Origin of the sequence: Neotabrizicola paludis, assembly GCF_044142105.1 — a bacterium.
Taxonomy (GTDB): Bacteria; Pseudomonadota; Alphaproteobacteria; order Rhodobacterales; family Rhodobacteraceae; genus Pseudogemmobacter.
Genome location: NZ_JBGTYM010000004.1, coordinates 108770 through 165118 on the forward strand (window position 1 = coordinate 108770; position 56349 = coordinate 165118).

Consider the following 56349-nt stretch of genomic DNA (forward strand, 5'->3'; position numbering starts at 1 on the left):
TCGTCGTTCAGGTCGAATTTCGCAACCATGTCTCAGCCCTCCCCGCTTAAAGCCAGTTGATGTCGTCGAAGCCGCGGTCGATATAGCCGCCCTTCGAGAAGGACTCGCCTTCGTAGCCTAAATAGGGCCAGACCTCCTTCTGGTTGTAGAAGCCAGTCACCAGCCCGCCGCGGATCTTCTGGAAGAAGGGCGAGTGCTCCATGCCGCGCAGGATCGCCACGCGGTCATCCTCCCAGCCGGCATCGGCATAGCTGGCAAAGCCCGCGCCCTGGGCCGCGGCGTTCAGGGCGGCGATGCCGGCCTCGATCTCGGCGGCGGCATCGGCGGTGTCATATCCCTTGACCGCCACAACATAATATTCGTCGCCGATCCGGTCATGCGGGTAGATGTCGCGCGCCATGCGCACCAGCGTCGCCATGGTTTCGGGTTTCAGCGCGGTCGCCTCATAGGCCCAGGCAGCATCGGGCGCGGCCAGAAAGCCAGTGCCGATGATCATGCCGGCGCTTGCGGCGAAGCTGCGCGAAATCAACTGGCGGCGGGTCAGCCCCCGGCAATCGGCCTCGCGCGATAGGGTCTTGGTCGTCATGGTCTCCTCCTTGCTGTTCTGGCGGCTGGGGGATCCCCGCGGCTCCCTTCCGCGGGGAAAGCCGATCTTACAAATAGCGCCCTGCGCGTTGCAGGACCTCGATCTGGTAGCCGTCCGGGTCGGCGATGAAGAAGAAGCGCGCGATCACCGTGCCGCCGGGGGCGAAATCCACCAGCTTGCGCGGGGCCAGCCCCGCCGCCTCGAGCCTGGCATGTTCTGCCGCCACATCCGCGACCGAGACGGCCAGATGGCCATAACCGTCGCCCAGCGCATAGGGTTCGGTCCTGCCCTTGTTGACGGTCAGTTCCAGCTCGAAGGTGCTTTCGGCATTGGACAGATAGATCAGGGTAAAGCTGTCGAAATCCATCCGCTCGGCCACTTTCAGCCCGAAGGCCTTGTCGTAGAACGCCAGCGAGCGCGCTTCATCCAGCACGCGGATCATCGCGTGAATCATCTTGGCCATGTCTTCTCCTTGCCTTTCGGTCAGGAGACGACAGTTTCGCGCAGCCCGGGTAGTATCATGCTATCGCTGCGCTATTTTGCAGGGCACCTGCGGCGCGCCCTAGCCGCCCCCGCCAGATCGTGGCAAAAACGTGGCGCCGCCCATGGCGTTCCATTTGAAACATATGGCAAAAATTTCCTCCTCCGCTTCGACCGCGGGTTGAGGATTGCCAATGGTTAACGCATCGTTAACGGATCATTTGCGCCTGTCAGTCCAGAAGGAAGGGATCCAGCGGTATGCGCTATACAAGGCTGTTCCTCGGCTTCGTCGTCATCGTCCTCGCCCTTTGGGTCATCTCTTACGAACAGATGACCGGTGCGAGTGCCGATGCCGTGGTGAATGCAAGGCTGAGCACGCTGCGCGCACCGATTGCCGGAACCGTTGCACTGCCGCCCCGCACCCTGGGCGCCTCTGTCCATGTCGACCAAGAACTGGGCACGATCACCGATCCGCTGGTTGACACGCTGCGGCTGAACGATCTGGTGATGGAACGCGGCGTCGCGGCCGCCGAGCTGGCGCGGCTTGATCAAGAGCTTGTGGAAAGCGACGCTGGGATCGAGGCACAGAAAGCGCGCGAGGAAAGCTATCGGGCGCGCCGCATCGCCGAGATCGAGACCCGTCTCAGCCATGCCAAGGCACGGCTTGCGCTGCTGGAACAGACCAGCGGCACGGGTGGCGGGAGCGCGGCAGCGCTTCTGGACGAGGGGCAATCCGGGTCGCAGGGCGACCCGCAGGTCGATGGCATCGCCCTGGATTATGCCCGTGAGAGGGTGGACGTGCTGGAGATCACGCTGGAGGCGGCCCGGACCGGGGTTTTCCTGGGGGATGGCTACAATGACGCGCCCTATGCCGAACAGCGCCGCAACGAGCTTGCCACCCTGCGGGCGGGCCTGGTTGCCGAGCGCGACATGGCCACCGCGCGGCTGAAACTGGTCGAGGACCGGCTGTCGCAAGAGCGGGTGCGGGTGGCGCTGCTCAGCAGCGGCGCCATCAAAGCCACGGCGGGCGGGCAGGTCTGGGAAATCCTGGCCAGCAATGGCGAGTCGGTGCAGCGCGGGCAGGATGTCTTGCGGCTGCTGAACTGCGATTCCGCGCTGGTCACGCTGTCGGTGACGCAAAGCACCTACAATGATCTTCGCGTCGGCCAGGAGGCGGTGTTCCATCTGGATGGCGACGGGCGCAATTTCGCGGGCAGCGTGATCCGGCTTGCGGGGTCGGGCGCATCGACGATCTATCGCAATCTTGCCATCGCACCGAGCGAGAAGCATCTGCAACGCTATGACGTGGCCGTGCTGGTCCCTGCCCTGCGCGAACTGCCCGAATTGCGCTGCGCGGTGGGACGGACAGGCCGCGTCTTCTTTGACCGCCGACCGCTGGACTGGCTGCGCGACTTCTGGCGCTGAGACATGGAATACGGCTTCCATCTGAGCGAGATGGGCAGCGGCGTCATGCAGATGATGCTCGTCGCGGGCATCGGTCTGGTGTTGCCCTATTTCATCAACCCCGAACGCAACAGCCACCGCATCCTGCTCTTCTCGATCGCGGGCCTGCTGGCGCTGCGCTACGCCTGGTGGCGCTTCACCGAGACGCTGGCGCCGGTCGGGATGACGGCCGATTTCCTTGCAAGCTGGCTGCTGTTCGGGATCGAGATGCTGACGCTGGCAGGTTCGGTCAGCGCCTTTGTCATCATGTCGCGCACCAAGAACCGCTCGGGCGAGGCAACCGAGAATCTGGGCTGGTGGGCGCCGGCCCCCGACCCCAAGGTCGCCATCCTGATCGCGACCTATAATGAAGAGCTGGAGGTGCTGGAGCGCACCATCGTGGGCGCGCAATCGCTGAACCACCCGAACAAGGAGATCCTGGTTCTGGACGATGGCCGCCGCGACTGGCTGCGCGACTATTGCGCCACGCGCGCCGTGCGCTATCTGCGCCGCCCCGACAACAAAGGATCCAAGGCGGGCAATATCAATCATGCGCTGGCTGTATTGGCGCAAGACCCGGTGCCGCCCGATTACATTGCCGTGCTGGACGCGGATTTCGTGCCGCATCGCGGCTTTATCAGCCGCTCGCTGGCGCTGTTCCACGACCCCGCGGTCGGGCTGGTGCAGACGCCGCAGCATTTCTTCAACGCCGACCCGATCCAGCACAATCTGGGCCTCAGCCGGTCTTACCCCGACGAGCAGCGCTTCTTCTTTGACCATATGCAGGCCGCGCGCGATGCCTGGGGCACAGCGATCTGCTGCGGCACCTCGTCCATGGTGCGCTGGACGGCGGTGCAGGACAGCGGCGGCTTTCCCACCGAAAGCGTGACCGAGGACTTCCTGCTGACGCTGGTGTTGCAAGAGATCGGCTGGAAGACCGTCTATCTGAACGAGCCGCTGACCGAGGGGCTCGCCCCCGAGGGGCTTAAGGAATACGTCACCCAGCGGGCACGCTGGTGCCTGGGGCTGATGCAGATCGCGCGCAGCCGCCTGGGCCCGTTCGGTCCCAACAAGCTGCGTCTGCGCGACCGCTGGAGCGTGATCGATTCGGTTTTCTACTGGCTGACCGCGTTTTCCTTCCGCATCGCCTCGCTCGTCTTTCCGCTGTTCTACTGGTATTTCCAGGTCATCGTGGTGAATGCCGAAGTGCCGGATGTGCTCAGTTATTTCGGCACCTATTTCATCTGGGTGACCATGGTCTACAATCTGTTGACGCGCGGTTTGATGGTGCCCGTGGTGCATGATGTCAGCCAGCTTCTGGGTGCCTTCCCGATCAGCCGCGCCGCCATTGTCGGCCTGTTGCGGCCGAAAGGTCATCCGTTCTCGGTCACGGCCAAGGGCGGCGATCGCAGCCGGATCGTGGTGCAATGGCGGCTGGCCATGCCCTTCCTGATCCTGTTCGTACTGACCTTCGTGGGGCTGATGCTGGGCATCGTTTCGGACCGTTTCGCCTATTATGATGCGGGCGATGGCAAGGCGGTGATCCTGTTCTGGACCTTCTACAACCTGCTTGTCCTGGCCCTGACACTGATCACCTGTGTCGAACTGCCCCGGCGGGAACGCCACATCGCCGATGCGCCCGAACGCGCGATCTTCGTGGCCGAGGGCGAACCGCGCCGGATCTGGATTCAGGGCTTCACCCGCGAAAGCGTGCGCATCCGCGGGCGCAGCTATGCAGTGGGGGTGCGGGGCATTCTGCGGGTGCGCGATGTGGGCGATGTTCAGGCCATTGTCGTGTCGCAGACAGAGGATGGAGCCCGGCTCACCCTGACCCCCACCGCCGAGCAATATGCGGCAATGATGCGCAGGTTCTATACCGAGGGCGAGGCGCCGGGCGTGGTTTCAGTGCGCCTTACCGCACTGCTCGACGACCTGGCCCGCCGCCTTTCCTTCTCTGCATCGGGCCGCGACTGACGCGCAGCCCTTGCCGCCCGGCGATCAGCTCCGGCTGTCCTGCAACTGGGCCAGCGCGGCCGAAAGGCGGCGCAACTCGTCGGTGCGGCGCAGCTCGAGCGGATATTCGTCCGAGCCATCGGCGATGCGCTTGGCATTGTCGGCCAGAAGCGTGAAGGGGTGCAGGAACAAGCGGCTGAAGCCCACGGTCAGGATCAGCAGGAAAAGGACCGAGACCATCACCACGATGGCAAGCGAGCGGATCAGATCATCCGAAGCCGCCTCGAACGAGTCGGACGGGATCCGCGCGACCATGCGCCAGCCGAAATCGGGCAGGTCGCCCTGGGTCACCATGGGGATGACAGTGGTGAAATACTCATGCCCATCGGGCCAGATTTCCCTGTCCGAGCGGCCTACCCCGGCAGCGGCGGCCCGGAAGCTTTGCAGGTCCAGCGTCTTGGGGACAGTGCCATCGGTCGCCATGATCGCCTCGCCATCCTGATTGACCAGATAGAGGTCAAGCCCAAGGCTGTCGGCCGTGTCCTTGAGATAGGCCTCCGCCCATGAGAAATTGACGTGAAAGCCGAGAACGCCCTTGAGCTGGCCATCCTTGCCCTGGACCTGCGCCGCAAGGTCGATGAAGCGCAGCGGCTCTTCCTCGCTGCCGCCCAGAAGCTGATTCAACAGCTGCGCGTCATGCACGTCTCCGGCAAAATCGCCGATCAGGCCGCGCTGGAACCAGGGCCGGGCCGAGACATCCGCCGTCTCCAGAAGGCTGTTCGACGCGGCCTGCACCACGCCGTCGGTGGTGGCGAAACCGGCCCAGGAGACCCGCTCGCCATCGCCCACCACCGTGTCGAGCGCACTTTGCACGGCCACGGGATCGGCATCCACGATCCGCTCCGAAAGGCGTTTCAGCGTCTGCCAATCCTGGTGCAGGGCGCGGGCAAAATCATAGGCCGCATGGTGGCCCCGCACGTTGACCGCCGCTTCCAGGGCCGAGGCCTGGGCTTTGGCCACCCGGTCGAACAAGAGCAGGGTGGTTGCGATTCCAAAGAGGATCGCCCCGAGAAGGACAAAGCCGTAGACGGCAGTTGGCAGCGAGATCGCAGAGGCATGACGCTGTGCCATGGTTGCGGTCCTTTCCGGTCGAGGGGTTAGCATTAACCCTTCGTTAATGACGAATGTGGACAGAATTAAGGTTACAAGGCGGCTGCGTGAACAATCGCGGCCCGGCCCCGGCCTGAATCGGGCCGTCCTGCCAGGGCTGGGCAGATGGTGAAAGACTGCGGGCGGCGGCGCGAAACCGGCCTTGAGTCGCGCGCCCTTTGCCCCCGCCTAGCGCGCGCGCAGCGCGGGCGGCAGGAAATCTGCGCCGGGGTCGATGCGGGCGGGGCGACCCGGCAGGTTCAGGTCCGACAGGCGCGGCGCGGTGCGGCTGACCACCCGGCCCCGCCGCCAGACGATCAGACGGGTGGGCTTCAGCCGGATCGCCTCGGTCACGTCCGCCGCCTGCACCAAGACCAGATCGGCATGGTTGCCCACGACCAGACCATAGTCCTCCAGCCCCATTGTCTTGGCGGAGTTGACGGTGATCGCATCGAAAATCCGTGCCTTCTGCTCGATTCCGCCCATCTGGGCCACATGCACCGCCATATGCGCCACTTCCAGCATGTCCGCGGACCCCATCGAATACCAAGGGTCCATGGTGCAATCCTGCCCCAGCGAGACATTGATCCCCGCCGCCATCAGCTCGGGCACCCGCGTCATGCCGCGCCGCTTGGGATAGCTGTCATGGCGGCCCTGCAACATGATGTTGATCAGCGGGTTGGGCGTGGCGTTCATCCGCGCCTCGGCCATCAGCGGGATCAGCTTGGACACATAGTAATTGTCCATCGAATGCATCGAGGTGAGATGCGAGCCATTCACCCGGCCCTGCAGGCCATGGCGGATCGTCTCGGCCGCCAGCGTCTCGACATGGCGGCTCATCGGATCGTCGGTCTCGTCACAATGGATATCGACCATCAGCCCGCGCTCGGCGGCGATGCGGCAGAGCGCCTCCAGCGAAAGGCGGCCCTCTTCCATCGTGCGCTCAAAATGCGGGATGCCGCCGACGATGCCGACGCCCATGTCCAGCGCGCGCTCCAGAGATTTCGCGCCTTGCGGCGCGCGGTAATAGCCATCCTGCGGGAAAGCCACCAATTGCAGGTCGATATAGTCGCGGACGCGGTCCTGCACTTCCAGAAGCGCCTCGGCCGTCACCAGGCGCGGGTCGGAGGTGTCGACATGGGTGCGGATGTGCAAAAGACCCTGCGACACGGCGAGATCGCAATAGCGCAGCGCCCGGTCGACCAGCGCCTCCTTGGTCAAGAGGGGGCGCAACTCCCCCCACAGGGCGATGCCTTCCAGCAGCGTGCCCGAGACATTCATCCGGGGCAGGCCCAGCGAGAGCGTGGCATCCATGTGGAAATGTGGATCGCAGAAGGACGGCGACAGCAGGCGCCCGGTCGCATCGACCACCTCGCCCGCCTCGGCCGGAAGCGAGGCTTCGATGGCGGCGATGCGGCCCTTGGCGATGCCCACATCGGCGATGCGCCCGTCGGGCAGGTTGGCTTGGCGGATGATCGTGTCAAACATGGAAAACCTCAGCGTTCGCCGCGGCGATAGGGTTGCATCAGGGCCTGTGGCACCCGCGCGCGGCGGGCCATGACGGCAAGCGCGGCGATGGACAGGATATAGGGCGTCATCAGGAAGATCTGATAGGGCACGGCTCCGGTCAGCATGGTCTGAAGCCGCAACTGGAAGGCGTCGAAAAAGGCGAATAGCAGCGCCCCCAGCAGCGCGCGGCCGGGGCGCCACGAGGCGAAGACCACCAGCGCGATGCAGATCCAGCCGCGGCCCTGCACCATGGTGGGGATGAAACTGTCAAAGGCCGAGAGCGTCAGGAAGGCGCCCCCCATCGCCATCAGGGCGGACCCCGCTGTCACCGCGCCATAGCGCACCGTCATCGGGTTGATGCCCTGCGCTTCGGCGGCATGGGGATTCTCGCCCGACATGCGGATGGCAAGGCCCAGCGGCGTGCGGAAGATCATCCAGGCCATCAGCACGGCCAGCAGGATCGCCAGATAGGTCGGCGCGGTCTGGGTGAAGAAGGCGGGACCGATGAAGGGCAGGTCAGACAGACCGGGCAGGTTCAGGGGTTGGAAGGGGATGATCTTGGGCGGCGTGCCCTCGATCGGCACGATCAGGCGGAACAGGTAATAGCTGAAACTTGACGCGAAGAGCGTGACCCCCAGGCCCGAGACATGCTGCGACAGGCCCAGTGTCACCGTCAGCCCGGCATGCAGAAGCCCGAAGACCGCGCCCGACAGCGCGGCCACGGCAAGCCCGGTCCAGAGATCCGCCCCGTGCCAGACCGCCAGCCAGCCGATCATCGCGCCGAAGGTCATGATCCCCTCGATCCCCAGGTTCAGCACGCCCGACCTTTCGCACAGAAGCGCCCCCAGCGTGCCCAGGATCAGCGGCGTCGCGATGCGCAGCACGGCGGCCCACAGCCCGGACGAGGCAAGAATGTCGAACAGCGCGCTCATCGCCGGATCCGGTATTGGGTGAAGAAGATCGCCACCAGCATCGACAGAAGCGACAGCGCGACCGTGACATCGGCGATATAGGAGGGCACGTTCATGCTGCGGCCCATGGCATCGGCGCCGACGAACATGGCGGCGGTGAAAAGCGCGGCCAGCACCACGCCCAAGGGGTGCAGATTGGCCAGCATGGCGACCACGATGCCGGAATAGCCATAGCCCGAGGACAGCTCGGTCGTGACATAGGACATGACCCCCATCACCTCGACCGCGCCGGCCAGACCCGCCAGCCCGCCCGAGATCATCGCGACCAACACCAGCGTGCGCCCCAGCGGCACGCCCGCGAAAACCGCCCCCGCCGGGTTCAGCCCCGCCGCCCGCGATTGCAGGCCGAACCTGGTGCGCGACTGCACCAGATGCACCGCGACGGCCAGAACCAGCGCCAGCACCAGCCCCCAATGCAGCCGCGACCGCGCCACCAGCTTGGGCAGCATCGCCTCGCTTGTCACCGGCACCGATTGCGGCCAGCCAAAGGCCATCGGATCCTTCAAAAACCCATCGATCAGCATGGACACGAACAGGATGGCGACGAAGTTCAGAAGCAGTGTCGTCACCACCTCGTCGACCTGAAAGCGCAGCCGCAGCCAAAGCGGGATCAGCAGCAGCACCATTCCCGCCGCAGCGCCACAGATCAGCAGAAGCGGGATCTGCACCACCGCGGGCAAGCCGCCCAGAAGATGGGCGCTGACCCCGGCGACCGTGATCGCGCCCAGATAAAGCTGCCCCTCGGCCCCGATATTCCACAGCCGCGCCCGGAAGGCCACGGCGGCGGCAAGGCCGGTCAGCGTCAGAGGAATGGCGCGGGTCAGCGTCTCGGTCAGGGCCAGACGCGATCCGAAGGCGCCGGTCACGATCTTGCCAAAGGCTTCCAGCACCGGCGCGCCAGCCAGCGCGATCAACCCGCCTGCCAGCCCCAAAGCCACCGCCACTGCAATCAGCGGCGTGGCGATCACCAGCGCCAAGGGCCTGTGATCGCGCCGTTCAAACCGCATGGACAGCCCCTTTCGTGGTTTCGTCCCATTCCCCGGCCATCATCAGCCCCAATTGCCGCGCATTGGCCGTATCGGCGGACACCGGCGGCGACAGCCTGCCGCCGACAATCGCCTGAATCCGGTCGGCCAGCGCCATCACTTCATCAAGGTCTTCCGAGATCAGCAGAACTGCCGTCCCGCCGCGCCGCGCCTCGAGGATCCGCGCGTGCACCGCCGCCACCGCACCTTCGTCCAGACCCCGCGCAGGCTGGGCGGCGATCAGGATCTTCGGATGGTCGATCAGGTTCCGCCCCAGGATCAGCTTCTGCATATTGCCGCCCGACAGCAGCCGGACCCGGCTGGAAGGGCTGCCGCCGCGCACATCAAAACCGTCGATAATGCGGCGGGCAAAAGCCATGCCGGCCTTGCGGTCGACCAGCCCGCGCCGCGCGAAACCCGGCAGGCGTTCAAGGATGGCATTCTCCCAGATCGCCATCTCGCCGATGACGCCGTGATGATTGCGGTCTTCGGGAATGCGCCCGATCCCGGCCTCGATCGCCTCGGCGACCGATAGATGCCCGACCGGCTGGCCGAACAGCCGCAGATCGCCGCCCGTGCGCCGCAGAGTGCCGCCCAGCACGCCCGCCAGCGGCGCCTGCCCGTTGCCGGACACGCCGATGATCCCCAGAACCTCGCCCGCCCGCAGCCGGAAGCTGATGGATTTCAGCCGTTCCACCCCGCCTTGCCGCAGGGTCAGGTCCTGCGCCTCCAGCACCACCTCGCCCGGCGTCGCGGCGTCGCGCACGGGCCGGTGCACCGCGCGGCCCACCATCAGCTCGGCCAGTTCCGCCTTGGAGGTCGCCTCGGCCCGCCGTTCGGCCACCATCCGCCCGCCGCGCAGCACGACGATGCGGTGCGCGGTCGCCATCACCTCATCCAGCTTGTGCGAGATGAAGATCAGCGAAAGGCCCTGCACCGCCATGTCCTTGAGCGTGCGGAACATGCCCTCGGCCTCGATATTGGTCAGCACCGCCGTCGGCTCGTCCAGCACAAGGATGCGCGCGTCATTGTACAGCGCCTTCAGGATCTCGACCCGCTGCTGCTCTCCGACCGACAGATCGCCAAGCCGGGCATCGGGATCGACCTTCAGCCCGAAACGATCGGAAATCGTCATCAGCTTGGCCCGCGCGCCCCGCGTGTTCGAGGCCGGGCGCCACAGGCTTTCCGTCCCGGTCATCACGTTTTCCAGAACGGTCAGGTTGGGCGCCAGCGAGAAATGCTGATGCACCATGCCGATACCCGCGCGGATCGCGGCCTTGGGCTTGCCGGGCGGCAGGGGCTGGCCGAAGGCCGTGATCTCGCCGCTATCAGGTGTGTAATGGCCGAAGAGGATCGACATCAGCGTCGTCTTGCCCGCGCCATTCTCGCCCAGCAGGGCCACGATCTCGCCCTTGGCCAGCGTCAGCGAGATGTCGTCATTGGCCAGCGTGGTGCCGAAGCGCTTTGACACATTGGCGATGTTCAGGACATTCTCGCTCATGCCAGACCTGCCACGGCAAAGGGGTGCTGCCAGCGTTCCTCGGCTTCCAGCCGCGCCGCAAGCGCCAGAAGCCGCCCCTCGCCGCCGAACGGCGCCAGGATCTGCACCGGCAGGGGCAAGCCCGCCGCGTCCCGGCCGAACGGCAGCGTGAGCGCGGGAAAGCCCGAGATATTCGCGAGTGCCGCATAGGGCGCAAAGGCCTGCATCGCCGCGAAATGGGCGGCGCGGTCGCTGTGATCGGTCGGGAAGGCCCCAAGCGGTTTCGCGGCAGAGGACAGCATCGGCGTCAGCAGCGCGTCGATCCCATCAAACAGCGCCCAGAGGTCGCGGCTGACCAGAACCATCTCCTGCGTGATCCGCCAGACCTGCGGCCCGCCCATCGCCGCGCCATGCGCCACGGTGGCGCGGGTCATCGCCTCGGCGCGGGCAAGGTCAAGCCCGGCCTCCTCGGCGAATGTCGCCAGGTTGATCGCGGCGATATCGGCGAAAAGCCGGGCCGAAGTGGCGGCAAGCGCGTTCACCTTCTTGCCGTCGACCGCCCCGATCCGGTGCCCCGCCCGCTCCAGCGCCCTGGCGGCGGCCTCGACCGCTTCGGCACGGGCGGGCTCTGCGTGATCGGTGACCAGTCCGATGCGGAAAGGCCCGTCCTCCGGCAAGGGCGCCGCCGCGGCAAAGGGGCCGCGCGGGTCTGTAGCGCAGACGGACAGGATCGCCGCCGCGTCCCGCACCGTCCGGCAGACCGCCAGCTCGCTGGCGATGCCGCCCAGATGGTTGCCATAGCCCGGCCCGCCCGGAATGGTTCCGCGCGACGGCTTCAGCCCGACCAGACCGCAGGCAGCGGCAGGCACCCGGATCGACCCGCCCGCATCGGTTGCGTGGGCAATGGCGACGATCCCCGCCGCGACAGAAGCCGCCGCGCCACCGGAAGACCCGCCGGGCGACAGGCCTTGGTTCAGCGGATTGCGGCACCGGGGTCCGATGGCCGGTTCGCTGGCCAGAGACAGGCCGAATTCCGGGCTGGTGGTCAGGCCAAAGGGCAAAAGCCCGGCCGTGCGGAAACGCCGCGCCAGATCGCTATCCGCCGCGCCCGGGCCGCGCGGAAACAGCGCCGATCCTGCGGCGGCGGGCAGGCCCGCGAAGGGCGCGCCCAGATCCTTGACCAGAACCGGCACGCCGCCGAAGACCGCGCCCGAGGGCCGCGCATCCCAGTTCGCTGCCGCCCTTCGACCCAGTTCGGCCTCCAGAAGGCAGATCGCGCCCAGATCGGCCCAGGAGGCGGCGGCCGAGAGCGATGCCTCCATCGCCTCGGATGCCGTAAGCTGGCCACGGCCTATCGCCGCGGCCAGCGCCGTCGCATCGCCCCTCATGCTTGCGGCTTACTTCGGCTCGTCGAAGTTCTGCGGCACTTCGAACGCGCCGGACTTGATGTCGGCCCGCACCTTCTCCATCGCCGCCTCGGCCTCGTCCCCGGCCACGCCCTTCGTGTAGGCAATATCCGACCCGCCCTCTTTCATCAGCCCGAACGCGGTATAGTCCTTGCCGGTCGGTGTGCCCGCCGCAACATCGGCCAGGGCCGCATTCAGGATCGGGCGGAAGCCCCAGAGCGCATTGGCAAAGACCGTGTCGGGATACATCGGCGTATAATCGATCAGCGAGCCGACCGACTTGATGCCGCGTTCCTTGGCCGCATCCGCCGTGCCGATCCGTTCGCCGAACAGAATGTCGGCCCCGGCATCGATCATGGCCAGCCCCGCCTCGCGCGCCTTGGGCGGGTCGAAGAAGGTGCCGATCCAGCTGATCAGGTGCTTGGCATCGGGGTTCACCGCCTTCACGCCCTCGGCGAAGGCGTTGATCAAGAGGTTGATCTCGGGGATCGGCATGGCGCCGACCGAGCCCACGACATTCGACTTGGTCATCTTGCCCGCAAGCATCCCGGCGCAATAGGCGCCGTCATAGTTCCAGGTGCCGAAGGTGCCGAAATTCGACCCCGCCGGGCCGCCCGAAGACCCCATCACGAAAGAGGTGTCGGGATATTCGCCCGCCACTTCGCGGGCCTGGTTTTCGACCGGGAAGGTCTCGCCGATGATCAGCTTGGCGCCCTGCTCGGCATATTCCCTCATCGCGCGCGGATAATCCGGCCCCGCCACCCCTTCCGAGAAGGTGTATTCGATCACCCCTTCGGCCGCCGCATCCTGCAGGGCCTTGTGCAGCACCGAATTCCAGGCGTTCTCGACCGGCGAGCCATGGATGCCCGCCACCTTGACCGGCGTCTGCGCGGCCAGGGGCCGGGCCAGCATCGCCGAAGAGCCGAGGATCAGGCCGCTCTGCAGCAGAAGGCGGCGGTTCAGGCGGAAATTCTGTGACATGTGTCTCCCCGTTTCTGTTGGCGTTTATGGCTGTTTTCAGTCGTGGCGCGTGGTCCGGCCCTGTCAAGGATTCCTTGGCCCCGCAGGCCGATGGCCGGGTTTGCGGGCCGGACTGCCTGGCAATTGACCATCCGGTAAAATATACGTCAACTGGTGAGTGATCTTTGCACGCGCAGCATCGGTGGGCGGGCCGGGCGGCACAGCTCTCCCTTGCCGGACGCAGGCGGGCTGTGCTCAGCCGCAAAGAGCGGTTAGTCTGCGCAGGGAACGCAGCCAGGGGACAAGGACGGGACATGGATCTGATCGCTCGGGCAACCGCCCTTCTCGGAGGCACCATCGCGGCGATGCGGCGCCGGGCCTCGCCCAAAGAGCAGGCGGTCGGCACCACGCCCGCCATTCCGCAGGCGCGGGCGCAGGGCATCATGACGCTGAAGATGCCCGCCGCGAAGGGCTGGGTCGCGGGCCATCTGCCGACCTGCGCGCCTGGGCTCAAGGTCAATGCCTTCGCCACCGGGCTGGATCACCCGCGCTGGATCGAAGTTCTGCCGAATGGCGATGTGCTGGTGGCGGAATCCAAGGAAGAGCCCGCCCCGCCCAGGACCCTGATGGACCATGCCGCCCAGGCGACCATGCGCCGGGTCAAGGCCGTGGGCGACAGCGCCAACCGCGTCACCCTGTTCCGCGACGGCGATGGCGATGGCGTGGCCGAATTCCGCACCACCTTTGTGGCGAACCAGCGCCAGCCCTTCGGCATGGCGCTGGCAGGCGGGCGCTTCTATCTGGGCAATACCGACGGCATCAAGGTTTTCGATTACACCGCGGGCGCCACCGCGCTTCAGGGCGCGGGCGAAACGCTGGTGAGCTTCAAGCCGCATGGCCACTGGACCCGCAGCCTGATCGTCTCGCCCGATGGCAGCCGCATCATGGCGGGTGTCGGCTCGCTTTCCAATATCGGCGATCACGGCATGGAGGCCGAGGAAGGCCGCGCCGCGATCTGGGAGCTGGACATCGCCACCGGCAAGGCCCGCATCTTCGCCTCGGGCCTGCGCAACCCGGTCGGCATGGCCTGGGAGCCGGTGAAGGGCCAGCTCTGGACTGTGGTGAACGAACGCGACGGGCTGGGCGACGAGACCCCGCCCGACTACCTGACCTCGGTGCAGGAGGGCGGCTTTTACGGCTGGCCCTATTGCTACTGGGGCAAGACGGTCGACGACCGCGTGCCGCAGGATACGGCCCTGGTCGCCCGCGCGATCCAGCCCGATTACGCCCTGGGCGGCCACACCGCCTCGCTTGGGCTGTGCTGGATGCCCGAAGGCACCCTGCCCGGCTTCGGCAGCGGCATGGTGATCGGCCAGCACGGCTCGTGGAACCGCTCGATCCTGTCGGGCTACAAGCTGATCTTCGTGCCCTTCGCCAATGGCGCGCCGTCAGGCCCGCCGCGCGACATCCTGACCGGCTTCCTGTCGGCCGACGAGAAGCTGGCCTATGGCCGCCCGGTCGGCGTGGCAATTGGCCCCGACCGCAAGTCGCTGCTGATGGCCGATGACGTGGGCGACGTGATCTGGCGCGTCACCGGTGCCTGACCCTATACGAGGTCAGGCCAGCAGCGCCGCCGCCCCATGCGCGCCGACATAAAGCCCGACAAGAATGATCAGCGCGCCCGACAGATAGGGCGCACGGCCCGCCAGCGCCGCCAGGCGCGGCGACAGGCGCGAAGCCCGGCGCGCGCCGATGGCCACCGCCGCGCCGACCCCCACAAGGACCAGCGCGAGCCCGATCGAGAAACACAGTACCAGAACCGCGCCCAGCGGGATTTCCTTGAGTTGCAGGCAGATCAGCAGCACCGTGATCGCCGCCGGGCAAGGCAACAGCCCGCCGGTCAGACCGAAAAGCAGTATCTGCCCGTTGGTCACGGTCTGGCCCTTGAAGCGGCGCTGGATATCGGCGGAATGGGCGCGCTCATGCGCGTCCTGATAGCTCTCTTCGCCCAGATCCAGCCCCTGCTCCTCGGCCAGATCCGCCGCGCCGAAGGCAAGGTCATAGTGATGCGCATGGCCGCGATGCGACAGGGTCAGCCTGGCGGTGAAATCCTCCGGCAGATCGACCGGCGTGGCCGAGAGCAGAACGCCGTCCGCGACCCGGAAGGCATAGTGCCGCTCGGCCCCGCCCTGCGCCGGGTGCGCCGTTACCGTCACCTCTCCCGGCGCCCAGAATTGGCCGCTCAGCGCGGTGAACTGCCAGAACCGCTGGCCCTCGCGCGGCACCAGCGCCAGCGCGACATGACCATGGCCGGTGTCCAGCGTGCGGCTGTCCCCCGCTGCGGCGCCGCGGTCATGATCATGGGAATGGCCGTGGTCATGGTCGTGATGATGTCCATGGTCGTGGTCGTGGTGATGCCCGTGGTCGTGGGAATGTGCCCGTGCCGCGTGGCGGTCAGACCAGGTGCGCCAGATCATCCACAGCGCCAGAAGGATGATGATGGCACCGGACAAAAGCTGGAAATAGGGTTCCACCGCCTCGGCATCGAGGCCCTGATACAGCCACATCCCCCCCAGGGCGATGGCCCAGACCACCATCGTATGTGAAACGGTCGCCGCCAGACCCAGCAGCACCGCCTGTTTCACCGTGCCACGCACCGCCACGATGAAGGCCGCCATCAGCGTCTTGGAATGGCCCGGCTCCAGCCCGTGCAGCGCGCCCAGAAGGATTGCGCTGGGAATGAAGAACCAGGCGCGCCCGGCGCCCTGGGCAATAAGATCGGCGAAGGGGGTCATGGTCTCGGTCCTGAATCATCCTCCCCCCGGGGATAGACCCAAACCCGCCGCAGGATCAATCCCCCTAGGGGGGATAACCTAAAGAAGTTTCGCCAGCGCGCGGATGTCGTCCAGCGCGTGCGGACCCGCCCCGTCATCGGCCATGCCCAGGCAATGGTCCATATGGGCATGGATCATCTGCCGCTTGGCAGCAAGGATGCCACGCTCGACCGCCAGCAATTGCTGGGCCGTATCCAGGCAGGGGCGCCCCGCCTCGATCATCTGGATGACATGGCGCAGATGGCCCTCGGCGCGCTTCAGCCGCTTGATGATATCCGGGCCGACATCGTGGGAATGTTCATGTGACATGGTGCGATCATATCCCCGGATGGGGGATGCGGGCAAGCGTCCCCGATCGCTTCGACTCGTCGTGTGAATGCGCCCTGGCCTAGTCCAGCGCCTCGAACCGCAGCACACCTGCGATCCGCGACCTGCCGCCCGCATCCGATGGATGCGCCACCCCGTCCATCACCGGAACTTCGGCGAAATCGAACGGGCTGACGCCTTCGATACAGGCGACATTCACCCCGAATTCCTGCGGGTTCGACCGGCGCTGATGATGGGTGTAAATGCCGCAGGTCTTGCAGAACCAGTGTTTCGCCGTGCCCGTGTTGAACTGATACAGGGTCAGATTGTCCTGCCCGGCCAGGAATTCGATTCCTTCGATCCGGGCCGAAACGGCGATCGCACCCCGCATCCGGCAATAGGAACAGCTGCAGCGCCGGGCGCTGGCGAAGCCCTCGGTCAAGGTCACGCGCAACTGCACCGTGCCGCAATGGCAGGCAACCTGGTGGCTGGTCTCGATCCCGGTCATCAGTGCCGTTCCTTCTTCTGGCCTGGCCGGACCCTAGGCAGGACAGGCCAGTGCCGCAACCTCAGGTCAGAGGGGTCATCACGCCTTTCCGATAGGCCGGGCGTTCGGTCAGGCGGCGATACCAACCCTCCAGATGCGGCAGCGGGGGCCGCTCGATCTCCATGCCGAACCAGCCATAGGCGATGACGCCCAGAGGAATGTCGCCAAAGCCGAAATCGGCCCCTGACATCCAGTCCTGCCGCGAGAGAACCTCATCGGCCAGCGCCAGCACCTTGCCGCATTGCACCCGCCCGCGCTCCATCGCCGCTTCGTCGCGCTCGCCAGGCCCCAGCCGCACCTTGTTCCAGAACAGGTCGCGAAACGGCCCGGCAAAGGACAGCGAGGTCCAGTCCATCCATTTCTCCGCCGCCGCCCAGGCCTTGGCATCCGCAGGCGCAAAGGGCGCCGTGCCATAGGCCCGCGCCAAATAGCGCACGATCACATTCGATTCCCATAGGACCAGCCCGTCATCTTCCAGCACCGGCACCAGACCGTTCGGGTTCATCGCCCGGTATTCCGGCGTATTCACCACGCCGAACGCGCCCCCCGCCGGGACATGCTCATAGTCCAGCCCCAGCTCTTCGGCACACCACAGCGCCTTGCGCACATTGGCCGAATTCTCGCGCCCCCAGATCTTCATACCCTCTGCCCCTTGTCACTGTCGGTTGGGTCCTCCACCGCCCGGCGCATCTGTTCCTTGATGCGCTGGGCAATGAAATCGGTGAAAAGCCGCAATTTCGGGTCCTTCAGCCGCCGATGCTGCGACAGGCTCGACAATTGCACCGGCACCGGCGGCGTCGCGTCGCAGACCTGCACCAGCCGCCCGTCGCGTAAATACTCCGCCACTTCGAACAGGGGCTTCATCACGATGCCGCGCCCGTCCAGCGCCCAGCCGGTCAGCACATCGCCATCATCGCTTTCGAACGGACCCGAGACCTCGAAGCGGCGCGGCCCCTCGGCCGTCTGCAAGGTCCACTGAAATTCTTTCGCCCCCGGAAAGCGCAGGTTCAGGCAATCATGCCGATCCCCCACCAGCGCGACGCCATCTGCGGGCATCCCCCGCCGCGCGATATAGCCGGGCGCGGCGCACAGCACGCGCGGGCAATCGGCGATCAGCCGCACCTTCAGGCTGCTATCCTCCAGAATCCCCAGATGGAAGGCCACGTCGATGCCTTCGCTGACCACGTCGATCACCCGGTCCGACAGGCGCAGCCGCACGTCGATCTGCGGGTAAAGGTCCTTGAAGGCCGGCACTTGCGGCGCGATCAGCCGCCGGCCGATGCCCAGGGGCGCCGCCACAAGGATCGTGCCGCGCGGGTTCTGCGTGACATCCATCACCGCGGCCTCGGCCTCGTCGATCGCCTCCAGCACCCGGCGGGCGCCGTCATAGAAGATGCGGCCATTCTCGGTGGCCTGAAGGCTGCGCGTCGTGCGGTTGAACAGCCGCACGCCCAGATGCTTCTCCAGTTCCGAGATTCGCGCCGATGCCACCGCCGGAGAGGTCCGCTGGTCCCGCGCTGCCGAACTCATGCTGCCCAGTTCATAGACACGGACGAACATGCGGATATTGTTCACATAGCTCATCGGCCCATCCGGCGCTTATTTTGTGCGATTATTCAGCTCGGCTTGAAAGTGATCCGGCATTTGAAAGGATTATCAGGAAATCCGGCTTGGGTATAGCCTTTGGGCAACAAACAGGGGGCGCACGCATGTATGACTGGCTGGTTTTGGGCGAATGGATCGAGATCGCGGTCCGCTGGCTCCATGTCATCACCGCCATCGCCTGGATCGGCTCCAGCTTCTATTTCGTCGCGCTCGACCTTGGCCTGCGCAAGACACCGTCGCTGCCGCCCCTGGCCCATGGCGAGGAATGGCAGGTCCACGGCGGCGGCTTCTACCATATCCAGAAATACCTCGTGGCGCCCGAATTCCTGCCCGAGCATCTGGTCTGGTTCAAATGGGAAAGCTACGCGACCTGGCTTTCTGGCTTTGCCATGCTGGTCCTGGTCTATTACCTCGGCGCCGACCTGTTCCTGATCGACCCCACGGTCATGGAACTGGCGCATTGGCAGGCCATCGGCATCTCGCTCGCCTCGCTGGCCTTCGGCTGGCTGGTCTACAACCAGATCTGCAAGACCTTCGTCTCCGCCAACCAGACCTTGGTCATGGTCGCGCTTTTCATCGTTCTGGTCGGCATGGCCTGGTTCTACACCTCGGTCTTCTCGGGCCGCGCCGCCCTGCTGCATCTCGGCGCCTTCACCGCCACGATCATGTCGGCCAATGTCTTCATGATCATCATGCCGAACCAAAGGAAGGTGGTGGCCGATCTCAAGGCCGGCCGCGTGCCCGATCCGAAATACGGCAAGATCGCCAAGCAGCGCTCCACCCACAACAATTATCTGACGCTGCCCGTCCTGTTCCTGATGCTGTCGAACCACTACCCGCTCGTGTTCGCCACGCAATACAACTGGATCATCGCCAGCCTCGTCTTCCTGATGGGCGTCACCATCCGTCACTGGTTCAACACCCGCCACGCGGGCAAAGGGAACCCGCACTGGACCTGGCTGGTGACCGTGATCCTGTTCCTGATCGTCGCCTGGCTCTCCACCGCGCCCCTGCGCACGCCGCCCGCCGAGGCCGCGCTCTCGCCGCAGGCCAGCCGCTTCGCCCAGGCCCAGGGCTTCGAGGATGTGGTCTCCATCGTTCAGGGCCGCTGCTCGATGTGCCACGCGGCCGAGCCGGTCTGGGACGGCCTGCACTGGGCGCCCAAGAACGTGGTTCTGGAAACCGAGGCTCAGATCGCGCATGAGGCGCCGCGCATCGCGCTTCAGGCGGGCTATTCCCATGCGATGCCGCCCGGAAACCTGTCTTATATGGAACCCGAGGAACGCGCCGCCATCGTCGCCTGGGTCCGCGCGGCGGGCGGAATCTAGCCTCGAATTCTCGACGAAATTCGCGCCCGCCCGGCGCCCGCCTTTGCAGCTGCAGAAATCTTCCGGCATTGAACCTGCCCGCAACAGGCGCTAACCCCGTAGGCGACGTGCTATCGGAGGTTCGCCATGCCCGCCTATCGTTCCCGCACCACCACCCATGGCCGCAACATGGCCGGGGCCCGCGGCCTCTGGCGCGCCACCGGCATGAAGGATGGCGATTTCGGCAAGCCGATCATCGCCATCGTGAACAGCTTCACCCAATTCGTGCCCGGCCATGTCCATCTGAAAGACCTGGGCCAGCTTGTGGCGCGCGAGGTCGAGGCGGAAGGCGGCATCGCCAAGGAATTCAACACCATCGCGGTCGATGACGGCATCGCCATGGGCCATGACGGGATGCTCTATTCGCTGCCCTCGCGCGAGATCATCGCCGACTCGGTCGAATACATGGTCAACGCCCATTGCGCCGACGCCATGGTCTGCATCTCGAACTGCGACAAGATCACCCCCGGCATGCTGATGGCCGCGATGCGGCTGAACATCCCCGCCGTCTTCGTCTCGGGCGGGCCGATGGAGGCTGGCAAGGCGGTGATCAAGGGCAAGGAGATCGCGCTCGATCTGGTTGATGCCATGGTCGTCGCCGCCGATGACAAATACTCCGACGAGGAAGTCGAGGCGATCGAGAAGGCCTCCTGCCCGACCTGCGGCTCCTGCTCGGGCATGTTCACCGCCAATTCGATGAACTGCCTGACCGAGGCGCTGGGCCTGTCGCTGCCCGGCAATGGCTCGACCCTCGCCACCCATTCGGACCGCAAGCGGCTGTTCGTGGAAGCGGGTCACCTGATCGTCGACATCACCCGGCGGCATTACGAGCAGGACGATGCCAGCGTGCTGCCGCGCAACGTGGCGAACAAGAAGGCCTTCGAAAATGCCATGGCGCTGGACATCGCCATGGGCGGATCGACCAACACCATCCTGCATATCCTGGCCGCCGCGCATGAAGGCGGCATCGACTTCGACCAGGATGACATCGACCAGCTTTCCCGTCGCGTGCCCTGCCTGTGCAAGGTCGCGCCGGCCAAGCAGGACGTGCATATGGAGGATGTCCACCGCGCCGGCGGCATCATGGCGATCCTTGGCCAGCTGGACAATGCGGGCCTGCTGAACCGCGATTGCGTCACCGTGCATTCGCCGACGATGGGCGCGGCGCTCGACCATTGGGACATTTCCCGCACCAACCACGACAGCGTCCGCGATTTCTTCAAGGCCGCGCCCGGCAATGTCCGCTCGGCCACCGCCTTCAGCCAGTCGAAACGCTATGCCGAGCTGGATCTCGACCGCGAAAAGGGCGTGATCCGTGACGCCACGCATGCCTTCACCAAGGAAGGCGGGCTCGCTGTGCTGAAGGGCAATATCGCGCTGGACGGCTGCATCGTGAAAACCGCCGGGGTCGATGAATCGATCTTCGTCTTCTCCGGCCCGGCGCGTGTGTTCGAATCGCAGGATGCCGCCGTCTCGGCGATCCTGACCAACAAGATCAAGGAAGGCGACGTGGTCGTCATCCGCTATGAAGGGCCGAAGGGCGGGCCGGGCATGCAGGAAATGCTCTACCCGACCAGCTACCTGAAGTCGAAGGGCCTGGGCAAAGCCTGCGCCCTGCTGACCGATGGCCGCTTCTCGGGCGGCACCTCGGGCCTGTCGATCGGCCATGTCAGCCCCGAAGCGGCAGCGGGCGGCACGATCGGCCTTGTCCGCGAAGGCGACATGATCGACATCGACATCCCCAAGCGCACCATCAGCCTGCGCGTCTCCGAGGCCGATCTTGCCGCCCGCCGGGCCGAGCAGGACAAGAAGGGCTGGAAACCCGAAGCCAAGCGGACCCGCCGCGTCACCGCCGCGCTCAAGGCCTATGCGCTTCTGGCGACCAGCGCCGACAAGGGCGCGGTGCGGCAGCTGCCCGACGAGGCCTAAAACACCCGGGCGGGGCGCCGATTCTTCACCGAGACGTCGCCCCGCTCAATCGCCCAGCTTGGCATGGACCTCGTCCAGGTCGACCTCGCCCTTGGGCATCTTGTTGGCCGGATTGTCGAAATCGTATTTGAACAGCTGGAAATCGCGCTTGTAGATTTCCCAGACCAGATGCTTCGACAGATCGTCAAAGTAATCCTCGACCGGATGCAGCCGCTTCGGCCCATGCCCCTCGCTTTCGTTGAAGCGCGGGATCTTCTTCAGGTCGACCTTGTGCTTGACCTTGATCCGGTCCAGCACCTTCTGCATCCCCGGATTGAAATCCTCGGTGAAGAAGATCTGGTCATAGCGCCCGCCATTCACGATGAAGGTCGCGATATGGCCCGACATGGCCGACCAATGGATATCCGGCTCCATCGGCTTCTTGAAGCGGATGGTGTCGCGCGCGAACAGCAGGAAGCGGCGGAAGCTCTTGATCTGGTCGAACTCGCCCGTGCCCTCGGGCCCGCCGACCTCGATCCCGTATTTCTGCACCAGCATCGGCACCAGATTGCCGCGATAGCGCTTGCCGTTGCGCTGGATGCCGCAGATCTTGTCGAAGAAGCTCGACAGGATGCGGGTATAGGGGTTGCGCACGCAGGTGAAGGCATAGCTTTTATGCGCCTTGACGTTCTTCTCGATCAGCGGCTGGCTTTGCTCCTGCGCCCATTTGTGCAGGCCGGTCGTGGAGTCATGGATGTCGCCGTCGAAGAAGCGGCCATGATCCGAGTAATACATGATCTGGCCGATGGTCGAGCAGGCGCATTTCGGCACCACGCGATAGACCACGCTTTCGCTTTCCGTCATCCATGTGCCGGGAAACCCCATCGCATGTCACCTCTGCCTCGACCGGATCGCTTCTAAGGCGGAACTTGTTCCGCCACGGACCCCTTTGGCGCGAAAAGAGCAAAGAACCTCTGTCCTTTCAAGGAAGCATAAGTCAATTTGCGGAAACAATGCGCGCGCGACACCCAAGCGCCACGACAGGACGGCCCGGACGTGAAGATCAGCAGGACTTTCCCAGCATGATGGCGGCCTGAATGGCGACGATCGCCTATATCCTGCTCTGTCACAAGGACCCCGACGGGATCATCGCCCAGGCCCAGCGCCTGACGGCGGCGGGCGATTGCATCGCCATCCATTTCGACGCCCGCGCCCGGCGCGAGGACTATGACCGCATCCGCGCGGTGCTGGCCGACAATCCGGGCGTGGTCTTCGCCCGCCGCCGCGTCAAATGCGGCTGGGGGGAATGGAGCCTGGTCGATGCCAGCCTCCAGGCCATCCGCGCCGCGGTCGCCGCCTTCCCCCGCGCCACGCATTTCTACATGCTCTCGGGCGATTGCATGCCGATCAAATCGGCCGAATATGCCCGCGCCTTCCTGGAACGCGAGGATGTCGATTACATCGAAAGCTTCGATTTCCACAATTCCGACTGGATCAAGACCGGCATCAAGGAAGAGCGGCTGATCTATCGCCACTGGTTCAACGAACGCACCCAGAAAGCCTGGTTCTACCGCTCGCTGGCCTGGCAGAAACGCCTGGGCCTGGAACGCAAGATCCCCGCCGATCTTGTCATGCAGATCGGCAGCCAATGGTGGTGCCTGCGCCGCCGTACCGTCGAATGGGTGCTCGACTTCATCGCCAAGCGCCGCGATGTGATGCGCTTCTTCCGCACCAGCTGGATCCCGGACGAGACCTTCTTCCAGACCCTTGTCCGCCATCTCGTGCCGGAACAGGAAATCCGCACCCGTCCGCTGACCTTCCTGATGTTCACCGATTACGGGATGCCGCTGACCTTCTACAACGACCATTACGACCTTCTGCTGTCGCAAGACTATCTCTTCGCCCGCAAGATCAGCCCCGATGCGCAAGAGCTGAAACAGCGGCTTGGCGAGCTTTACGCCGCCCGTGGCAAGCGGTTCGCGATCTCGAACGAAGGCCGCAGCCTGTTCAAGTTTCTCACCGGGCGCGGCCGCATCGGCCGCCGCTTCGCGCCGCGCTTCTGGGAAACCGAAACCTCGCTGGGCCGCGAACGCACGCTGATGATGGTCACCTGCAAGAAATGGCATGTCGCCAAGCGCCTGGTCGACCGCGTCCGCCAGGTCACCAACCTGCCCGCCATCGACTATCTCTTCAACGAGGGCGCCACCCCCCTGCCCGATCTGGGCGGCATCCAGACGACGCTGGAAAAACGCACCCGCCACCGCCGTGCGCTGGTGCGGATGCTCTATGATTACTGGCAGACCGACCGGCTGGTCTTCTGCATCGACCCGGCCTCGGTCGAGCTGATGCAGGATTTCTACAATGACAAGGCCCGGGTCCGGCTTCTGGAAATCGAATGCGATTTCACCGACGACTATCTGATCGGCCATGCCCGACGCGTCGGGCTGGCGGGCGATCATACGCCGCAAGAGACGATCGACAGGCTTCTGCCCACCATCCGCTACGATGTGCGTTTTGAATCAGACCGCATCCGCGAGCAGAATTTTCCCGGCTTCCAGCGCATCCGCCAATCCGCCACCTTGGATGAAAACACCGTGCCGCTGGCCGAGTTTCTTGATATCCCGGTCGAGAAAGCCCGCCAGATCGTGGCGACCGAATACCTTTTCGTGGATTGAGAAGACATGCCCTCCCAAATCAGCTGGACCTATGACCCGCAGAATATCTTCGCCCGCATCCTGCGCGGCGAGATCCCCAACAAGACCGTGGCCGAAACGGCGCATACCCTGGTCTTCCATGACATCCGCCCCCATGCGCCGGTGCATGTTCTGGCGATCCCCAAGGGGCCTTACGTCAATCTCGACCATTTCGCCGCCGAGGCTTCGGCCGAAGAGATCGTGGATTTCCACCGCACCGTCGCCACTGTGATCGCCGGTCTGGGCCTGGCCGAAGCCGGTTATCGCGGCATCACCAATGCGGGCGCGCATGGCATGCAGGAAGTGCCGCATTACCACCTGCATATCCTGGGCGGGCGCGTTCTGGGCCGCCTGGTCGATCCGGCCTGATCAGACGACAAGGATTAACGAAATCTGAATCCGAGAAGGCCAAGCAATTGAAATTGCTTGGCCCTATCCATGTCCCTGCGTGGGACAGCGCCCCTCAGGCGTTGAACAGGAAGTGCAGGACGTCGCCGTCCTTGACCTCATAGGTCTTGCCCTCGACGCGGAACTTGCCCGCCTCCTTGGCCCCGGCCTCGCCCTTGCCGGCGACGTAATCGTCATAGGCCATGGTCTCGGCCCGGATGAAGCCCTTCTCGAAATCGCCATGGATCACGCCCGCCGCCTGCGGCGCCAGCGTGCCCTTGGTGATCGTCCAGGCCCGCGCTTCCTTCGGGCCGACGGTGAAATAGGTCTGCAGGCCCAGCAGCGCGTAACCCGCCCGGATCAGCCGGTCGAGCCCCGCCTCATGCAGCCCCATCTCCTCCAGGAAGACCGCCGCATCCTCGGGGGGAAGCTGCGCCAGCTCCTCCTCGATCCGGCCCGAGATCACCACCGATCCCGCGCCCTGCCGCGCCGCCATCTCGGCCACCCGGGCCGATTGGCCGTTGCCATTGGCCGCCGAAGCCTCTTCGACATTGCAGACATAAAGCACCGGCTTGGCGGTCAGAAGCTGCAGCAGGCGCCAGTTGCGCAGGTCATCCTCCGAGACCTTCACCGTCCGCGCGGGCTGGCCTGCCGCCAGCGCCTTTTCGGCCAGGGTCAGCAGGCGGTCCTGCTCGACCGCTTCCTTGTCGCCGCCCTTGATCTTGCGGGCAAGGTTCGCACGCCGCCGCTCGATGCTCTCAAGATCGGCCAGCATCAGCTCGGTCTCGATGGTCTCTGCATCGGCCACCGGGTCGATCCGGCCTTCGACATGGGTGATGTCGCCATCTTCAAAGCAGCGCAGCACATGGGCGATGGCATCGCATTCGCGGATATTGGCCAGGAACTGGTTGCCCAGCCCCTCGCCCTTCGACGCGCCCCGCACCAGACCGGCGATGTCGACAAAGGTCATCCGCGTCGGGATGATCTGCTTCGACCCGGCGATCCCGGCCAGAATATCCAGCCGCGCATCCGGCACCGCCACTTCGCCGACATTCGGCTCGATGGTGCAGAAGGGAAAATTCGCCGCCTGCGCCGCCGCCGTGCGGGTCAGCGCGTTGAAGAGGGTGGACTTGCCCACATTCGGCAGCCCGACAATGCCCATCTTGAAACCCATGGCGCCCAACTCCGTTATCGTTCCGGGCCGCTTCTAGTGGGCGCGCCCCGGCTTATCAAGTTGCCCCCGCACGCATCGCTTCGTGCTATGCTGTCCCAATGCCTGAAGGAGGCCGCCATGCCCATTCCCTACCTCCATTTCCAGGGCCACTGCGCGGAAGCGCTGGTCTTTTACGCCGATATCTTCGGCGCGTCCGACCTGCAAATGATGCGCTACTCCGATGCCCCCGACATGGACGACACGCTGCGCGACCCGACCCGCGTGATCCACGGCCAGCTGACCCTGCCGGACGGCCTGCTGATGGCCTCGGACTATCCCCCCGGCATGACCGGCGACCCGCAATCGGCGGTATCTCTGATGCATGTGGCCGGGACCGTGGCAGAGGGACAGCGTCTCTTCGGCGCTCTGTCGGCGGGCGGACAGGTGATACAGGACTTCGGCTCGACCTTCTTTTCCCGCGGTTTCGGGATGCTGAAGGACCGATATGGCACGCATTGGATGATCTCGGTGACGCCGGAATAGGATTCGGTCATGGCATCTGGGCGCCCGGCCTGCTAGGCCGGACCCATGACAAACAGAACGATTGATCTCGCTGGCCGGTCCTTCCGGCTGGAACTGACGACGGGATCACAAGAGCGGCTGGATTCACTTGCCGCCGAAGTGACCGCGCTTTTCCTGAAACGCGAGACCGAATTCGGCGTCAATCCGGCAGTTCGGATCGTCTATCCCGAGACAGGCCCCGACGACGCCTTCCGAGCGGACCCGGCGGGGCTGATCGGAAGGCTGTCATCCAGCGAGGGACCGACCGTCTCGCGCGTGGTCGTGCTGACCACCTGGGGCGACGAGGTGCATGACCCGCTGGTCGCAGCGGGGTTTTCCGCACACAGGATCGACATGCCTGCGGGACCAGCAAACACCTAGGCCTTCATCCGCGGCGCAGAAGACACCGAGGCCCCGACCCTCTATCTGGAAGCCGTGAACGAGGCGGATGAGAAAATCCGCCCGACCTTCGTGCTTCGGTGGCTGACGGAAGACGGGGCCTTGGCCGGTGGGGCCTGTGGCTCGATCTTCCTGCATGAGGGGCGGCTTTATGCCTATCTGGCGATGATGGCCGTTGCCCCCGGCCTGCCGCCCGGCACGGGGTCGAGGCTGGCCGAGGCGCTGGCAGACGCCCTGCGAGGCCAGTCTGTGACCACCCTCCATCTCGGCACCCAGACCGCAGGCCCCTTTTATGAAGCGAACGGGTTCCGCGTGACATTGCGGCTGGTCCCCCGGCTGCGCTGGCGCCAGACCCCGGATGGCGGAAAGGTCTGGCATGACCTCGTCATGATGGCCCGCGATCTCTGAGGTCGTCGCATCGAGCCGCCGCCTTGATCCATTGATTTTCCCCGCCCGGTTGTGCAAGGCTGGTCCGGGTTTCTTGGAGATTTCCATGACCAGGATCGACGACAGCTTAGCGCGGCTAAAGTCCGACGGAAAAAGGCCTTTGTCTCCTGCATCATGGGCGGCGATCCGCAGCAGGCGGTCTCGACTGGCCACAGCGCCGATGCCGCCCGCACCACTTTCGGCAGGCTGGCCCGGGGCGGCGCGGTGATCATGGATTTCGCCCCGCCCTTCTGGTCCGACGGTTTTGGAATGCTCAAGGACCGCCGCGGAACCCATTGGATGGTCTCGGCCCCCGGGCGGCAGCCGGGATGACCGGCCCTTCGGCCCGCATCGCAGCAGCCGTCGCCGCGCTGCCGCTGCGCCCCGGCCTGCGCGTCCTGGAACTGGGCTGCGGCCCCGGCGCGGCGCTGCGCGAAGTGGCGCGGATCGTCGGTCCCTCGGGTCATGTCCTTGGTGTCGACCGTTCGGCCAAGGCCATCGCCCAGGCCCGCACCGGCTGTTGCGAAGGGATCGCGGCGGGCCTGATCGCCCTGCGCCACAGCGCGGCCGAGGATCTGGTGCTCTTGCCCGGCGAGCCGCCCTATGATCTTGCCTTCGCGCTGCGCGTCGGCGCCTTCGACGGGCGCCATCCCCAGGCGGGCGCCCGCGCCCTTGCCCGGCTGCGCCTGATGCTTGCCCCCGGCGCGCGGTTTTTCATCGACACCGGCGCGCCGCTGACCGAGCTTGCCCTGTCTCCCCATTGATTTTCCCCGCCCGCTTGTGCAAACCCGGTCGGGGTTTCTAGGGGATTTCTATGACCAGGATCGACGACACCTTCGCGCGGCTCAAGGCCGAGGGCAAAAAGGCCTTCGTCTCCTATATCATGGGCGGCGACCCCGATGCGGAAACCTCGCTTGCGGTGATGCAGGGCCTGCCCGCCGCCGGGGTCGACATCATCGAACTGGGGATGCCCTTCACCGATCCCATGGCCGATGGCCCGACCATCCAGCTTGCCGGTCAGCGCGCGCTGGAAGGCGGCATGACCATGGACAAGCTTCTGGCCATGGTGCGCGCCTTCCGAAGCGCCGACCAGAAGACCCCCATCGTTCTGATGGGGTACTACAATCCGATCTATTCCCGCGGCGTCGACCGCTTTTTGGCCGATGCGAAATCTGCCGGGATCGACGGGCTGATCGTCGTCGACCTGCCGCCCGAGGAAGATGCCGAATTGTGCATCCCCGCCCAGAAGGCGGGCCTGAACTTCATCCGCCTCGCCACCCCCACCACGGATGACAAGCGCCTGCCCAAGGTGCTGCAAAACACCTCCGGCTTCGTCTATTACGTCTCGATCACCGGCATCACCGGCGCGGCGGCGGCTCAGGCCACCGATGTCGGCCCCGAGGTTGCCCGCATCAAACGCTCGACCGACCTGCCCGTGATCGTGGGCTTCGGCATCACCACGCCCGAAGCCGCCCGCACCATCGCCAGCGTCGCTGATGGCGCCGTGGTCGGTTCGGCCATTGTCAAGGATATCGGCGAGGGCACGCCCGTGGCGCAGGTGCTGGAGCGGGTGGCGGCCCTGGCGGCTGGCGCGCATTCGGCCTGACGGTCAGATCAGAAGATCCTGCGGCAAACCCCCACGCGGGCCGGTTCCCCGGCCCGCGCGGCCTGATCAGCCGTGGTAGAAATACAGCACACCCACGATCCCGGCCTGAACGGCAGCAATCAACAAAACCACACGATTGGTCGTCATGCGCGGAAGTCCTTTCAGGCGAAACTCGCTATGAAGCACAGCCTTTGCCCTGCCAGACCCTGAATACAGCTTCCAATTCATTCCGTTCTGCCACACCATTCATAAAATGAATGACCCGCGCCCGGACCTCAACCTCCTCACCGTCTTCGAAGCCATCCTCCATGGCGGATCGGTCACCCAGGCCGCGCGCGCGCTGAACCTCAGCCAGCCGGCCGTCAGCCATGCGCTGGGCCGCCTGCGCGACCTCACCGGCGACCCGCTGTTCCGCCGCCGAGGCAACAAGCTCATCCCCACTCCGCGGGCCGAATCCATGGCCCCGCAGGTCGCCGAAGCGCTTGCCGCCGCCCGCGCCGCCCTGCGCCCGACCGGCTTCGACCCCGCCGCCGACCGAGGAGAAGTGGTGCTGGGCGCTTCGGATTATGCGCTCCTCGCCGCCCTGCCCCATGTGATCTCGCTCTTGCAGACGCGCGCGCCGCAAATGCGCCTGCGCACCCGGCCGATCACCGAAGACACGCCCCGCGCGCTGGAAAGCGGCGCGCTTCTCTTCAGCTTCTGGGCCAATGCCGCGCCGCAGGGCGATTTCGACCTGACGCTGCTGTACCGCGAAACCCTGATCGGCCTGGCCCTTCCCGACCACCCGCTGCTGCAAGGCGCCATCACGCTTGAACGCTGGGCCGCAAGCCCGCAGATCACCATCTCGCTGGGCGACCCTTCGGTGAATCCGGTCGACGCCCAACTCGCCGCCGCCGGGCTGCAACGCCAGGTCGCCATGGTCACCCACAGTTTCGCGGGCGCGCTTGCGGCCCTCCGCCAGGCTGGCCTGCTCCTTGCCGTGCCGCGCCGCCTCGCTGCCACGCCCCAGGCGGCGGGCCTGCGGACCTTCGAGCTTCCCCTGCCTCTGTCTACCTTCACCTACGGCCTCCTCTCGCATCGCCGCGCACGCGACAATGAACGTCTGCGCTGGCTCGCGGAGCTTGTGGCCGAGGCCGTCGCCCGGGCGCCCACCCTGCCCTGACCGCTTGCATCCCCCGGCCCCGCCTGCGCTAACTGGCCGCGCATGAAAGGCCCGCAGATGACCCATTCCCCCTCCGCCGATTTCCCCTTTGCCGAGCTGGAAACCGATCCCGCCGCCATCGCATCCTTCGTCGCCGCGCAGAATGCCGCCACCGACGCCGCCCTCTCCGGCCCTGCCCGCACCGCAGACGAAGCCCTGGTGCGCGAGATCCTGGAAGCCCCCGACAGCCTGCGCGGCCTGTCGCGCCGGGCGGGCCATGTCTACACCTTCCGGCAGACACCGCAGAACCCGCGCGGCCTCTGGCTGCGTCTGCCGCAGGATCAGGTCCCGCGCCCCGACGCACCCTGGGACGTGGTCTTTGATGTCGATGCCCATTGCGCCCAGACCGGAGAGATCTGGGTCTGGCGCGGGGCGGTGACCTCGGCCTTCGATCCCGCCCGCGTCCTGATCCGTCTCTCGCTGGAAGGCTCCGACCTGACGCGCTATCGCGAATTCGATCTTGTCTCCAAATCCTTCGTCGAAACCGGCTTCGACGTCGGACCGGAACGTGGCGGCCTTGCCTGGGCAGGCCGCGATACGGTGCTCTGGTCCTCGGCCCGCGACGGCGATGCCACGCAATCCGGCTGGCCCGGCACGATCCGCCGCCTGTCGCGCGGCCAATCCCCCGAATCCGCGCCCGAAGACCACCGCACCGACCCTGGCAATCTTCTGGTCCAGGCCTGGACGACCAGGGCCGGCGGGGCAGACTGGATCGAGGCGCGCATCACCATGCGCGCGATCGGCAAGGCCGCGATCACCCTGATGCGGCCGGGCAAGCCCCCGCTTCCGCTCGATGCTCCCTCGGACTGCACCCCCAGCTTCTGCCACAGCCATCTGGCCTATGTGGCGCAGGAAGAAGGCCCGCATCCCGCCGGAACCCTCGTCCTCGCGCCGCTGGAAGGCGGCCCGCAGCGCATCCTCTTCCGCCCCGAACCCGGCGCGGCGGTGGGCGATGTGGGCTTCGCGACCGGCCACCTTCTGTGGATCGAGACGCGCTGGCTGGAACCCCGGCTCATGGCGCTGGACCTGTCGCGCCCCGATGCCGCCCCGCAGGAAATCGCCCCTCCCGTTCCGGGCCAGACCCTGTCCTTCGGCTTCTTCGATGCCGAACCGGATGCGGGCGACGGCACGCTCGCCCTGCAGATCTCGGGCTTCCTGACCCCGCCGCAGACCTGGCTTTTCGATCTGTCAAAGGGCGTCGCGGCCATCGCCTTCCGCCCGCTCTATGCCCAGCCCGCGCGGTTCGACGCGACGGGGGCCGAGGTTCATCTCTGGAAAGCCATTTCAGACGACGGTAAGGAAGTGCCCTATCACATCGTCCTGCCGCGCGGCCATACAGGCCGCGGCGACCTGCCCGTGCTGCAATATGGCTATGGCGGCTTCGGCGTCAGCCTTGGCCCCTGGTATGATCCCGTCACCGGCAAGCTATGGATCGAAGGCGGCGGCGCCTATGTCATGGCCTATATCCGTGGCGGGGCCGAACTTGGCCCCGACTGGCACTTGCAGGCCAAGGGCGCCGGTCGGCACAGGGCATTCGAGGATTTCGCCGCCGTGGCCGCCGACCTGGTCAGGCGCGGCATCACCACGCCGGATCGCATCGCCTGCCATGGCGGCTCGAATGGCGGGCTTCTTTGCGGCGTGATGTTGACCCGCTACCCCGAGCGGTTTGGCGCTGTCTGGGCCTCGGTCGGCGTGATGGACATGTTGCGCTTTGCCGATTTTCCCGCTGGGCGCGGCTGGATCGACGAATATGGCGACCCCGCCCGGGCCGAGGATCGCGCCTGGCTGCATGCCTATTCGCCGGTTCACAACGTGCCCGCCCGCACGCTTCCCGCCGCGCTGATCGACACCTCGCATCGCGACGACCGGGTCGACCCGTCGCATTCCCGCCGCTTCGCCGCGGTCCTCAACGCCGCCGGACACCGGCCCTTCTACTACGAACATCAGGGCGGCCATGGTGGCGGCGGCGGCAGCCATGAAAAGGCCGCCGAACAGGCGCTCGGCTTCGCCTTCCTGCGCCACGCGCTGCGCCGGTAGGTCGGGGTTCGCCCCGGCTTCCCCCGTCGCGCAGGCGCAGCCAAAATGGAAGACGTTGGGAAGACGTTCGCAAGACCTTCGGAAGACAGGGTTTTCCCAGCCTTTTCCGCGCCTTGCCGACGAAATGCGGCGGCGCGGGCCTTGACCCGCGCCGCAGAGGTAGGATTTCGGCAAGGTGGGCTTGCCGCCGCCCTAGACCGTGTGCAGATACAGGTCGAAATCCACTTCGGACACGGTCCGCATGACGCGCGCATATTCCGCCGCCTTGATCGCGGTAAAGGTGCGGTGCATGTCTTCGCCCAGCGCATCCTTCAGGAATTCCGAGGCCTTGGCCGCCACGATCGCCGATTTCCAGTCGCTCGGGATCGCACCATCGCCGCCATCCTCATAGGCATTGCCGGTGGTTTCCGGCCCGGGGTCGATGCCCTCGCGCAGCCCCTTGCGGATGCCCGCCAGCACCGTGCTCGCCACCAGATAGGGGTTCGCATCCACCCCCGCTGGCCGGTGCTCGATCCGCCGCGCCCTGATATCCCCCGCCGGAATGCGCAGGGCGACCGAGCGGTTGTTCACCCCCCAGCTCAACGACACAGGCGCATAGCTCTGCGCCGCGAAGCGCCGCCAGGAATTCGCATGCGGCGCGAAGACCAGCATCGATTCCGCCATCGTCGCCTTCAGCCCGCCCAGCGCGTGCAGAAGCCGCTGATTCCACACGCCTTCCTGTTCTTCGACGAAGACGTTCCTGCCGCCTTTATCCAGCATCGAGACATGGAAATGCATGCCCGATCCGGCGTAATTCTCGTTCGGCTTGGCCATGAAACAGGCGGTCACGCCATGGGCGCGCGCCTGCGCCCGGACGATCCGCTTCAGCCGCATCAGGTCATCCGCGGCCTGCATCACATCGGTCCGGTAATGCAGCGTCAGCTCATATTGCCCCGGCGCGTATTCCGAAATCATCGTCTCGGCGGTGATCCCCGCCAGTTTTGCCCCGGCATAGATATCGTTGAACAGGGGCAGCATACCATGCAGGTGATCGACCGAATAAACCTCGGTTTTCCAGGACTTGCGCCCGTCCAGCACATCGCGCGCGGGCTGCATCTTGCCATCCGCGCCGCGGGCGTTGTCGAGCAGGAAAAACTCCAGCTCGAAAGCCCCCGCCGGATACAGCCCTTCCGCCGCCAGCGCATCGACCTGGCGTTGCAGCGCATGGCGCGGGTCCGAGGTCATCGGCTCGCCGTCCAGCGTGTACATCGCCATCAGCACCTCGCCGCGCGGCGGGGTGGTGTTGTGCAGCGCCACAAGGCTGCCCGGAATCGGCCAGGCCCGCAGGTCGCCATCGCCCTGATCCCAGATCAGCCCGGTCTCATGCACATCCTCGCCGCAGATATCGAGGCCCAGGATCGAGATCGGCAGATGCCGCCCGGATTTGTAAAACGACTTTAACTCATGCCGCCGGATGATCTTGCCACGGCCGATACCATTGGAATCGTGCAGGACAATGTCAAAGGCCTCGATCTCGGGATGGGCGTCGAGAAAAGCCTCGGCCTCGGCGATGGTGGAACCCGAAGGGCTGGTGGTGGGGTCGTTGGCAGGGGGCGTCATGTCAGGCTTTCGCGAAAAGTTCGGTCAGTATTGCGTCAAAATGGGCGATCAGGCGGTCGATCTGCCGTTTTCGCGTCGCCGGGCTGACCAGCATCATATTGTGGAAGGGCGCGATCAGCGAGCCGCGAGTCAACAAGCCCATATGCAGCGCCGCCTCGACCGCGGGCTGATGCGCAAGCGCCGCCTCGGCGCCGTTCTTCAGCGGGCCCGGGGCGCAGATGAATTCGACCCGCGCGCCCACCCGCACCACATGCCAGGGCGCGCCATGGCGGGCGATGCTTTCGGCCAGACCGGCCGACAGACGCTCGGCCCCGCGCTCCATATGGGCATAGGATTGCGCGGTCATCACTTCCGACAAGGTGGCGGCCAGACAGGCGAATTGCATCGGATTGGCGGAAAGCGTGGTGCCCATGCCCGAATGGCCCGAGGCGCGCTTGCCATTGGCCTCCTCGTATCGCTGCGCGACGGCCTCCGTAACGCCCCAGATGGCGGTGGGCATCCCGCCCGCCACGCATTTGCCGACGATGAACATGTCGGGCTGCAAGCCATGCACCCGCGTATAGCCGCCCAGACCAGAGGAGATCGTGTGGGTCTCGTCGATCATCAACAGCGCGCCATATTGGCGTGTCAAAGCGCGCAACCCGTCATGGAAGCCCGGATCGGGCAGGACCATGCAGGAATTGGTCATCACCGGTTCGGTCAGGACGGCGGCGACCTCTCCGGTTGCCAATGCGGCCTCGACCCCGGTCAAATCATTGAATTCACAGCATATCGCCGAAAGGGACAGATCGGCGAACTGGCCCAGAAGACCGGGCCGGGTGATGGTCTTGCCCGCCGCATCCAGCGTGACCATCGCCTCGTCGATCGTGCCATGGTAGCAACCGTTGAAGACCAGCACCTTGGGCCGCCCTGTCACCGCACGCGCCACGCGCAGGGCGAAACGGTTGGCATCCGTGGCCGTGGTGGCGATCTGCCAGCAGAAATCACCGAAGCGCGCGGTCAGCAGCGCACCTGCCTGCAAGGCGGTTTCGGTCGGCAGCATATAGGTCAGCCCGCGCCGCGCCTGATGGCGAATCGCCCGCGCAACAGGGGGCGGAGAATGGCCGAACATGCTGCCCGTATCGCCAAGGCAGAAATCATCGATCTGATTGCCGTCGATATCGGTGATCACCGCGCCTTCTGCCTTGTCGATCAAGGGCAGATGCGGCATCGGCCAATCGGCCATCCAATGCATCGGCACGCCCGAAAGGAACGCCCCTGCCCCCTTCGCCAGCGCCTTGGCCGCCTTGGGCCGGCTTTTCGAAAAGCGTTTCGCCTCGCGCGCGGCGAAGGCGGCAAGACGGTCGCGCGGGATACCGGCGATCAGGCTTGGATCGTCAGACGGGTCAGACATGCGGGGACCTCCTGCAAGGCCCTCTCTATGCCGCATAATTTGATCAAAAAGCAAGAGATGAAAGGCGCAGGTCTGGCGGACGCTTGATATTTGGGGAGGCTTCGGCCAGCTTCCGACGCACCAAGAATGGGGCTTCAGATCATGTGCATTTCCGCCCGTCCGACCCCTGTTCTAGCGATGGCCCTGACGTTTGCGGTGATCCTGCCGCCCGGCCTTGCGCAAGCCTGCCCTGGCCCCTTCGCCGAGGAACACCACTACCCCGCCTGCACGATCCCCCTGCCCGATGCGGATGAAGTGGTGACCATCGTGGAAGGCCATCCTGCGGAACAGGCCGATCTGCGCCTGGGCGACGAGGACGCGCGTCCCTTTCTTGTCCAGGTGGATATCGCGGGCGACACGGCCCGCAATTACATTGTCCTGACATCCTACTATCCAACGATCTGGGTCTTCACCGGAAAGCTGGACCAGATCTCGCGCGTCATCGTGCTGGGTGCGACCGGAGCGGGACCCTTGGCCGCGGGGGTCGTCGGGGTTCCCGCCGAAAAGGTGCATTTCACCGATCCCACCCCGCTGCCGCACACTATCCCGATATCAAGTTGCACGCGCTTGTATGAGGCGTGTTCGCCTGCCCAATGGTTTGGCGAACACCAGGACGTGAAGACCTTCATTCATCCGCCGTCAAGCCAGCCCTGGCTGGGCAAGGCGGAACGGGCCGGATGGTATGTTCCGCCCGATGACCATCGCCGGGCCGATGTGGCCATCGCGCGGCCCTCACGCGATCCTGCTCAGGCCTCCGGCCCGATCGACCCAGCAGAAGTCATCTCGCCCCTGTTGGTGACGGCCGGGACGCCCTGAGGAGGGCGGTCACGGCCAGGATAGTCCCGGCTGCGCGCCATCCCGCGCCCGCCGCTCAGGCCCAGCTGCCCTCGAAATCCTGTGGCACCAGCACATCATGGCGACCGAAATCACGGATGTTCCGCTCGCCGCACAGCGCCATGGTGATGTCCATCTCCTTGCGGATCACCTCCAGCGCCTTGGTCACGCCCGCCTCTCCCATCGCGCCCAGCCCGTGGATATAGGCCCGCCCGATCATCGTGCCGGTCGCGCCCAGCGCCAGCGCCTTCAGGACGTCCTGGCCCGAGCGGATGCCCGAATCGAGCCAGATCTCGGTCTTGCCCGCCACGGCGCGGGCGATCGAAGGCAAGGCGCGGATCGAGGACAGCGCACCGTCAAGCTGCCGACCGCCATGGTTCGACACCACGATCGCATCGGCGCCATTGTCCACCGCCATCTGCGCATCCTCGGCGTCGAGAATGCCCTTCATCACCAGCTTGCCACCCCATTGGTCGCGGATGCGGGCAACCTTCTTCCAGTCCAGCTTCAGGTCGAACTGCTCATTCGTCCAGGCGGTCAGGTCGGCCAGGTCGGTGACGCCCTTCACATGACCCACGATGTTGCGGAACTGGCGGCGCGGCGTCCTGGCCATGTTCCAGGCCCAGCGCGGCTTGGTGGCGATGTTCAGGATATTCGGGATCGTCGGCTTGGGGGGGCTGGTCAGCCCGTTCTTGAGGTCCTTGTGGCGCTGACCCAGCACCTGAAGGTCCAGCGTCAGCACCAGCGCCGAACATTTCGCCCGCTTGGCGCGTTCGATGATCGCATCGACGAAATCCTCGTCCCGCATCACGTAAAGCTGGAACCAGAACGGATCGGGGGAATGTTCGGACACGTCCTCGATTGAACAGATCGACATGGTCGACAGCGTGAAGGGCACCCCGAACTTGGCCGCCGCGCGTGCGGCATGGATCTCGCCGTCGGGATGCTGCATGCCGGTAGACCCGACCGGCGCCAGCGCCACCGGGATCGTGACCTTCTGGCTCAGCATCTGACCCGAGACATCGCGGTCCGACAGATCGCGCGCGACGCGCTGACGCAGCCGGATCTTGGCAAAATCCGAGGTATTTTCGCGGAAGGTCTGCTCGGTATAGCTGCCCGATTCACAATAATCCCAGAACATCTTGGGCGTGCGCTTCTGATGCAGCCGCTTGAGATCTTCGATGCAGGTGATGACGGGCATGGCTGGAATTCCCCGATATTGGTTAGGTTCTTTTACCAATTTCGGGGTTCACTGTCCATGGTTCAATCAGGCGCGAAGCGGCAAGAGGCGCAGAGCGGCCGCGGTTGACGCAGGGCTTCGGCGATCAGCGCGGGAACGCGCGGGTCATGCCCCAGGGGCGGCAGGATACGGCCCGCAAAGCCGGCCTCGGCCAGCGCGGCTGGAAGGTCTTCTTCGACATGGGCGCCCGCCATGGCGAAGAAGGGCAGGCAAAGCGCCGCCGCGTCCCAGCCCTGCACCTGCGCCAGCCGGGGCATCTGGTCGATGAAGGCCGCTTCCGCCCTGCGGCGGGTGGCAAGGCCGATCCGTCGCGCCAGCGCCCTTGCGATCGCGGCGGGGATGGCCGACTTGAAACTGCCATGCGCGGCCAGCAGCACCTCGCCCCCGCCCTGTTCCGCGACGATGTCCAGCGCCAAGCCATGCGCCGCCGGGTCACAGCCGAAGGGTTCCATCACCTGCCAGCCCGCAATGCCCGCCTCGGCCAGCCGGGCCGGAATCGCGCTGCGCGTGAACCAGCCGCCTGCCATGAAAAGCGGATAGATCAGACCCGGCGCACGCCTCCTTGCCGCCTGCGCCAGGGCATCGGGTTCGGCCAAAGTGGCCGCGCCCACATCCCAATGCGGCAGATGCGCCGCCACCCTTGCCGCAAGGTCTTCCAAAGCCGCTGCTGCCGGGCCGGGCGCTGAAGGTTGACCATGCGCCACGATCAGGGCGGTGCTCACGGCGCGACCCCCGCCGCCAGCGTCTCGCGGCAATGGTCCAGAAACGCCCGGATCACCAGCGCGCCGCGCCCGCCTTCGGCCAAGACCAGACCCAGCGTCAGCGGCGGCACACCCGCGATGGGCACCATCACCAGCGGCTGACCATCGGGCGCGATCTCGGGCGCGGGGCGGATATTTGCGATCGAATAGCCAAATCCATTCGCCACCATCGCCCGCATCACGCCAATGTCCCGCGTGCGCTCGACGACATGGGGCCGAAGCCCATGCGGACGGAAGACTTGCAGGAAGTAGTCGGTCGAGAAGGGCAGATCGAGCAGCACCATCGGATGCGGGGCCAGATCCCGGGCCGTCACCTCCGCCCGGTCCACCAGCGCGTGACCTTTGGGCAAAAGCGCATAGGGTGGCAGGGTCAAGAGCGGCTGGAATTCAAGATCCGGCGGGATATCAAGATCATAGGTCAGCGCGCAGTCGAAATGCGCCTGGCGCAACCCGTCGAAGATCTCGGCCTGATGGCGCTCGAACTGATGGAAATCCACCTCCGGGTGGCGGGCGGTGAAGGACCGCCGCAACCCCGGCAGCACAACCTGGGCAAAGGTCTGCAAGCAGGCGAGATTCAGCGGGCCGCGCACCTGCCCGGTGATCGCATTGGCCAGATCATTGAGCCGCCCCGCCGCGGCCAGCACGGCGCGCGCTTCGGCCACGAATTGGCGGCCGCCCTGCGTCGGCGACAGGCCCTGGGCATGACGGCGCACGAACAGGGGCAGGCCGAATTCCTGTTCAAGCTGGGATATGGCGGCCGAGATCGAGGGCGACGAGACATTGACCCGGTCGGCGGCGGCGGCGATTGAGCCGGTCTCGCCCACGGCGACCAGGTATTCAAGCTGACGAAGGGTGAAACGCAGAGGCATGGCGGCCAAGCTAGTCGCCGCTCCGCCAAGGTCAAACGCTATTCATCTCCGGGAACGCCATAGGACGGCGCCTCGCGCGGGTCCCTGGCGCGCTGGACATAGGCCGCCATCTGCGGGGCATAGACCTCCCAGGCGCGGGCAAGGATCTCGATCGGCTGCGCCGCCTCGTCCCAGTCGCAGCGCAGCGACGCCACGGGCCAGCTTTCGCCATCGACGATCAAGAGGCCCGCCGAATGGACCGGCCCCGCCTCGCCGCCCGCCGCCGCACCGGCCTTCAGCCCCGCCATCAGACGGTCGCCGAAGTCGCCCCTCGCGGCGTTGAAGCCGGCCACCATGGCCTTCGGCACCCCGGTTCCAGCCAGCAGATTGCCGCCCGCGATCACGCCCTCGCCCTCGGCCAGCGCCCAGATGCCCAGGGTCTTGCCGCCGGAATGGCTGGCAACGCGCCCCTCGCGATCCACGCAGAGAAGCTGGCGATAGTCGACGAAAGGAGCCTCGGCCACGACCTGAGCCATGGCCTCGGGCGCCGATGCCCCCCGTTCGATCAGATCCAGAAGGCGCGGCCCCAGAGCGGGATCGGTGATATTCTGGCTCGCCGCCACGCCCACTCCGGCGCGGGCATGGGCGCAACGGGCGGCAACCGCAGGCGAGGAGGAGGAAATCACCATGCCGAATCGTCCGGTCCGGGCGCAGCGGGCGAGAAGAGAGAAGGTCATACTTGGTCTCTTGCGTCTGGCCCCGGGGGGTTTCACACCCCGGGGCGGGTCCGGGAAACTCAGTCGGGGATGACAGCGGTGGCGTCGATCTCGACCAGCCAGTCGGGCCGCGCCAGCGCGACCACGGTCAGGCCGGTGCAGACCGGGTGCACGCCACGGATATATTCGCCCATGGTGCGATAGACCGCCTCGCGATGGCGCACATCGGTCAGATAAACCACCAGCTTGGTCACATGTTCCATCTTGCCGCCGCATTCCTCGACCAGCTGGCGGATATTCTGCATGACCTTGTGGGTCTGCTCGACCGGATCATGACTGTCGATGTTCTTGGCCGTGTCGAGATCCTGCGGGCATTGGCCGCGCAGGAAGATCGTGGTCCCGCCCTTGGCCACCACCGCCTGGGCGAGGTCATTGTCGAGCCGCTGCTCGGGATAGGTGTCCTTGGTGTTGAACTTGCGGTGGCGATAGTGCGCCATTGTGGTCCTTTCAGCCCGATTTCTTCAGGCGTCGGTTGCGAAATGATTCTGGGCGAAGAAGGTAAACCTCTGCGCCACAGGGGAAAGCTGGATCGTCTCAACCGCCCCGGTCAGAACATGATGGGTTCCAAGCTGCGTGGCACTGGCGGCGCGGCAGTCAACGGCGGCAAGGCGGGCCGCCATCCGCGACATGGCCGAGATGAATTGATCGCGCAACCGCGGCGCAGCATCGCGGGCGCGGATCGCCGGGCTTCGGGAGCCGGACAAAGGGACGATCAAGGCGGCGGACATGGCGGGTGCTTTCACGAAGGCCCGGGTCAGGCCGGGCGGATTGCGGACATCCCCCCTGCGGCGAACTGTCAGACCTTCTGACATGCTCTTGCGCCTGCCTGAGACTGGAATCGTCAATATTTCTCTACGATTTATGGCACACGGGCCGCGATCCAGCTTGCGAATTCGAAATTCGGCCGTTCCAGATGCGACAGGGCGCCGGGCGCCGAGAGTCCGGCCTTGAGCCCGCGGAACACCCGTTCGACGCATCCCTTGTCCTCGACATTGACATCGTCAAGCAACGCCCGCACGGCAGCAAGATGCGCCTCGGCCTCGGGGTCGGCGCACCATTCCTCGCTCATCCCGCCACCGAACAGCACATTCACATGGTCCGGCCCGTCCGGCGTCAGGCTGAGATACCAGAAATAGCCCGGCGTCAGCGTGATCATCAGCGAGGGATAGATCGAGAGAAGCCAGGTGATCCGGCGCTGGTCGCCCGTCAGTGTCGTGTTCGACGGATGGGCCAGGGCCAGCGGCAGCGAGTCGTTCTTGACGATCCAGTGATAGTTGAAGGCCGGAAAACCCTCGGGGCAGGTCATTTTCAGCAGGTCGACCGTGCCGCCGATGGTGCCGGAATGGCAGACCGGCAGATGGTAGCTTTCCATGAAATTCTCGGCCAGAACCTTCCAGTTGGTGTTCCAGCGGAATTCCTGGCGGAAATGTTCCCGATAGCTGGCCATGTCGAGATAGCCGACAAGGTTCTCGACATCCTTCAGAACCTCGGCCGGATCGGGCGCTTCGGGGTTGAGCGTGACCATGATCCAGCCCAGCCAGTCGGCGACCCGCACCTTCGGCAATGCGACCTGGTCCTTGCAGAAGCCCTCGTTCAGCGTCATCGCGGGCGCGCCCCGCAATGTGCCGTCAAGGTTGTAGGTCCAGGCGTGATAGGGGCAGACGATCGAGCGCGTATTGCCCCGCCCTTCCAGAAGCGTGCTCATCCGGTGGCGGCAGACGTTGGACAGGCCGCGCAATTGGCCCTCGCGGTCGCGCAGGATGATCACCGGTTCACCCGAGATCTCCATCGTCATGTAATCGCCCGGATTGGCCAGCGCGTCGGCGCGCCCCGCACAGAGCCATTCCTTCGCGAAGATATGCTCCTGCTCGGCGCGGGCGAACTCTTCCGAGACATAGACGGACTTCGGCATGGCGCGGGCGCGTTCGAAGGGCGCCGCCACGTTGGCACGCAATTCCTCGATCGGGGTCAGGGCGGGGTCATGGCTGGTCATCGGTGGCCTCGCGAAGGGCTGGGGGCTGGGGCAACGGCGCAGCGGCAAGGGCGCTTCCTCGGGCAGTCACGTCACGCAAAGGGTGTCGCCCGGATTCATCTTTGGCAAAAGCATCAAGTGACGCAGCCGTGGTTAGGATGCTCCTAAGCCAGGTCAACCCGCGGGGAACATCTCGCGGATCGCGGCTTCAAAGGTGCGGGCCAGCACCGGCATCGCCTCGGCCTCGTAATGGATGCCATCAAGAGGCGAGACCTGCACATGCTGCCCGGCATTCAGAAAGGCCACGCCCTGCCGCTCGGCGGCGGCGGCAATGCGCGGGGCAAGGCCCTGCGACTTGGCGGCCCCGCCGGCGAAGATTTCGGCCAGGCAGCCGGTCTCGGTGATCGGCGGCGGAGCGACCAGCAGGACCTGCGGCGCGGCGCCCTCGGGGCCGCACTCGCTGCGCAGGATCAGCCGGACCATGTTTTCCAACGACAGCGCGATGTCCATCGCGTTGACGCTGAAGCGTTCCTTCAGGTCATTGGTGCCCAACATCAAGAGCACGAGGTCGACGGGCTTGTGGCTTTCCAATATCGCAAGAAGCACCCGCATCCCGTTCCTGTGCGCACCCTCGACCGGGTCGTCATGCACCACGGTGCGGCCAGGATGGCCCTCGGCAATCACCTCCCAGCCCGGCAGGGCCTGGGCAAGCTGGTCGGTCCAGCGGTCTTTGCGGGCAAAGCGGCCATTGCCCGCCAGGGTCTCCATCGGCCTGGTGCCATGGGTGTTGCTGTCGCCAAAGCAAAGGAGCGTGCGGGTCACGGGGTCACCTCATAGGGCCAATTGGCCTGGGAAAAGGCGCCGCCATCGACCCAGAGCGTCTGTCCGGTGACAAAGGCGGCGGCTTCGGAGATCAGGAACAAGAGCGGCCCGGCCAGATCGCCGGGCTGGCCCACGCGGCGCAGCGGGGTAACGCGGGCCCAGGTTGCGGCGTAATCCCCGGCTTCGGCGGCGGTGCGGTCGGTCGCGATGGCACCGGGGGCCAGGCAATTGACGCGAATGCCATGGGGCCCCAGTTCGATGGCCGAGACCTTGGTGAATTGCTCGATCCCGCCCTTCGAAGCGGTGTAATCCACCAGGCGGGGGAACGCCTGCTTGTTGCAGCCCGAGCCGAGATTGACGATCGCGCCGCGCTTGCCCGCCGCGATCATGCTGCGCGCCGCGGCCTGGGTGTTCAGGAAAGAGCCGCGCAGATTGGTGCGCATCACCGCATCCCATTGCTCGACCCGCAGGTCAAGAAGCGGCGCCCAGGTCTGGATCCCGGCATTGTTCACCAGCGCATCCGGCGCCTCGCCCGCCCAATCGGCGGCTTCGGCATGAAAGGACGCGACCTGCGCCTCATCGCCCGCATCCGCCTCCCAGGCGCGGGCGCGGCGGCCCAGCGCGGCGACCCTGTCGCACAATGCGCCAGCCTGTTCTGCGCTGCCCAGATGGGTGAAGGCGACATCATGCCCTGCCCCGGCCAGCGCGAGGACCAGACTTTGCCCGATGGCCGAGGTTCCGGCCGTGACGATTGCGAACATGCCCCCTCCGAAGCCCTTGCGCCGCCACCCTAGCGGGCGCGGCGCCCGGGCGGAACTCCCCTTGGCGGCGGTTGCATGGCGGCCAGCCACCGGCCTTCGGCCTCCCCCCGAAGATCCCGCCGGGGCGTCAGGGGATGATCTCGAACCTGTCCACATCGACCATGCCATGATCGGTGATCTTCAGATGCGGGATCACCGGCAAGGCCAGGAAGGCAAGCTGAAGGAAGGGTTCTTCCAAAGTGACGCCCAGGGATCGCGCGGCAGCGCGCAGGGCGACCAGCTTGTCGCGGACCTCTTCGAAGGACAGAAGGCTCATCAGCCCGGCGACGGGCAGGGCCAGTTCGGCCAGAACCTTGCCGCCCTCGATCACCACGAAGCCGCCCTCGATATGGCCCAGGCGGTTGGCGGCCAGCGCCATGTCGGCATAATCGGCGCCCACAACGGCGATGTTGTGATGGTCATGGCAGACGGTCGAGGCGATCGCGCCCTTCTGCAGCCCGAAGCCCTTGACGAACCCTGTCGCCCGGTTGCCGTTCTTGCCGTGCCGCTCGATCACCGCGATCTTCACCAGATCACGCGCAAGGTCGGGCCGCTTGTCGCCATCCACCGGGGGAATGGTGAAGGTCAGGTGTTCGGTGATGATCTTGCCGGGCAGGATGCCGATCACCGGCGTCTCGGCGCGGTTGCCGCCGGTGCGGAAATCCTGCGCCGTCACGGGCGGGGCTTTGACCGACTGCCGCGCGACCGGAGCGGTCGTCGGACGCGCCGCAAATTCCTGTGGCGTCAGCTCGACCCCAGCGGCAAATACCATGGCGGCATGACAGGTCTCCAGCCCGTCGATCACAGCGATATCGGCCCGCTTGCCCGGCGCGATCAAGCCGCGATCCTTCAGCCCGAAAGCCTCGGCCGCCGACAGGCTGGCGGCGCGGTAGACCGCAAGCGGCGGCGCGCCCAGCGCGATCGCGGTACGGATCATGTAGTCGAGATGGCCATGTTCCGCGATGTCCAGCGGGTTGCGGTCGTCGGTGCAGAGGCACAGATAGGGCGAATGTCGCTCTGTGAGCAGGGATGCCAGGGCGTGCAGGTCCTTCGAGACCGAGCCTTCGCGGATCAGCACCCGCATTCCCTTGCGCAGCTTCTCCAACCCTTCCTCGGCTGTGGTCGCCTCATGTTCGGTGCGGATGCCCGCCGCGATATAGCCGTTCAGATCCAGCCCGCGCAAAAGCGGTGAATGCCCGTCGATATGGCGGCCCCGGAAGGCTTCCAGCTTCGCGAGGCAGCCTGGATCCTTCATCAGGACGCCGGGAAAGTTCATGAACTCGGCCAGGCCGATCACCTTGGGGTGGTGCATCAGCGGCACCAGATCCGCGGCCTCAAGCCGCGCCCCCGCCGTCTCCATATGGGTCGAGGGCACGCAAGACGAAAGCTGGACACGGATATCGATCAGGGTCTGGGCGGCACAGGCGAGGAAGTAATCGATCCCCGTCAGGCCGCAGACATTGGCGATCTCATGCGGGTCGCAGATGGCGGTGGTCACGCCGCGCGGGCCAACGCAGCGGTCGAACTCATGCGGGGTGACGAGCGAGGATTCGATATGCAGATGGGTGTCGATGAAACCGGGCACCAGCACCTTGCCGGTGACGTCGATCTCGCGCCTGCCCGAATAGCTGCCGAACGTGCCGACGATCGTGTCGCCGCAGATGGCGACGTCGGTCTCGACCAGTTCGCCGGTGATCAGGTCGAAGACCCGTCCGCCTTTCAGCACCAGATCGGCGGGGGCAAGGCCCCGGCCCTGATCGATCAGGTCGGAAAGCGGGGGCTGTGGCATGGTCTTCTCCTTTTCCGCCCAGATGATCGCGAAGCGCTGGCGGCGTCCAGAGGGTTGCGGGCGCGGCGGGGCTGTGAAATGCAGGATACATGGATCCCCGCCCCGCCCGGCCGCTGCGCGGCATCGCGCTCAAGCTTGTGTCGGTTCTCATCTTCATCGTCATGCAGGCCTTGATCAAGGCGACCTCGGCGCATGTACCGGGTGGTCAGGCGGTGTTCTTCCGCTCCTTCTTCGCCATCCCGGTGATCGTGGTCTGGCTGCTGTGGCGCAAGGAGCTGTCGACCGGGCTGCGCACCGCGGATCCGTTCGGCCATTTCTGGCGCGGACTTCTGGGCACGGTTTCGATGGGGCTGGGCTTTTCGGCGCTGGGGTATCTGCCTTTGCCCGAGGTCACCGCCATCGGCTATGCCGCCCCGCTGCTGACGGTCGTCTTCGCCGCCATGTTTCTGGGCGAGGAGGTGCGGGCCTTCCGCATCACCGCCGTGGCCCTAGGTCTGGTGGGGGTGCTGATCGTGCTGTCGCCGCGCCTCTCGCTGCTGACCGAGGGCGCGGCCTCCTATCGCGAGGCCTTTGGCGCGGCGCTGGTGCTGGGCGGCGCGGTCTTCGCGGCACTGGCGCAGGTCTTCGTCCGCAAGCTGGTGATGGCCGAGAAGACGCCCACCATCGTCTTCTGGTTCTCGGTCACGGCGACGGTCCTGTCGCTGACGACCATCCCTTTCGGCTGGGTCTGGCCGGCGCCGCGCGAGGCTGCGCTTCTGATCGGCGCCGGGCTACTGGGCGGCGTCGGACAGGTGCTTTTGACCTCGAGCTACCGCGAGGCCGATGCCTCGGTCATCGCGCCCTTCGACTATGCCTCGATGCTGTTCGCCCTGGCGATCGGCTGGTTCGTCTTTGCCGAGCTGCCAACGGCCACGATGCTGGCGGGGGCGGCGCTGGTGGTGCTGGCGGGCTGCCTGATCATCTGGCGCGAGCGGCAGCTGGGGCTGAAACGGGCAAGGCAGAGGAAGTCGATGACGCCGAACGGGTGAGCCGGAGGCCGCAAGGGCGGCTGTCCCACGGTGGGACAGGGGGTGAGGCGAGGGATTTCAATGGGTTAGGGTGGGCGTTAAGGATTCGGTAATTTAGTCATACGTGCGATCATTCAAAGATTAGAAGAATGGTCGCTCGACTTCAGAGCGCTGATCGACGCTAGCGCAGCACCTTCCTTCGTTCCCGTTTAATATGTCTCGGTAGATTCTTGGCGGGTCCGGGAGAAAACTTAGAATCCGTACCCCGTCTTTCGTTCCCTGCGTCTGGAAACATCTCCACCATTCGATCAGTTGCCGCGGATATAATTCCTGCTCCAAACTCTAGAACCATTGTCAAGGCGCCCTGATCAAATGCATTCTTGAGCCCCGTACCGCGACCATCTGGCTCAATGCGATAGAAGGTGAAAGAAAAGACGTGGGCGTATTGTGATAGGTAGTTGTAGAAGAAATCAAACTCATCTTTTTTCAAACCTGCCGCAAGAATAAGATCGTGCCGCGAGGGAATGTGCAATCTCTCGCCCCTCAGTATCCCAGCCCGTACAGAGGCGTCTAGAGACTTAAAGTACTCAATGCCGTTCAGCCTATTGATCAACTCAAACTCCTGCGCCTTTAGCCATTCGAGGTCGCCCTCAGATAACATACGGGGGAGGATCGAGATCCTCTTCTTGCAGTCGTAAAGATGCATCACATTAACGTAAGTCCTCTGAATTTCTAAGTCGAAGGGCGCGTCCGCAAGATAACGAAAGAGAATATATCCTTCCAAAATAGACCTGGAATACGCGGCGATGGTCGACAAGTCCCAATGCTCGAACTCGCGATGTGCCCATCGCGACTGCGGTGCGGCACAGATCGTCGAGACTGCATGGCTACAAATTCGGGCGAACACATGCGTCGAATATCCGACTGCTGGAAGCGCAGTCCTGTTCGCCGTCGCCTGCCCCACAGCAAGCGCCTCGCACGTGGCCGCATCAAAGCGTTTTAGGGCATCGCGATACCTCGCCTGTGGCACTTTTTCTGATCCTGAATCTTTAACGCATCGCATTTTCTCTTCCTGCACTTCTGCAAACCGATATTCAGAACAATAGTGCCAAACCGTGATCAAAGTGTCAGCAGATATTGGGTTTCCGCAAAGGAACAAACTTGAAACTGAAAATGTCTTGAGAACAGGCTGCCTGCAGTTCCCGGTCTTGAAATGGTGTTCGAGCCCTCGCCCTCACTTCTTCTGAAACAACCTTTCCACCTCGTCCAGCACGTCATCCACCAGCCCGCCCTTCCGCGCCTCCGGGCCGGTAAACCGCAGGATCCATCCGTTGCGACAGGGTTCCCGCGTGATCTTCAGCCCGTGATGCAGATACAGGCCCATGCGCGGGCGGCCGGGGCGGGGGTCGGTGGGGTGGAGGACCTCATGCTCGATCACCGGCACGAGCGCCTTCCATTGGTCGTCGAGCGACTCGCCTTCCAGCGGCAGCAGGGCGTTGAGGAAGATCTCTTCCATCCCCAGCCGCAGCGCGGCGCCCAGGCTGTCCATCTGTTTCACCGTCAGCCGCTCGGGCGTGGTGATGTGGCCGTCGAGTGCCGCCACGACATTGGCATGGCCGCGCAGCCGGCTGTAGGTCTGGCGGTTGCGGTTGGGGTAAAGGGCGGCGACAGCGGCGTCGAGCGTGGGGAAATGGCCCAGCGCCATGGCGTTCCAGATCAGCGCGCCTTTCTCCCATGGCGTGATGGCAGAGCGGTTTTCGTTTTCCGAAACCATGGCGGTGAGGGCGGCCTGGATCGTGGCGGGGCCGCGGATGAAGGCGGGGATCGTCTCATGCTTGAGCGCGATACAGGCGGTGAGGCGGCGCAGGCCGGAAAGAAGGCCGAAGGTGAAGGGCGGCTCCGGCTCGGCCAGGGGATAGACCTCGATCGGCATGCGCAGCCCCTCTTCAAAGATCGAGCGGCGCAGGAGGGCCAGTTCCTCGGGGTCCAGTTCGCTGCGGTCGCGCAGGAGGGAGTCGGGGTCGATCGCGCTGATGGGGAGGAGTTCGGGCAGGTCCATGGCGGGCGCCTTTCGCAAGCGGGATGCGAAAGGAGGCGGCCGGCGGGGTGAAGGCCGGGTGAAGCGGGCGCGCGGTGCGGAGGATGGCGGGGCGCTCGTCCTAGATCTCTTCCACCATCACCACGCCCTGCATGGCCTTGATCGCGCCCTTGATCTGGGGCGTGACCGGATAGGGTTGCGGCAGGGTGAGGTCGATCTCGCGGCCTTGCTCGTCGGCAACGCAAAGGGTGATCTGGGCGCGGCTCTTGCCGGTGACGCTGGCGAGAAGGGTGGCGACGGAGGTGATGGCCTCGGCCCGGTTGAGGTGGATGCGCAGATCGGCGGCCCCGGCCTGGTCGGCGACGGCGTCGATGGGGGTGACGGCATTCGCCAGAAGCTTGACGCCTTCGCCATCGGGGTCAGCGCGGACGGTCAGAACGACGTTGCGGCCGGGTTCCAGGTTCTCGCGCGCGGTTTCCAGCACGTCGGAGAAGACGGTGACTTCGTAAAGCCCGGTCGGGTCTGACAGTGAGACGAAGGCGAAGCGGTTGCCCTTGGCGGATTTGCGTTCCTGTTTCGCGCTGACGGAGCCCGCGAGTTTCGCCACCATCGGGGCGCCGCGGGCCATGACGGTCTGGGTCAGTTCGGAAAGGGTTTTCACATCCTTGCGGCGGAGCGCGGACATGTAGTCGTCGAGCGGATGGCCCGACAGGTAGAAGCCGACGGCCAGGTGTTCGTGGCCCAGCCGTTCGACCGGCAGCCAGTCGTCGCGCCAGGGCAGGCGCGGTTCGGGAATGTCGGTGCCGCCGGCGCCGAAGAGCGAGACCTGGGCCGAGGCCCGGGCCTCATGCACCGCGGCCGAATAGGCGACGAGCGGGTCGAGCGCCTCGAAGACGCGGGCGCGGTTGGGGTCGAGCTGGTCGAAGGCGCCGGCGCGGGCGAGCATTTCCAGGGGGCGCTTGCCGATCTTCTTCAGATCGGCGCGGCGGGCGAAATCGAAGAGCGTGGCGAAGGGCTTCTCGCCCCGCGCTTCGACGATCAGGCGCATGGCATCGACGCCGACATTCTTGAGCGCGCCCAGGGCATAGATCACCTGGCCCTGCCCGACATCGAAGGTGGCGAGCGAGCGGTTGACGCAGGGCGGCACCACCTCGATCCCCAGCTTGTCCAGCTCGCGCTTGTAGACGGCCAGCTTCTCGGTGAGATGGATATCGCAATTCATCACGCCGGCCATGAATTCGACCGGGTGATTGGCCTTGAGCCAGCCGGTCTGGTAGCTGACGACCGCATAGGCGGCGGCGTGCGACTTGTTGAAGCCGTAATTGGCGAATTTCTCCAAAAGGTCGAAGACTTCGCCCGATTTCTTCGGGTCTATGCCATGGGTCTTGGTGCAGCCCTCGATGAACTTCGGCCGCTCCTTGGCCATTTCCTCGGCGATCTTCTTGCCCATGGCGCGGCGCAGCAGGTCAGCGCCGCCCAGCGAATAGCCCGCCATGACCTGGGCGATCTGCATCACCTGTTCCTGATAGACGATGATGCCCTGGGTTTCCTTCAGGATATGGTCGATGGTCGGGTGCAGGGGTTCGATGTCGCGCAGCCCGTTCTTGACCTCGCAATAGGTCGGGATGTTCTCCATCGGGCCGGGGCGATACAGCGCCACCAGCGCCACGATGTCCTCGATGCAGGTGGGCTTCATGCGCCGCAGCGCATCCATCATGCCCGAGCTTTCGACCTGGAACACCGCGACGGTCTTGGCGGCGGCGTAAAGGTCGTAGGTCACCTTGTCGTCCAGGGGGATATGGCCGATGTCATTCTCGGCCCCCGCGGGCGGGGCATAGAGCTTGCGGCCATCCTGGGCGATGTGCAGGGGGCGACCGCCCTTGAGGATCAGGCTGATCGCGTTCTGGATCACGGTCAGGGTCTTGAGACCCAGGAAGTCGAACTTCACCAGACCCGCCGCTTCCACCCATTTCATGTTGAACTGGGTGGCGGGCATGTCGGAGCGCGGGTCCTGATAGAGCGGCACCAGCGCATCGAGGGGCCGGTCGCCGATCACCACGCCCGCGGCATGAGTCGAGGCGTTGCGGTAAAGCCCCTCGATCTGTTCGGCATAGGTCAGAAGGCGGCCCACCACCTCTTCCTTGGCGGCCTCGCGCAGGCGCGGCTCATCTGCAAGGGCCTTGGTGATCGAGACCGGCTTGACGCCTTCGACCGGGATCATCTTGGACAAGCGGTCGACCTGTCCGTAGGACAGTTGCAACACGCGGCCCACATCGCGGACCGCCGCCTTGGACAACAGCGCGCCGAAGGTGATGATCTGCGCCACCTTCTCGCGCCCGTAACGGTCCTGCACATATTTGATCACCTCTTCGCGGCGATCCATGCAGAAGTCGATGTCGAAGTCGGGCATCGAAACCCGTTCGGGGTTGAGGAAGCGCTCGAACAGCAGGGCATAGCGCAAGGGATCAAGATCGGTGATGGTCAGCACATAGGCGACCAGCGACCCTGCGCCCGAACCGCGCCCCGGCCCCACCGGGATGTCGTGCTTCTTGGCCCATTTGATGAAATCGGCCACGATCAGGAAATAGCCGGGGAAGCCCATCTTCTCGATGATCCCCAGTTCGAAGCGCAGCCTTTCCTCATATTCCTCACGCGGGGCGGCCAGCGGGATCACGGCCAGGCGGCGATCCAGCCCTTCCCAGGCCTGACGGCGCAATTCTTCGACCTCGTCATCGGCGAAGCGCGGCAGGATCGGCTTGCGTTTCGACACCATGAAGGCGCAGCGACGCGCGATCTCGACCGTGTTCTCGATCGCTTCGGGCAGGTCCGCGAACAGCGTGACCATTTCGGCCTCGGACTTGAAATAGTGTTGCGGCGTCAGGCGGCGGCGCGGCTCCATCTGGTCGACATAGGCGCCCTCGGCGATGCAGATCAGCGCGTCATGCGCCTCATACATCTTTGCGGCGGGGAAATAGGCGTCATTGGTGGCAACCAGCGGCAAGCCCAGTTCATAGGCCAGATCCACCATGCCGCGCTCCGAAGCGGCCTCGGCGGCGGTCAAGCGCCCGCCCTCGCCGGGATGGCGCTGCAATTCGACATAGAGCCGGTCGCCAAAGGCCCGGTGCAAGGCTTCGACCAGCGCGCGGGCCTTTGGCGCCTGTCCGGCCGCGAAGAAGCGCCCCAGCGGCCCCTCCGGCCCGCCCGTCAGGCAGATCAGGCCCTCGGCATGATCCGCCAGTTCCGCCAGCGTGACCTGCGGCAATTGCCCGCCCTTGTCGACATAGAGGCAGGTGTTCAGCTTCATCAGGTTCAGCCAGCCCGTCTCGTCCTGCGCCAGCAGAACGATGGGCGCGGGCAGGCGAGGCTTTTCGCCCGGGGCGGCGGGATCATGCGCCAGGCTGATCTGGCAGCCGATGATGGGCTGGAGGCCCGCATCCTTGGCGTGGCTGGAAAATTCCAGCGCGCAGAACAGGTTGTTGGTGTCGGTGACCGCCACGGCGGGCATGTCCATCCCCGCCGCCAGCTTGACCAGCTTCTTGACCGGGATGGCCCCTTCCAAAAGCGAATGCTCGGTATGGGTTCGCAGATGGATGAATCGGGGGGCGCCTTGGGTCATGGGACAAGGCTATCGAGAATGGATGGCGGCGGCAAACCCCCGATGGGCCGCCGCCGCCTGACTTGTTCTACTCGCTGGCTGTGCCCGATCCCTTCGCGCCCTTGTCCGGGCGGGTGGGGAAAAGAAGGGCGGCAAGGGTCCGGGGAAGGAAGCCGATCATTCTGGCCTCCGCTCAGACCGGCTGGCCCAGGGGACGCAGCGTGGCCAGCGCGGCCAGCACAAGCACCGTGCCCAGCCCCGCCAGAACCGCAACCTCGCCCCAACCGGGTTTGACCACCATCAGGAAGATCACGGCGAATTGCACCGCATAATCCAGTTTGGCGAGGCGGAAGATCCGGCGCAGCTCGGGCAGGGCTGCGGGGGCGCCGCGGGTTTCGGCAAGTTTCACCGCGCGCTCCGCAGAAGGGCCAAGGATCAGCGATCCGAACAGCGCGGTGAAGACGACACCCGCAAGGCCCAGCACGGTGAAGGCCTGCCAGCCCCAGCCCGCAAGGAACAGAAGCGCCACGCCCGACGCGAGCGTGATCAGGCTGACCGGCATGAAGAGGCGCGGTCCCAGGAAGGCCACGATGCGGATCAGCGCCAGAAGCTCTTCGGCGCTGGCGCGGCCTTGTCGCAGCATTCCCGCCAGAAGAAGGGTAAAGCCGCCGCCGATCCAGAGGATGGCGGCGGTTACATGAACGAATTTGAGGAGGAGAGTGAAGTCCATTTGAAAAGGTCTCGTGTTCGAAAAAATTCGGTTCTATGCGTTTACGCGCAGAAGCGAACACAAGGGAGTGGGGAAAACCTGACCCTGCGTCACTTCCTTGGTTGCGCCGGGCCCGATGGCGCCACTTTTTCAGGCAGGCGCCTGGCGCAACCTTTCGGGAAAAGGCAAAAGAGCTTCGTCCGGAGGCAAAGAGTTTTGTCTTGCCTTGAATCGTCGCCCCCGGCTTGATGACGATCAACAAGCATAAAAGGGGCGCGCGCCTCGCTTTACGCCGCATCGGGCGGGCGCGCAGAATGCCTTCAACGGGGAGACCGCGGCGGACTGACATATGAGCGGGATCGCGTTTCTGTTGAACGGAACGCCGGTCCGGGTCGAAGGCGAAAGCCCGACGCGGACCCTTCTCGACTGGTTGCGGGAAGACCGTGGCCTGTGCGGCACCAAGGAAGGCTGCAACGAGGGCGATTGCGGCGCCTGTACCGTCATGGTCACGGATGCGGGCGGCAGCAAGGCCGTCAATGCCTGCATCCTGTTCCTGCCCCAGTTGCAGGGCAAGGCGGTGCGCACGGTCGAAGGCATCGCGGCCCCCGATGGCGCGCTGCATCCCGTGCAGGCGGCGATGGTGGATTGCCATGGCAGCCAATGCGGCTTCTGCACGCCGGGCTTCATCGTCTCGATGGCGACGGCGCATCTGAACGGCGCGGCCGACCATGACGACCAATTGGCCGGAAACCTCTGCCGCTGCACCGGCTATGCGCCGATCATCCGCGCGGCCGAGGCGGCGCGCGCGCAGCCGGTCCCCGGCCATTTCGCCGAAGATGCCAAGTTCATTCCGGCGCAAATGCTGTCGGAGGGTCCGGGGGAGGACGCGCCCGCGGGCGTGGTCCAGCCGACGAACAGCGACGATCTGGCCGACTGGTATCTGGAGCATCCCGAGGCAACCCTGATCGCGGGCGCCACGGATGTCGGCCTCTGGGTGACCAAACAGCTGCGCGATCTGGCGCCGGTCGCCTTCCTGAACCGGGTCGGCGACCTTCAGGGGATCGAAAGGCGCGGCGGAGAGCTGCATGTCGGCGCGGGCGTGACCATCGCCGACATGCGCGAGGCGGTGGCCGCCAGCTTGCCCTCGCTTGCGGAACTGTTCCGCCGCTTCGCCAGCCAGCAGGTGCGCAATGTTGCGACGATCGGCGGCAATATTGCCAATGGCTCGCCCATCGGCGACGGGCCGCCCGCGCTGATCGCGCTGGGGGCGCGGCTGCATCTGCGGCGGGGGGATGAGATGCGCAGCCTGCCGCTGGAGGATTTCTTCCTCGACTACCGCAAGCAGGACCGCAGGCCGGGCGAATTCGTCGCGGGCGTGTCCTTTCCCGAGACCGCGCCCGCCTTCCGCGCCTACAAGCTGTCGAAACGCTTCGATCAGGACATTTCCGCCGTCTGCGGCTGTTTCAACGTGACCGTCACCGACGGCAAAGTGACCGCCGCCCGCATCGCCTTTGGAGGCATGGCGGGGGTGCCGAAACGCGCGACGGCCGCCGAAGCGGCGCTGGTCAGACAGGCCTGGGACGAGACGGCCATCGCGCAGGCTGGTGCGGCCATGGCGGGGGATTTCACACCGATGAGCGACATGCGCGCTTCGGCCGCCTATCGGATGGAGACGGCGCAGGCGATGCTGACCCGATATTTCCACGACCTTGCCGGCGGCGCGGTCTCGGTTCTGGAGGTGGCGCCATGACCATGGGCAAAGCCCTGCCGCATGACTCGGCAGCCCTGCATGTCACCGGACAGGCGCGGTATCTTGACGATATCCCGCTGCCCAAGGATGCGCTGCATCTGGCCTTCGGCCTGTCGTCCATCGCCTGTGGCGAGATCGTCGAGATGGATCTCGGGGCGGTGCGCGCGGCCCCGGGCGTGGTCGCGGTGATCGCAGCCGATGACCTGCACGAGATCCCCGATTGCTCGCCCTCGCTGGGCGACGAGCCATTGCTGACCTCGAAGCGGGTCGAGTTCCATGCCCGCCCGATCTTCATCGTTGCCGCCACCAGCCATCTGGCGGCGCGCAAGGCGGCGCGACTGGCGAAGATCCGTTATGCCGAAGAGACGCCGATCCTGACGGTGGAGCAGGCGCTGGCCGCGAACAGCCGGTTCGAGGCCGGGCCGGTGGTCTGGGCGCGGGGCGATGCGGTGGCGGGGATCGCGGGCGCGCCGCATGTGATCGAGGCCGAGTTCGAGATCGGCGGGCAGGAGCATTTCTATCTGGAGGGCCAGATCGCCGCGGTGCTGCCGCAGGACGATGGCGGAATGCAGGTCTATTCCTCAACCCAGCATCCGACCGAGGTTCAGCACAAGGTCGCCCACGCCCTGCATCTGCCGATGTCGGCGGTGCGGGTCGAAACCCGGCGCATGGGCGGCGGGTTCGGCGGCAAGGAAAGCCAGGGCAACTGGCTGGCGATTGCCTGCGCCGTCACCGCGCGCGCCACCGGCCGGCCCTGCAAGATGCGCTATGACCGCGACGATGACATGGTGATCACCGGCAAGCGGCATGACCTGAAGATCCGCTACCGCGTGGGCTTCGACGATCATGGCCGGGTGTTGGGTCTGGATTTCACCCATCTCTTCCGCTGCGGCTGGAGCATGGATCTGTCGCTGCCGGTGGCCGACCGCGCGATGCTGCATGCCGACAATTGCTATTTCCTGCCCGCGATCCGCATCGAAAGCCACCGGCTCAAGACCAACACCGCCAGCGCCACGGCCTATCGCGGCTTTGGCGGGCCACAGGGGATGATCGGGATCGAGCGGGTGATGGACCACGTCGCCCATGCGCTGGGCCGCGAGCCGCTGGAGGTGCGCAAGGCGAATTTCTATCGCGGGATGCGCGGGCCCGGGGCTGGCTCGGCGCAGACCTCCCCAGCGGCGATGGCGAAAATCGCGCCCGAGACGCCTCCACTTGATGACGAGATTGACCTGACTTCGCGCGGGGCCGAGGGGCTGGCCGGGACCGGTCGCCGCATCGATGCGGCGCATTCGACGGGCGCAGCGGCGCGGGTCGAGGGCACAAGGGAAGCCGGCCATGCCCGGCGCATCGCGGCGGACCATTCCCCCGCGGCGGCCAAGGCGGCGGTCGAGGCCGAGCGGCTGGCCGCCCTGCCCCAGACCACGCCCTATGGCATGGAGGTGACCGATTTCATCGCCGATCAGATGGTGGCCGCGCTGGAGCGGAGCGCGGATTACCGCGCCCGAAAGGCCGAGATCGCGGATTGGAATGCGAAATCCCCGATCCTCAAGCGCGGCATCGCGCTGAGCCCGGTGAAATTCGGCATCTCGTTCACGCTGACCCATCTGAACCAGGCGGGCGCCTTGGTGCATGTCTATCAGGACGGGTCGGTCCATCTGAACCATGGCGGCACCGAGATGGGCCAGGGCCTGAACCAGAAGGTCGCGCAGGTGGCGGCTTCGGTCTTTGGACTTGATCCCGGCGCGATCAAGATCACCGCGACGGATACCGGCAAGGTGCCGAACACCTCGGCCACGGCGGCAAGTTCGGGGTCGGACCTGAACGGCATGGCGGCGCGCGAGGCTTGCATGACGATCCGCGACCGGATGGCCGCCTTCCTGGCCGAGAAGCATCAGGTCGCGGCGGAAAGCGTGCGCTTCGCCGAGGGCGCAGTGAAGGTGGCGGGCGAGGTCTATCCCTTCGAGAAAGTGGCGCAATGGGCCTATCAGGCGCGGGTCTCGCTGTCCTCGACCGGCTATTACGCCACGCCCAAGATCGCCTGGGACCGGGTCAAGGGTCAGGGGCGGCCGTTCTATTACTTCGCCTATGGCGCGGCGGTGACCGAAGTGGTGATCGACAGCCTGACCGGTGAGAACCGCATCCTGCGGGCCGATATCCTGCATGACACCGGGTCAAGCCTGAACCCGGCGCTGGACCTGGGCCAGATCGAGGGCGCCTATGTGCAGGGCGCGGGGTGGCTGACGACCGAGGAACTGGTCTGGGACGGCAAGGGGCGGCTGTCGACCCACGCGCCGAGCACCTACAAGATCCCGGCCTGTTCGGACCGGCCGCGGGTGTTCAACGTCGGCCTCTGGAGCCGCGCGAATGGCGAGGAGACGGTGGGCA

The 56349-nt window shown here is 65.6% G+C and carries 52 protein-coding genes (2 of these 52 only partly in view); 19 read left to right on the forward strand and 33 right to left on the reverse strand.

The features are described 5' to 3' along the window. The 3 genes from ACED67_RS10940 to ACED67_RS10950 all read right to left on the reverse strand — a co-directional run. Positions 1–29, reverse strand: partial view of a GMC family oxidoreductase gene (locus ACED67_RS10940; protein ID WP_395541648.1) — the start only. The gene continues 1543 nt to the left of window position 1, outside the view; the window shows 29 of its 1572 coding nt (coding positions 1–29); its start codon is at positions 27–29; its stop codon lies beyond the left edge, outside the window. 17 nt (positions 30–46) lie between these two features. Then, positions 47–586: a Twin-arginine translocation pathway signal gene (locus ACED67_RS10945; protein WP_395541649.1), complete on the reverse strand. Its 540-nt coding sequence runs from the start codon at positions 584–586 to the stop codon at positions 47–49. A gap of 67 nt (positions 587–653) precedes the next feature. After that, complete coding sequence (locus ACED67_RS10950) at positions 654–1049, reverse strand: VOC family protein (protein ID WP_395541650.1); 396 nt, start codon at positions 1047–1049, stop codon at positions 654–656. 275 nt (positions 1050–1324) lie between these two features. Between ACED67_RS10950 and ACED67_RS10955 the strand changes: the two genes are divergently transcribed. Both ACED67_RS10955 and ACED67_RS10960 read left to right on the forward strand, forming a co-directional pair. Then, positions 1325–2491, forward strand: coding sequence for an HlyD family secretion protein (locus ACED67_RS10955; RefSeq protein WP_395541651.1), 1167 nt, complete (start codon positions 1325–1327; stop codon positions 2489–2491). Positions 2492–2494: 3 nt separating this feature from the next. Beyond that, the gene (locus tag ACED67_RS10960) at positions 2495–4483 is read left to right on the forward strand and encodes a glycosyltransferase (RefSeq protein WP_395541652.1); all 1989 of its coding nucleotides are present in this window, start codon (positions 2495–2497) and stop codon (positions 4481–4483) included. Between the two features lie 24 nt (positions 4484–4507). On the opposite strand, the gene ACED67_RS10965 is transcribed toward ACED67_RS10960, so the two are convergent. From ACED67_RS10965 to ACED67_RS10995, 7 genes are all read right to left on the reverse strand, one after another. After that, a complete protein-coding gene (locus ACED67_RS10965) occupies positions 4508–5593 on the reverse strand; it encodes a cache domain-containing protein (protein WP_395541653.1) in 1086 nt (361 codons plus the stop codon). A gap of 207 nt (positions 5594–5800) precedes the next feature. Next, positions 5801–7099, reverse strand: coding sequence for an amidohydrolase family protein (locus ACED67_RS10970; RefSeq protein WP_395541654.1), 1299 nt, complete (start codon positions 7097–7099; stop codon positions 5801–5803). 8 nt (positions 7100–7107) lie between these two features. Next, on the reverse strand, positions 7108–8052 hold the full coding sequence (locus ACED67_RS10975; RefSeq protein ID WP_395541655.1) for an ABC transporter permease: 945 nt from the start codon (positions 8050–8052) through the stop codon (positions 7108–7110). Then, positions 8049–9098 (reverse strand): ABC transporter permease, encoded by a 1050-nt coding sequence (locus tag ACED67_RS10980; RefSeq protein ID WP_395541657.1) that lies wholly within the window; start codon positions 9096–9098, stop codon positions 8049–8051. Before ACED67_RS10980 ends, ACED67_RS10975 begins: the two co-directional genes overlap by 4 nt. Then, on the reverse strand, positions 9088–10617 hold the full coding sequence (locus tag ACED67_RS10985; protein WP_395541658.1) for an ABC transporter ATP-binding protein: 1530 nt from the start codon (positions 10615–10617) through the stop codon (positions 9088–9090). The genes ACED67_RS10980 and ACED67_RS10985 overlap by 11 nt, the downstream gene beginning before the upstream one ends. After that, positions 10614–11984 (reverse strand): amidase, encoded by a 1371-nt coding sequence (locus ACED67_RS10990; protein WP_395541659.1) that lies wholly within the window; start codon positions 11982–11984, stop codon positions 10614–10616. Before ACED67_RS10990 ends, ACED67_RS10985 begins: the two co-directional genes overlap by 4 nt. 9 nt (positions 11985–11993) lie before the next feature. Next, the gene (locus tag ACED67_RS10995) at positions 11994–12983 is read right to left on the reverse strand and encodes a BMP family protein (RefSeq protein WP_395541660.1); all 990 of its coding nucleotides are present in this window, start codon (positions 12981–12983) and stop codon (positions 11994–11996) included. A 293-nt stretch (positions 12984–13276) separates the two neighbouring features. On the opposite strand from ACED67_RS10995, the gene ACED67_RS11000 reads away from it, so the two are divergent. Continuing rightward, complete coding sequence (locus tag ACED67_RS11000; protein WP_395541661.1) at positions 13277–14566, forward strand: PQQ-dependent sugar dehydrogenase; 1290 nt, start codon at positions 13277–13279, stop codon at positions 14564–14566. A gap of 12 nt (positions 14567–14578) precedes the next feature. Here the strand turns inward: ACED67_RS11000 and ACED67_RS11005 are convergent, their stop codons facing one another. The 5 genes from ACED67_RS11005 to ACED67_RS11025 all read right to left on the reverse strand — a co-directional run bounded on the left by ACED67_RS11005 (position 14579) and on the right by ACED67_RS11025 (position 18233). Further along, entirely contained in the window at positions 14579–15757 is a 1179-nt protein-coding gene (locus tag ACED67_RS11005; protein ID WP_395541662.1) for a nickel/cobalt efflux transporter, read from the reverse strand. Between the two features lie 78 nt (positions 15758–15835). After that, positions 15836–16105 carry a metal-sensing transcriptional repressor gene (locus ACED67_RS11010; RefSeq protein ID WP_395541663.1) on the reverse strand — a complete coding sequence of 90 codons (270 nt, stop codon included), beginning with the start codon at positions 16103–16105 and terminating at the stop codon, positions 15836–15838. 79 nt (positions 16106–16184) lie between these two features. After that, positions 16185–16610: a GFA family protein gene (locus ACED67_RS11015; protein WP_395541664.1), complete on the reverse strand. Its 426-nt coding sequence runs from the start codon at positions 16608–16610 to the stop codon at positions 16185–16187. 61 nt (positions 16611–16671) lie between these two features. Beyond that, positions 16672–17289 carry a glutathione S-transferase family protein gene (locus ACED67_RS11020; RefSeq protein ID WP_395541665.1) on the reverse strand — a complete coding sequence of 206 codons (618 nt, stop codon included), beginning with the start codon at positions 17287–17289 and terminating at the stop codon, positions 16672–16674. After that, the gene (locus ACED67_RS11025) at positions 17286–18233 is read right to left on the reverse strand and encodes a LysR family transcriptional regulator (RefSeq protein WP_395541666.1); all 948 of its coding nucleotides are present in this window, start codon (positions 18231–18233) and stop codon (positions 17286–17288) included. The genes ACED67_RS11020 and ACED67_RS11025 overlap by 4 nt, the downstream gene beginning before the upstream one ends. A gap of 125 nt (positions 18234–18358) precedes the next feature. On the opposite strand from ACED67_RS11025, the gene ACED67_RS11030 reads away from it, so the two are divergent. Continuing rightward, entirely contained in the window at positions 18359–19582 is a 1224-nt protein-coding gene (locus ACED67_RS11030) for a urate hydroxylase PuuD (protein ID WP_395541667.1), read from the forward strand. Positions 19583–19708: 126 nt separating this feature from the next. After that, positions 19709–21550: a dihydroxy-acid dehydratase gene (gene ilvD / locus ACED67_RS11035; protein ID WP_395541668.1), complete on the forward strand. Its 1842-nt coding sequence runs from the start codon at positions 19709–19711 to the stop codon at positions 21548–21550. Between the two features lie 45 nt (positions 21551–21595). Here the strand turns inward: ilvD and ACED67_RS11040 are convergent, their stop codons facing one another. Beyond that, entirely contained in the window at positions 21596–22414 is an 819-nt protein-coding gene (locus tag ACED67_RS11040; RefSeq protein ID WP_395541669.1) for a sulfotransferase family protein, read from the reverse strand. A 212-nt stretch (positions 22415–22626) separates the two neighbouring features. Here ACED67_RS11040 and ACED67_RS11045 point away from each other — a divergent pair, with 212 nt between their 5' ends. Beyond that, positions 22627–24204, forward strand: coding sequence for a DUF5928 domain-containing protein (locus ACED67_RS11045; protein ID WP_395541670.1), 1578 nt, complete (start codon positions 22627–22629; stop codon positions 24202–24204). 18 nt (positions 24205–24222) lie between these two features. Continuing rightward, positions 24223–24591: an HIT domain-containing protein gene (locus ACED67_RS11050; RefSeq protein WP_395541873.1), complete on the forward strand. Its 369-nt coding sequence runs from the start codon at positions 24223–24225 to the stop codon at positions 24589–24591. Between the two features lie 94 nt (positions 24592–24685). On the opposite strand, the gene ychF is transcribed toward ACED67_RS11050, so the two are convergent. After that, positions 24686–25783, reverse strand: coding sequence for a redox-regulated ATPase YchF (gene ychF, locus ACED67_RS11055; RefSeq protein ID WP_395541671.1), 1098 nt, complete (start codon positions 25781–25783; stop codon positions 24686–24688). Positions 25784–25900: 117 nt separating this feature from the next. Between ychF and ACED67_RS11060 the strand changes: the two genes are divergently transcribed. The 8 genes from ACED67_RS11060 (at position 25901) to ACED67_RS11095 (ending at position 31992) form a co-directional block, all read left to right on the forward strand. Next, a complete protein-coding gene (locus ACED67_RS11060) occupies positions 25901–26305 on the forward strand; it encodes a VOC family protein (RefSeq protein ID WP_395541672.1) in 405 nt (134 codons plus the stop codon). Positions 26306–26350: 45 nt separating this feature from the next. After that, a complete protein-coding gene (locus ACED67_RS11065) occupies positions 26351–26704 on the forward strand; it encodes a hypothetical protein (protein ID WP_395541673.1) in 354 nt (117 codons plus the stop codon). Between the two features lie 54 nt (positions 26705–26758). After that, positions 26759–27130 (forward strand): GNAT family N-acetyltransferase, encoded by a 372-nt coding sequence (locus tag ACED67_RS11070; RefSeq protein ID WP_395541674.1) that lies wholly within the window; start codon positions 26759–26761, stop codon positions 27128–27130. 153 nt (positions 27131–27283) lie between these two features. Next, a complete protein-coding gene (locus tag ACED67_RS11075) occupies positions 27284–27481 on the forward strand; it encodes a VOC family protein (RefSeq protein ID WP_395541675.1) in 198 nt (65 codons plus the stop codon). After that, the gene (locus tag ACED67_RS11080; RefSeq protein WP_395541676.1) at positions 27478–27912 is read left to right on the forward strand and encodes an SAM-dependent methyltransferase; all 435 of its coding nucleotides are present in this window, start codon (positions 27478–27480) and stop codon (positions 27910–27912) included. Before ACED67_RS11075 ends, ACED67_RS11080 begins: the two co-directional genes overlap by 4 nt. Positions 27913–27962: 50 nt before the next feature. Then, a complete protein-coding gene (gene trpA, locus ACED67_RS11085; RefSeq protein ID WP_395541677.1) occupies positions 27963–28754 on the forward strand; it encodes a tryptophan synthase subunit alpha in 792 nt (263 codons plus the stop codon). 253 nt (positions 28755–29007) lie between these two features. Further along, a complete protein-coding gene (locus tag ACED67_RS11090) occupies positions 29008–29916 on the forward strand; it encodes a LysR family transcriptional regulator (protein WP_395541678.1) in 909 nt (302 codons plus the stop codon). Positions 29917–29973: 57 nt separating this feature from the next. After that, on the forward strand, positions 29974–31992 hold the full coding sequence (locus ACED67_RS11095; protein WP_395541679.1) for a prolyl oligopeptidase family serine peptidase: 2019 nt from the start codon (positions 29974–29976) through the stop codon (positions 31990–31992). A gap of 192 nt (positions 31993–32184) precedes the next feature. Here ACED67_RS11095 and ACED67_RS11100 read toward each other — a convergent pair whose 3' ends face one another. Then, positions 32185–33591 (reverse strand): glutamine synthetase family protein, encoded by a 1407-nt coding sequence (locus ACED67_RS11100; protein WP_395541680.1) that lies wholly within the window; start codon positions 33589–33591, stop codon positions 32185–32187. Between the two features lies 1 nt (position 33592). Next, on the reverse strand, positions 33593–34984 hold the full coding sequence (locus ACED67_RS11105; RefSeq protein ID WP_395541681.1) for an aspartate aminotransferase family protein: 1392 nt from the start codon (positions 34982–34984) through the stop codon (positions 33593–33595). A gap of 177 nt (positions 34985–35161) precedes the next feature. On the opposite strand from ACED67_RS11105, the gene ACED67_RS11110 reads away from it, so the two are divergent. After that, a complete protein-coding gene (locus ACED67_RS11110) occupies positions 35162–35839 on the forward strand; it encodes a hypothetical protein (protein ID WP_395541682.1) in 678 nt (225 codons plus the stop codon). Between the two features lie 55 nt (positions 35840–35894). On the opposite strand, the gene ACED67_RS11115 is transcribed toward ACED67_RS11110, so the two are convergent. From ACED67_RS11115 to ade, 10 genes are all read right to left on the reverse strand, one after another. Then, positions 35895–37058: an alpha-hydroxy acid oxidase gene (locus ACED67_RS11115; protein WP_395541683.1), complete on the reverse strand. Its 1164-nt coding sequence runs from the start codon at positions 37056–37058 to the stop codon at positions 35895–35897. 62 nt (positions 37059–37120) lie between these two features. Further along, positions 37121–37819, reverse strand: coding sequence for a sirohydrochlorin chelatase (locus ACED67_RS11120; RefSeq protein ID WP_395541684.1), 699 nt, complete (start codon positions 37817–37819; stop codon positions 37121–37123). Next, on the reverse strand, positions 37816–38727 hold the full coding sequence (locus ACED67_RS11125; protein WP_395541685.1) for a LysR family transcriptional regulator: 912 nt from the start codon (positions 38725–38727) through the stop codon (positions 37816–37818). Before ACED67_RS11125 ends, ACED67_RS11120 begins: the two co-directional genes overlap by 4 nt. 38 nt (positions 38728–38765) lie before the next feature. Then, positions 38766–39443: a DUF1028 domain-containing protein gene (locus ACED67_RS11130; RefSeq protein WP_395541686.1), complete on the reverse strand. Its 678-nt coding sequence runs from the start codon at positions 39441–39443 to the stop codon at positions 38766–38768. A gap of 59 nt (positions 39444–39502) precedes the next feature. Next, entirely contained in the window at positions 39503–39919 is a 417-nt protein-coding gene (locus ACED67_RS11135; RefSeq protein ID WP_395541687.1) for a RidA family protein, read from the reverse strand. 24 nt (positions 39920–39943) lie between these two features. Further along, the gene (locus tag ACED67_RS11140; RefSeq protein WP_395541688.1) at positions 39944–40210 is read right to left on the reverse strand and encodes a hypothetical protein; all 267 of its coding nucleotides are present in this window, start codon (positions 40208–40210) and stop codon (positions 39944–39946) included. Between the two features lie 131 nt (positions 40211–40341). Next, positions 40342–41475, reverse strand: coding sequence for an aromatic ring-hydroxylating oxygenase subunit alpha (locus ACED67_RS11145; protein WP_395541689.1), 1134 nt, complete (start codon positions 41473–41475; stop codon positions 40342–40344). Between the two features lie 153 nt (positions 41476–41628). Further along, entirely contained in the window at positions 41629–42276 is a 648-nt protein-coding gene (locus tag ACED67_RS11150; protein ID WP_395541690.1) for an SGNH/GDSL hydrolase family protein, read from the reverse strand. Then, a complete protein-coding gene (locus ACED67_RS11155; RefSeq protein WP_395541691.1) occupies positions 42273–43037 on the reverse strand; it encodes an SDR family NAD(P)-dependent oxidoreductase in 765 nt (254 codons plus the stop codon). The genes ACED67_RS11150 and ACED67_RS11155 overlap by 4 nt, the downstream gene beginning before the upstream one ends. Positions 43038–43164: 127 nt before the next feature. Beyond that, positions 43165–44865: an adenine deaminase gene (gene ade / locus ACED67_RS11160; RefSeq protein ID WP_395541692.1), complete on the reverse strand. Its 1701-nt coding sequence runs from the start codon at positions 44863–44865 to the stop codon at positions 43165–43167. Between the two features lie 89 nt (positions 44866–44954). Here ade and ACED67_RS11165 point away from each other — a divergent pair, with 89 nt between their 5' ends. Then, positions 44955–45893, forward strand: a complete 939-nt coding sequence (locus ACED67_RS11165) for a DMT family transporter (RefSeq protein WP_395541693.1) — start codon at positions 44955–44957, stop codon at positions 45891–45893. Positions 45894–46053: 160 nt separating this feature from the next. On the opposite strand, the gene ACED67_RS11170 is transcribed toward ACED67_RS11165, so the two are convergent. From ACED67_RS11170 to ACED67_RS11185, 4 genes are all read right to left on the reverse strand, one after another. After that, a complete protein-coding gene (locus ACED67_RS11170; protein WP_395541694.1) occupies positions 46054–46950 on the reverse strand; it encodes a hypothetical protein in 897 nt (298 codons plus the stop codon). Positions 46951–47106: 156 nt separating this feature from the next. Beyond that, on the reverse strand, positions 47107–47931 hold the full coding sequence (locus ACED67_RS11175; RefSeq protein ID WP_395541695.1) for a ParB/RepB/Spo0J family partition protein: 825 nt from the start codon (positions 47929–47931) through the stop codon (positions 47107–47109). 100 nt (positions 47932–48031) lie between these two features. After that, positions 48032–51526 carry a DNA polymerase III subunit alpha gene (dnaE, locus tag ACED67_RS11180; protein ID WP_395541696.1) on the reverse strand — a complete coding sequence of 1165 codons (3495 nt, stop codon included), beginning with the start codon at positions 51524–51526 and terminating at the stop codon, positions 48032–48034. Between the two features lie 172 nt (positions 51527–51698). Continuing rightward, a complete protein-coding gene (locus ACED67_RS11185; protein ID WP_395541697.1) occupies positions 51699–52235 on the reverse strand; it encodes a DUF2269 family protein in 537 nt (178 codons plus the stop codon). Positions 52236–52563: 328 nt separating this feature from the next. Between ACED67_RS11185 and xdhA the strand changes: the two genes are divergently transcribed. Beyond that, on the forward strand, positions 52564–53964 hold the full coding sequence (gene xdhA / locus ACED67_RS11190; RefSeq protein WP_395541698.1) for a xanthine dehydrogenase small subunit: 1401 nt from the start codon (positions 52564–52566) through the stop codon (positions 53962–53964). Next, positions 53961–56349 carry the 5' portion of a xanthine dehydrogenase molybdopterin binding subunit gene (locus tag ACED67_RS11195; protein WP_395541699.1) on the forward strand. Its footprint extends 167 nt past the window's final position, so only the first 2389 of its 2556 coding nucleotides appear in the window; its start codon is at positions 53961–53963; its stop codon lies beyond the right edge, outside the window. Before xdhA ends, ACED67_RS11195 begins: the two co-directional genes overlap by 4 nt.

What these genes read in the sequence shown, in the direction of transcription:
- ACED67_RS11015 (WP_395541664.1), bottom strand. Translation starts at nt 16,610, where the DNA reads ATGACCGGGATCGAGACCAGCCACCAGGTTGCCTGCCATTGCGGCACG.
- ACED67_RS11115 (WP_395541683.1), bottom strand. Translation starts at nt 37,058, where the DNA reads ATGCCCGTCATCACCTGCATCGAAGATCTCAAGCGGCTGCATCAGAAG.
- ACED67_RS11000 (WP_395541661.1), top strand. Translation starts at nt 13,277, where the DNA reads ATGGATCTGATCGCTCGGGCAACCGCCCTTCTCGGAGGCACCATCGCG.
- ACED67_RS11175 (WP_395541695.1), bottom strand. Translation starts at nt 47,931, where the DNA reads ATGGACCTGCCCGAACTCCTCCCCATCAGCGCGATCGACCCCGACTCC.
- ACED67_RS11100 (WP_395541680.1), bottom strand. Translation starts at nt 33,591, where the DNA reads ATGACGCCCCCTGCCAACGACCCCACCACCAGCCCTTCGGGTTCCACC.
- ade (WP_395541692.1), bottom strand. Translation starts at nt 44,865, where the DNA reads ATGCCACAGCCCCCGCTTTCCGACCTGATCGATCAGGGCCGGGGCCTT.
- ACED67_RS11105 (WP_395541681.1), bottom strand. Translation starts at nt 34,984, where the DNA reads ATGTCTGACCCGTCTGACGATCCAAGCCTGATCGCCGGTATCCCGCGC.
- ilvD (WP_395541668.1), top strand. Translation starts at nt 19,709, where the DNA reads ATGCCCGCCTATCGTTCCCGCACCACCACCCATGGCCGCAACATGGCC.
- ACED67_RS11090 (WP_395541678.1), top strand. Translation starts at nt 29,008, where the DNA reads ATGAATGACCCGCGCCCGGACCTCAACCTCCTCACCGTCTTCGAAGCC.
- ychF (WP_395541671.1), bottom strand. Translation starts at nt 25,783, where the DNA reads ATGGGTTTCAAGATGGGCATTGTCGGGCTGCCGAATGTGGGCAAGTCC.
- ACED67_RS10975 (WP_395541655.1), bottom strand. Translation starts at nt 8,052, where the DNA reads ATGAGCGCGCTGTTCGACATTCTTGCCTCGTCCGGGCTGTGGGCCGCC.
- xdhA (WP_395541698.1), top strand. Translation starts at nt 52,564, where the DNA reads ATGAGCGGGATCGCGTTTCTGTTGAACGGAACGCCGGTCCGGGTCGAA.
- ACED67_RS11185 (WP_395541697.1), bottom strand. Translation starts at nt 52,235, where the DNA reads ATGGACTTCACTCTCCTCCTCAAATTCGTTCATGTAACCGCCGCCATC.
- ACED67_RS11110 (WP_395541682.1), top strand. Translation starts at nt 35,162, where the DNA reads ATGGCCCTGACGTTTGCGGTGATCCTGCCGCCCGGCCTTGCGCAAGCC.
- ACED67_RS11010 (WP_395541663.1), bottom strand. Translation starts at nt 16,105, where the DNA reads ATGTCACATGAACATTCCCACGATGTCGGCCCGGATATCATCAAGCGG.
- dnaE (WP_395541696.1), bottom strand. Translation starts at nt 51,526, where the DNA reads ATGACCCAAGGCGCCCCCCGATTCATCCATCTGCGAACCCATACCGAG.
- ACED67_RS10945 (WP_395541649.1), bottom strand. Translation starts at nt 586, where the DNA reads ATGACGACCAAGACCCTATCGCGCGAGGCCGATTGCCGGGGGCTGACC.
- ACED67_RS10995 (WP_395541660.1), bottom strand. Translation starts at nt 12,983, where the DNA reads ATGTCACAGAATTTCCGCCTGAACCGCCGCCTTCTGCTGCAGAGCGGC.
- ACED67_RS11135 (WP_395541687.1), bottom strand. Translation starts at nt 39,919, where the DNA reads ATGGCGCACTATCGCCACCGCAAGTTCAACACCAAGGACACCTATCCC.
- ACED67_RS11065 (WP_395541673.1), top strand. Translation starts at nt 26,351, where the DNA reads ATGACAAACAGAACGATTGATCTCGCTGGCCGGTCCTTCCGGCTGGAA.
- ACED67_RS10960 (WP_395541652.1), top strand. Translation starts at nt 2,495, where the DNA reads ATGGAATACGGCTTCCATCTGAGCGAGATGGGCAGCGGCGTCATGCAG.
- ACED67_RS11040 (WP_395541669.1), bottom strand. Translation starts at nt 22,414, where the DNA reads ATGGGGTTTCCCGGCACATGGATGACGGAAAGCGAAAGCGTGGTCTAT.
- ACED67_RS11140 (WP_395541688.1), bottom strand. Translation starts at nt 40,210, where the DNA reads ATGTCCGCCGCCTTGATCGTCCCTTTGTCCGGCTCCCGAAGCCCGGCG.
- ACED67_RS10955 (WP_395541651.1), top strand. Translation starts at nt 1,325, where the DNA reads ATGCGCTATACAAGGCTGTTCCTCGGCTTCGTCGTCATCGTCCTCGCC.
- ACED67_RS11125 (WP_395541685.1), bottom strand. Translation starts at nt 38,727, where the DNA reads ATGCCTCTGCGTTTCACCCTTCGTCAGCTTGAATACCTGGTCGCCGTG.
- ACED67_RS11155 (WP_395541691.1), bottom strand. Translation starts at nt 43,037, where the DNA reads ATGTTCGCAATCGTCACGGCCGGAACCTCGGCCATCGGGCAAAGTCTG.
- ACED67_RS11130 (WP_395541686.1), bottom strand. Translation starts at nt 39,443, where the DNA reads ATGACCTTCTCTCTTCTCGCCCGCTGCGCCCGGACCGGACGATTCGGC.
- ACED67_RS10985 (WP_395541658.1), bottom strand. Translation starts at nt 10,617, where the DNA reads ATGAGCGAGAATGTCCTGAACATCGCCAATGTGTCAAAGCGCTTCGGC.
- ACED67_RS11045 (WP_395541670.1), top strand. Translation starts at nt 22,627, where the DNA reads ATGGCGACGATCGCCTATATCCTGCTCTGTCACAAGGACCCCGACGGG.
- ACED67_RS11095 (WP_395541679.1), top strand. Translation starts at nt 29,974, where the DNA reads ATGACCCATTCCCCCTCCGCCGATTTCCCCTTTGCCGAGCTGGAAACC.
- ACED67_RS11030 (WP_395541667.1), top strand. Translation starts at nt 18,359, where the DNA reads ATGTATGACTGGCTGGTTTTGGGCGAATGGATCGAGATCGCGGTCCGC.
- ACED67_RS10980 (WP_395541657.1), bottom strand. Translation starts at nt 9,098, where the DNA reads ATGCGGTTTGAACGGCGCGATCACAGGCCCTTGGCGCTGGTGATCGCC.
- ACED67_RS11165 (WP_395541693.1), top strand. Translation starts at nt 44,955, where the DNA reads ATGGATCCCCGCCCCGCCCGGCCGCTGCGCGGCATCGCGCTCAAGCTT.
- trpA (WP_395541677.1), top strand. Translation starts at nt 27,963, where the DNA reads ATGACCAGGATCGACGACACCTTCGCGCGGCTCAAGGCCGAGGGCAAA.
- ACED67_RS11080 (WP_395541676.1), top strand. Translation starts at nt 27,478, where the DNA reads ATGACCGGCCCTTCGGCCCGCATCGCAGCAGCCGTCGCCGCGCTGCCG.
- ACED67_RS10970 (WP_395541654.1), bottom strand. Translation starts at nt 7,099, where the DNA reads ATGTTTGACACGATCATCCGCCAAGCCAACCTGCCCGACGGGCGCATC.
- ACED67_RS10950 (WP_395541650.1), bottom strand. Translation starts at nt 1,049, where the DNA reads ATGGCCAAGATGATTCACGCGATGATCCGCGTGCTGGATGAAGCGCGC.
- ACED67_RS11060 (WP_395541672.1), top strand. Translation starts at nt 25,901, where the DNA reads ATGCCCATTCCCTACCTCCATTTCCAGGGCCACTGCGCGGAAGCGCTG.
- ACED67_RS11020 (WP_395541665.1), bottom strand. Translation starts at nt 17,289, where the DNA reads ATGAAGATCTGGGGGCGCGAGAATTCGGCCAATGTGCGCAAGGCGCTG.
- ACED67_RS11075 (WP_395541675.1), top strand. Translation starts at nt 27,284, where the DNA reads ATGGGCGGCGATCCGCAGCAGGCGGTCTCGACTGGCCACAGCGCCGAT.
- ACED67_RS10990 (WP_395541659.1), bottom strand. Translation starts at nt 11,984, where the DNA reads ATGAGGGGCGATGCGACGGCGCTGGCCGCGGCGATAGGCCGTGGCCAG.
- ACED67_RS10965 (WP_395541653.1), bottom strand. Translation starts at nt 5,593, where the DNA reads ATGGCACAGCGTCATGCCTCTGCGATCTCGCTGCCAACTGCCGTCTAC.
- ACED67_RS11145 (WP_395541689.1), bottom strand. Translation starts at nt 41,475, where the DNA reads ATGACCAGCCATGACCCCGCCCTGACCCCGATCGAGGAATTGCGTGCC.
- ACED67_RS11005 (WP_395541662.1), bottom strand. Translation starts at nt 15,757, where the DNA reads ATGACCCCCTTCGCCGATCTTATTGCCCAGGGCGCCGGGCGCGCCTGG.
- ACED67_RS11025 (WP_395541666.1), bottom strand. Translation starts at nt 18,233, where the DNA reads ATGAGCTATGTGAACAATATCCGCATGTTCGTCCGTGTCTATGAACTG.